Raw genomic sequence first — 55,453 nt, 5'->3', positions numbered from 1 at the left:
CGGCTTGAGATCGAGGCCTTCGCCAAGGGGGCGCAACTGGTGACGACGGAAAAGGACGCGGTGCGGCTGCCAGAGGCCTTCCGTTCTCGGGTGCTGACACTGCCCGTGCGGCTGCGGATCGAGGATTGGGGCCCGCTCGACGCAGCCTTTGATCGGATGGGAATTTGAACGGTCCCAACTCGGGACCAAATCGCAGGTAATGAATTCAACGGGTTAAAGGGGGGTCGTTCAGGTTTTGTTAACCTTTGCCCCCATACCCGCAGCAGAAAGGACATCTCATGTCGAATATCGAAACACTTTTCGTCACCCGCCTCTACCGCGCTGCTTTGGCCGAGCAGGGCAAGCCGGTTGATCTGGCAGAGTTGGAAAACTCTTGCCTTGCCATCGCCGAAGATGACGAGGCCGGGCAGGATTGGTGCGAAAAGCACGGCTATGCGGGCTATACCAGCTATGCCTCGCTGGATGATCTGCCGTGGCGGTTTCCGATCTTCAAGGCGCTGGTCAAGAGCTTAGACAAGCATGTCGAAGGTTTCGCCAAGGATCTGCAATTCGATCTGGGCGAGAAAAAGCTGAAACTCGACAGCCTGTGGATCAACATTCTGCCGCAGGGCGGGATGCACAGCTCACACATCCACCCGCACAGCGTCATTTCGGGCACCACCTATGTAACGATGCCGAAGGGCACATCCGCGATCAAGTTTGAAGACCCTCGGCTGCCGATGATGATGGCCGCCCCGCCGCGCAAGGCCAAGGTGCGCGATGAGTTGCGCACCTTCATCTACCGCACGCCCGAGGCTGGCGAAGTGCTGATGTGGGAAAGCTGGCTGCGCCATGAGGTGCCGATGAATATGGCCGAGGAAGATCGCATCAGCGTGAGTTTTAATTATAATTGGGGGTGAGAGGGGTATTACACCTGACTCAATATAGGAGATTCTTTTGAAGGAACTAATGCTGATCGCGTTTACAACGACCTTGGCAGTAGCTTCACCATCAAAGGCTGAGATTACTTGTAAACGTATAGGATCAGACCCGGACAAAACTGAGCAACAACTGGTGATTGACGGCGACAAAGGGGCTTACATATACAACGCATATGATGGTTCCCCGGCGTTTGTTGAAGTAAAGTGTGGTCAATTTCGTAATGACGCCGACGTAGGCTATCTTTGTGAACGTGTATTTCAGCGCGAAGATGGTTTCACCACGGAGCACTACCTTATTAGAAAGGCTAATGGGTTCACATCTCTTTCCGTGACGACCTTTGTTGAGAACAGTAAATCCTTGGTTTCAGATCAAATACATCAACCATATGTAGATAGCTTTGCCGTTAGTTGTTCGGAATAAATTGCTCTAAAACTCTCGCCCCTATGGGATTCTCCTGCACCACCTCTCACGCAAATCTCCCGCCCGGAATCAAGGCGCTTTAGCGCCGCCGGGCAGCGCCCGCCTCCCGGCCCGGCCACGGGCCGGGCGTTCTTCGCGGAAATCCTCCATTGGAGGATTTCTGATCGCTCATCACCCCCCTCGGGCGGGCGCTTTTGCGCTGTCTTGAGCAGAAATTCGGGGGAGGAGGTTGAGGCATAAAGTGCCTAGAAGTTCTGTGGCTCGCCCTCCCGGCGGTCAGGCGCTGCCCTGTGTTGCGCCGGCGGCAAGGGGATGGTGCGTGAAATCACGCACCCTATGGGTTATGCTCGCCCAGTTTCGGGGCGGGGCGGTCCAGCGACAATTCCGCGCCCGAAAAGGTCATCGGCGAACGCACACCCGGCAGGCCATCAGGCGCAATTTGCAGGCCGCGGGCGATGACTTGTGGGTCGGCAAAGACTTCATCGAGGGAGTTGATCGGGCCTGCGGGCACACCTTCGGCCTCACACGCGGCCAGAAGCGCGGCCTTGGTCCAGGTTTTCGTGGCCGCCGTAATCCGCGCGGTCATCTCCACCCGGTTGGCAATACGGTCGGCGTTGGTCAGAAACGCCGGGGCCTCGGCCATATCCTCCAGCCCCAAAATCCCGCACAACCGGCGGTATTGGCCATCATTGCCGGTGGCCAGAATGATCCAGCCATCGGCGCAATCGAACACGGCGTAAGGCGCAAGGTTGGGGTGGGCGTTGCCCATCATCCCCGGCGGCTTGCCTGACACCAGGTAATTCATCGACTGGTTCGCCATGATCGAGGTCGCCACGTCCAGCAGCGACATGTCAATATGCTGGCCAAGCCCGGTGCGGGCGCGTTGCAGCAATGCTGCGAGAATGGCGGTGGCGGAATACACCCCGGTGAACACATCCGTCACCGCGACGCCGACCTTTTGCGGCTGGCCGTCGGGTTCGCCAGTCACAGACATCAGGCCGGCCATGCCCTGAATGATGAAATCATAGCCGGCGCGGTGGGCATAGGGGCCGGTCTGACCAAAGCCCGTGACCGAGCAATAGACCAGCCGCGGGTTGATCTTGGCCAGGCTGGCATAGTCCAGCCCGTATTTCGCCAATCCCCCGACCTTGAAATTCTCGATCAGCACATCGGCATCGGCGATCAGCTTGCGAACGGTTTCCTGCCCCTCGGGCGTGCGGAAATCGCAGGTGATACTGCGTTTGCCGCGATTGGTGGCGTAGAAATAGGCGGCGGATTTGTCGCCATCACGTTCAATGAACGGCGGCCCCCAACGGCGGGTGTCATCGCCTTCCGGCGCTTCAACCTTGATCACATCGGCACCAAGGTCGGCAAGGGTCTGGCCAGCCCAGGGGCCAGCCAGAATCCGCGCCAGTTCAACAACTTTGACGCCCGCGAGTGGGGTCATTACTTGGCCAGTTCCGCGTCAATCACGGCCTTCAGATCATCATAGGCCATGTTCGCATGCTTGGTCCCGTTGATGATGAAGGTGGGCGTGCCTTCGATCTTGTCGGCGGCCATGTTGGTTTCAAAGTGCTTGACCAAAGCCTCCGCCATCGGGGCGTCTTTCATGCAGGCGTCAAGCGTCTTGTCATCCATCCCCGCCGTGCGGCCGATTTTCTTCAGGTTTTCCACCACCGCATTCGGATCATCCGAGGCCGCCCAGTCCTTTTGCGTGTCAAGGATGATGTCGGTGATGCCCATATAGCGCATCTCTCCGCCGCAGCGCGCCATCATCGCCGCCCACAATCCGTAGCGGTCAAAGTAAACCTCGTGATACTCCAACCGCACCTTGCCAGTGTCGATGTAATCCGCCTTCAGTTGCGGATAGACCTCAGAGTGAAACGCAGCGCAATGCGGGCAGGTGAACGAAAGGTATTCGACAATCTTCACCTTGGCGTCCATCTGGCCGACGCCATAGTCTTGGATGGTGGCCGGGTCGATGGCGGCCGGGGCGGCGGGCGCTGCCGGGGCCTCGGTGGTTGTGGTGGTTTGCGCAAAGGCTTGGGTCAGGCCAAGGCCCATAATCAAGGCCAGAGCGGCGGTGGTTGCGCGGGTTTTAGCCATAGGTCAGCCTTCCTTGGATTTGCGGCGATTTAGGATGTTTTGCGCCAAGGTTTCAAGCGCTTGGCGCAGATCGTCGTTCTTTATCGGTGCCGCCGTGCGTGCGGCTTCGGCCAGAATGGCCGGGTCCGGCGCGGGCGGGGCTTTGGGTTTGTGGGTAAAGCTCGCCTGCCCCTCGGCAAAGCCGGTGGCGGCGGTCTGGGTGATCAGGATGCGAGAGATCGCGGCATAGCCATAGACGGCGTTCACCCGCTCGCGCAGTTTTTCCTTCTGCATCTCAACCATTGGCGCGTTCGGCCCGGTGGTCAGCAGCGTCAGTGACGCGCCCATGCCTTCGCGGCCATAGCCCACCTTCACCGGGCGGGTGATTTGCGCCATCTCGTCACCCGCAATCTCGGGCCAATGGGTCAACAACCGTGCAATGGCAAAGCCGCGCGATTCGCCCACCTTGCGGATCTGATCCTTCAACAGCCCCGATGTGGCTTCAAAACCCCGCATCCGTGGTTTGGCAGAGGGAAGTGGGCTGGTCGTGCGGGCCATCTGGTCCTATCCGTGGTTCGGGCTATTCTAACGGCAAGGGTGCGGCTTCGCCAAGGGGCGCGGGCGGTAAGGGGATAAAGATTGCGTGACGCAGAGGTGAGCCAGCGCTTGCTGGAATGGTATGATGCCGCCGCGCGGGTGATGCCATGGCGCGTGCCGCCTGCCGCGAAAGCTGCGGGTATGCGCCCGGATCCCTACCGGGTCTGGATGTCGGAGGTGATGTTGCAGCAAACCACCGTGGCGGCCGTAACGGCGTATTTCCAACGCTTTACCTCGCGCTGGCCCACGGTTGCCGATCTGGCCGCCGCCCCGGATGCCGAGGTGATGGCCGAATGGGCGGGTCTTGGCTATTACGCCCGCGCCCGCAACCTGCTGGCCTGCGCGCGCGCTGTGGTGCGCCATCATGGCGGGGTTTTCCCGGATACGGCGGCGGGGATGCGCGCCCTGCCGGGGGTCGGGCCCTATACGGCAGCAGCGGTGGCGGCGATCTGCCATGACGAGCCTGCGGTGGTGGTCGATGGCAATGTCGAGCGTGTGATGGCACGGCTGTTTGCGCTGGAAACGCCCTTGCCCACCGCCAAGCCCGAACTGGTGCGGCTTGCCGCAACCGTCACGCCCGACCAGCGCCCCGGCGATTATGCCCAAGCCGTGATGGATCTGGGCGCGACCATCTGCACCCCGCGCAAACCGGCCTGCGGCATCTGCCCTCTGCTGGGCCTGTGCGCTGCACAACGCCTTGGCATTGCTGCGGAATTGCCGCGCAAACTGGCCAAGCCCGAAAAGCCCGTGCGGCAGGGCGTGGCTTGGGTGGCGCGGCGCGGCGATCAGGTCTTGCTGGAGCGGCGGGCCGAGCGCGGCCTGTTGGGCGGGATGCTCGCCTTCCCCAGTGATGGCTGGGATGGCACCACCCATGGCGCGCCGTTTGAGTCTGATTGGCGCAATCTGGGCGCGGTTAAGCATACCTTCACACATTTTCACTTAGTCTTGCAGGTGATGCTGGCCTCAACCACGGCCAACCCGCAGCGAGGTGAATACATGCCCCTGAACCCCGATGATCTGCCAACCCTGATGCGCAAGGCCTATGACCTTGCGTTTCCTGACAAAACGCCACGTTGAGCGGGATGGAATTTGCGCTAGACTGCCCGCAAAAGAGGGCCGTCATGTCAGTTATTCCCGCCGCCGAAGTGCAACGCCTGCAAAACGCTTTGCCGTTCTGGCTGTCACTTCTGATGATCCCGGTCGCGGTGGCCTGCACTTTGATCGGCGCGTGGAGCGTTCTGGCGCTGCCACTCTACGCTTGGGGCATGTTCTCGCTGCTCGATGCGGTCGCCGGGCGGAATGAGGATAACGCCGATCTCGAAACCCCCGAAAGTGGGCTGAAATACTACCGTCTTGTCACACTGATCTGGTTTCCGGCGCAGTTTACCTTGCTGTGCTGGATGCTGTGGTATGTGCCGCAGGCGGCAGATCTGGGCACGGCGGAAAAGATCGGGCTGTTTTTCGGCATGGGCGTGGTGTCTGGCACCATCGGGATCAATTACGCCCACGAATTGATGCACCAGAAACCGGCGTGGGAGCGGCTGCTGGCCGATCTGCTGCTGGCATCGGTGCTGTACAGCCATTTCCGGTCAGAACATCTGCGCGTGCATCACCTCTATGTCGGCACGCCGCGCGATCCGGTGACAGCGCGCTATAACGAAGGCTTCCATCGGTTCTTTCCGCGCGTTCTGGTGGAATGTCACCGTTCGGCTTGGAAGGCCGAAGCCGCGATGCTGGCGCGCAAGGGGCTGAAACCCTTGGATAAATCCAGCCCCTATTGGCGCTACTGGGGCTTGCAGGGCGCGATGCTGCTGCTGGCGCTGATTTTGGGTGGCTGGGTCGGGCTGGGGCTGTTTCTATGGCAGGCATGGGTCGCCGTCTGGCAGTTGGAACTGGTGAACTACATCGAACATTACGGCCTGACCCGGCGCTATCTGGGCGAAGGCCGCTATGAGCATGTGCTGCCGCGCCACAGTTGGAACGCCTCGCACCGGGCGTCAAACTGGCTGCTGATCAACCTGCAGCGCCATTCCGATCACCACTACAAACCCGATCGCCGCTTTCCCCTGCTGCAAACCTACAGTGCCGAGGATGCGCCGCAACTGCCCCATGGCTATCCGGTGATGACGATGGCGGCGATGGTGCCGCCGCTGTGGAAGCGCCTGATGAACCGCCGCGTCAAGGCATGGCGGGCGCAGTATTACCCCGATATCACCGATTGGCACGGCTATAACAAAGGCCTGAATCCCGATCCCAAGGGCGCGCCGGTTTAGGCTGATCTGCGCGGCTTTTAGGCCGAAAAACACAACATGTTGTGGAAAAACCCAAAATTCTGGCCTCTTGGCACAAGTCATTCCCAGATGGGAAGATCAGAAAAGCCCCCTTGCCAGAGCGTTTTTAATCGCCATGTCCCCAGCGCCGCAACGCCAGATGCAGCGGTGCCAGAAAGCCATCTTCGGCATAGCCATTCTTGGGCCGGGCGGGCAAACAACAGCCGACATGCAAGGCACGTTTCAGCGTGGCGGGCAGCGATTTCGGCGGCCGGATGCTATAGAGAAAGCCTTCGATCCGGGTGCAGCCCAAGGTCTCAAACCTTGTGGTGAAATCGGTATAGGGCGCGATCATCAATGTGCCGGGGCGCGCCTGCCCGATCAGCCGCGCCTCCATCTCGTGCAGGGCGTCGCCATACATCGGCTTGTAGACGTAAAGCACATCATAGTCGCCGTAGCGGTCAAACGTCAGCGCATCGGCCTGAAAAATCCGCGCATGTGGCCACCCACCACGCTGCATCATCGTCTGTCCAATGGCGGCATGGGCTGCCTCATACTCCAGACCATCAACTTGCGCGAACATTTCGGCGGCCTGAAATGCCTTCAACCCGATGCCGCAACCCACATCCAGAAACGAAGGATCGGGCTTGTCCATCGCAAGGCAAATCCGGCGCGCGGCCATGGAGTAGCGTAAGAAATCGGTGCTGGGATAGGGCAAGTCGCCATGGTGGCCGGGGGTGTCGTGATAGATGTTCGGCACTTGCGGGCTAAGATGCGCGTGCATTCTGTCCCATGTGCGGGCATGCAGCGCCAACATCTGCGCGGCAGGGCTATAGGGGGGCGCGTCTGCAGGAAACAGCGGCAAGCGTTGGCGCAGCGCGGCGTTCAGGCGGGCAAGGGCCGCAGGGTAAAGCCGCAGATGCCGCAGCACAGCATCGAAAAACTGCCGCGCCGGGGCGTGCATCGGCAGCGCCCGCAGCTCGGGGCTGTGCAGATGCAGGCTGTGCGCGCGTTGCAGGGCAAGCCGATGCGCCTCGGCATGGGTCAGCAAACTGGCAATCCGGGCGCGGATTTTCGGGGTGTAAGGCGGCACGAATACCGCCGCGATGTCAGCGAAAATCGCGGACAAAGCCGCTTCCTCGGCTTGGCAACTGCGGATCAGGCTGGGCAGATCGGGCTGCATGAGGACCAATGGATTTGCGCTTAATCCGATCAGACTAGCGCAGCTTTCGCCGATCACCTAACCAAAAAACCCCAGCACGACACGCGTGCTGGGGCAGTGGTGTCATGGGCGGAACCGTGACACAGGCGTTCGGTAAACGTGTGGGTTGCCTTAGTGCGGGCGGCCTTGGTCGGCTTCCATTTCAGCACGGATCTGCTGGCGCAGGATGTCGATCGGGATCATCTTGCCATCGCGCTTGAAGTGCCAATAGGTCCAGCCGTTGCAAGACGGCGCCCCTTCGTAAGCAGCACCGACCTGATGGATCGAACCCTTGACTTCATGCCCGACCAACGTGCCATCGGCGCGGACCTTGGCGGAAAAGCGATTGCCAACCGAGTAAAGTTCTTCGCCGGGGCGCAGCATGCCACGCTCGACCACTTGGCCGAACGGCACGCGCGGTTCGGCGCGTTTGGAGCCGGTGATCTCCAAAGCCGAAGCATCAAAGCGGCGGACACGCGCGATACGGGCGGCGGCGGCGTTGCGGTAGGCTTCTTCGCGCTCGATCCCGATGAAATCACGGCCCAGCATCTTGGCGACTGCGCCGGTGGTGCCGGTGCCGAAGAACGGGTCAAGCACAACATCGCCGGGGTTGGTGGTGGCGATCAGCACGCGGTGCAGCAGCGATTCCGGCTTTTGCGTCGGATGCGCCTTGTCGCCGTTCTCGTCTTTCAGACGTTCATGCCCGGTGCAGATCGGCAGCACCCAATCCGAGCGCATCTGCACGCCGTCGTTGAGTTCTTTCAGCGCTTCGTAGTTGAAGGTGTATTTGCTGTCCTCATCGCGACTGGCCCAGATCAGGGTTTCATGCGCGTTGGTCAGGCGTTTGCCGCGAAAGTTCGGCATCGGGTTCGACTTGCGCCAGACCACATCGTTCAGCATCCAATAGCCCTGGTCCTGCAACACAGCGCCGACGCGGAAGATGTTGTGATAGCTGCCAATCACCCAGATAGCGCCATTCGGTTTCAGCAGGCGTTTCGCCGCCGCCAGCCATTCACGGGTGAATTTGTCGTAGGCGGCAAAGCTGGAGAATTGGTCCCAGTGGTCATCCACCGCATCGACCTTGGAGTTGTCGGGGCGATGCAGATCGCCTTTCAACTGCAAATTATAGGGGGGGTCCGCGAAGATCAGGTCTACCGACCCAGCGGGGAGCGCGTTCATCCGCTCGATACAGTCACCATCAAGGATCTGGTTCAGCGGAAGGCTATGCGCCACCGCCGGTTTGCTTTTCGTCGCCATATTCTGCCTCTGCCCTCGGTGTTATTCACCGTTTGTTGATGCAGAGAATGAGTCATTGTGGATAACTCGTCAAATTCTTTATTGAATCAAGGGGTTACAGATTTATCTTGATACAACATATTGTGGACAGGTTTGAACGAACGTCTATGCGCAGGCGTGACCCCAAGATTTAGGAGCGCGGACTGATGCAACTTTGTCGGGTATCCGGCATTCGCCTCCCAGCCGTAGCCGGGGTATTGTTGCGCCAAATCCACCATGATGCGATCGCGCGCCACTTTGGCGATGATCGAGGCGGCGGCAATCGACAGTGATTTCGCATCGCCCTTGACGATGGCCTGCGCGCGACCCTTCAGGCCAGACGGAATCAAGTTGCCGTCGATCAGGATATGGTCGGGGGCCTGCGCCAATCCGGCCACCGCGCGCTCCATCGCCAGATGGCTGGCGCGCAGGATGTTCAGGGTGTCAATTTCTGAGACGGTTGCATGGGCGATGCAGCATTGGGCCGTGGCTAGGATGGTGTCGAAAAGCGCTTCGCGGCGCGCGGCGGTCAGGGTTTTGGAATCGGCCAGACCGGGCGGGATGCGGGTGGGGTCGAGAATCACGGCGGCGGCGGTGACGGGGCCAGCAAGTGGGCCACGGCCCACCTCATCCACCCCGGCGATATGGCTGTGACCCAAGGCGCGGGCGGCGGATTCGTAGTCGAGACTGGCGGTGAATTTTCCCATGCGTTTCGCGTAGCGCGAAAATCGCGGTGAAAAAAGGGGGGCGGCGCTGCTCATACCGCCGCCCCCAAGTGTCGGGCCGCTAAGGGATCGGGGTGCGGCCCGGATTTCGGGGATCAGCGACCCAAACGGAAACCCGCGTCGCGCAGGCATTGCGCGGAGTAGACCCGGTCGGCCTCACCATAGATGCGCACGTCGCGGGCGCAGTTGGGCAGGCGGTAATCGAAGCCTTCGCGGCGCAGGCATTTCTGCGAATACATCGTCACCGGCTGGCCAGAGTTGCTGTCGATGCTGATGGCGCAAACCGAGGGCACGCGCGGCTCGTAGACGGGTTCGGGCTGCGGCTTGGGCTTGTGGCGGTCCTTATTGTCGTCAATCGATTTGGCGATCAGCCCGATCACCAAAGCACCTGCGAGGATCTTGGCCAGATCATTGTTGCGCCGCTCGGCATGGGAGGGCATCGCGGTTGCGGCCAGCAATGAGATCGCCATCAGCAGAATCACGAACATATTCGCCTGACGCTTCATGGTGAACATCTGGGTGTGCTTGGTATCGCGCAGGGCGTGAATGGTTTCCGCAAGGGTTTCGGATGCGGTGGACATGTGGGACATTTTGACCTCCTTCTGCTGGGATATGTGGGCTGGGCCTCTGGCATGAAGCCGATGCGCAAGACTGGTGCTTCTACGTCTGGCCAAGCAATATCCGTCGGTTGTTATGCGATAGCAGCGCCCTAAACCGGGTTGGATATTGAATAGCCCGGCCGTTATGCCCAAAGTGCTGGTAACGATTTAGGGAGTGCAATGGATGCGCCTGTTACTTGCAGCAATCTTGGCCTTTGGCGTGGCGCTTCCGGCCAGTGCCGAATGTTATGCCGACTACAAGGCCAAGCAGGACAGCCCGCTGCGGCTGCATTACGGCGTTGCGCAAATTTCTGATGGCGCTTGCGGCAACAAGGGGGCCGCGAAAGGCGAACTTGCGCCGAGATTGGCGGCGGATGGATGGACTTTGCTGACCGTTTTATCCACGTTCGGCCCGGAAGGTTTGGGGGAAAGGAAAGCCAGTGCAGGAGAGTACTTCCTCCGCTACTGATGTGCTGAAGGCGGGCAACCGGGTGGTTGCGGGCGGGATCGCGGCGATTGTCGTGATTCTGCTGGGCGCTGCGGTATTTCTGTTCATCAACCTGCCCGACGCCAATGTGTTCAACGCGCGGGTGGAGCGGTTGTTTGTGGAAAACAACAACCTGAACACCGGGGCCGAGATCAAGCTGTTGGAAATTCTGGCGCAATCGGGCACCTCGTTTTCCGAGGTGCTGACCAGCTATCGCTCGGTGATCTTCGTGTTGCTGGTGTTTGCCACGGCGCTGATGGTGGCGGCCTTGGTGTTTCTGGTGACGATTGTCGCGCTGAACCGGCGGATTTCGGCGATCCAGCGGTCGGGCATTCAGGTCAGCACGCTGGTCATCAGCCGCGAGGCGCGGGCGGTTTATATCAACGATATGGAGTTTGCGCTGACCGAGGCGGCGATTGAGACGCTGAGCGTTCTGGCCGAGGCGCGGATGGATGATGATGTGCTGACGGGGGCGCAGATTGAGGGCGTGATCTCGGGTCGCAATGCCGCCGATTGTGACGAGGCGGCGGGGGCGACGCGGGTGAAACGCTTGCGAGACGCCTTGGGCAATCAGTTGGTTTCGGAATTGCTGGTCAAGACGATTGCGCGGCGCGGTTACATGCTGGCGGTCGGCAAGGACACGATCAAGATGGTTTGAGGCGGGAAGGCGCGTGAATCACGCACCCTGACTATATACATCCGGCGTTGTTTGCGCTATGCGACCAGCTTCGGCCCGAGGATTCCGGGGCAGGCGGCAGGGAGGCTGGCTTGCGATGGGGAAATGAGGTGCCGTTTTTATGGGACTTCACGGGCATGGCCAAGGCCATCCCCCATCAGGAAAAGACATGATTGATCAAATGATTGCCGCGCCTTTGGCTGCGGCTTTGACGGCCAAGGGCTATGAAAAGCTGACGGCCGTGCAGCAAGCGATGCTGCAAGACGATGCGCAAAGCCGCGATTTGCTGGTGTCGGCGCAGACGGGTTCCGGCAAGACCGTGGCCTTTGGTATCGCGATGGCGGATCAGATTCTGGGCGGCATGGACAAGCTGCTTTATGCTGATGTGCCGCTCGCCTTGGTGATTGCGCCGACCCGCGAATTGGCCTTGCAAGTGGCGCGAGAGTTGGAATGGCTTTACGCCTCGGCAGGGGCACAGATCGCCACCTGCGTCGGCGGTATGGATTACCGCAGCGAAAAACGCGCGCTGGATCGTGGCGCGCATATCGTTGTCGGCACGCCGGGCCGCTTGCGCGACCACATTGACCGCAAATCGCTGGACCTGTCGGGCCTGCGCGCGGCGGTGCTGGACGAGGCGGACGAGATGCTCGATTTGGGCTTCCGCGAGGATCTGGAATACATTCTGGCGGCTGCCCCCGAAGATCGCCGCACGCTGATGTTCTCGGCCACCGTGCCGAAAGAGATCGCCAAGCTGGCGGAAGATTTCCAGAACAACGCGTTGCGCATTGCCGCTCAGGGTGAGGCCAAGCAGCACGTCGATATCGAATACCGAGCGTTTTCGGTGGCGGTGCGCGACCGGGAACATGCGATCTTCAACGCTTTGCGGTTCTACGAGGCGAAGACGGCGATTGTGTTCTGCAAGACCCGCGTCAACGTCAATCATCTGATGGCGCGCATGGGCAATCGCGGCTTCAAGGTTGTGGCTTTGTCGGGCGAACTTAGCCAGCAGGAACGCACCAACGCGCTGACCGCGTTGCGCAATGGCCGGGCGAATGTCTGTATCGCCACCGATGTGGCGGCGCGCGGGATTGACCTTCCGGGGTTGGAACTGGTGATCCATGCAGATTTGCCGTCAAACTCCGAAACCCTGTTGCACCGCTCGGGCCGCACCGGGCGGGCGGGGTCGAAGGGCGTTTCGGCGCTGATCGTGGCGCCGTCGGAATTCAAGAAAGCGCAGCGCTTGCTGCAAGGTGCCAAGGTTGTGGCCGAATGGGGCGCGGCACCTTCGGCGGATGATGTGCAAGCGCGCGACGACATGCGCATCTTTGAAAACCCCGTCTTTGGTCAGGATCTGACCGACGAGATGGATATGGCCATGAAGCTGATCGAACGCTTTGGCGCTGAACAGATCGCGGCGGCTTATGTGCAGTCGTGGCGCTCGGGCCGTTCTGCGCCGGAAGTGCTGAGCGAAACGGCGGCGCCCCGCGATGCCGCCCCGCCGCGCGAGCGTTCGGAATTTGGTGCTTCGGTGTGGTTCTCGCTGTCGGTGGGCCGTTCGGGTCGGGCCGAGGCGCGCTGGCTGTTGCCGAAGATCTGCGATGCAGGCTCGATCACCAAGGACGGCATCGGCGCGATCCGGGTGCAGGATGATGTGACCTATGTGCAGATCGCCGAAAATCTGGCGGGCAAGTTCGGGCAATCGCTGGAGTTGGAAAACGGCGTCGTGATGGCGCGGATGGCGGGCGAGCCTTCGATGGATCGCCCCGAGCGCGCGCCGCGTGCGCCTGCGCGGGATCGGGCAGAGCGCCCGGTGCGGGCAGAGCGTGCCGAGAAGCCAGCTTATGAAAAGCGCGAAAAAGCACCCTATGTGCCGAAGCCTTCGCGTCTGATCGAGGAAGCGGCAGCGGATGGCTATGATCCGATCAAAGGATCGGAAGCGCCGCCTGCCGAGGCTCCGCGCCCGCGTGCGCCCAAGCCCTATGCCAAGCGCGATGACGATGCGAAGCCCTATGCGGCCAAGCCTTATGCTGCGCGCGAAGCCAAGCCTTACGCCCCGCGCGCCGAGGGGGGCAAGCCCTATGCCAAGCGGGAAGATGGGGATCGCAAGCCTTATGCGCCCCGCGCCGAAGGCGCGAAGCCTTATGCCCCGCGTGGCGACAAGCCCGCCTATGCGCCGCGCGCGGATGGTGAGCGTAAGCCCTATGCGCCGCGTGGCGAGAATGCCAAGCCTTTTGCCAAGCGCGAAGACGGCGACCGCAAGCCCTACGCGCCGCGCGCTGAAGGTGCAAAACCCTATGCGCCGCGTGGCGACAAGCCCGCTTATGCCCCGAAATCCGCAGGCTTCAAATCGCATGGTGGGGCCGAGGGTAAACCGGGCAAAGCCTTTGGGTCGAAATCGCATGGCGCAGAGGGAAAGTCGTTCGGTAAGCCAGCCTTTGCCAAAGCGGCGGCCCCCAAAACCGATGCCAAGGATACCTCGAAGCGGTTCGTGCCGCCGAAGAAAAAGTAATCGGAACCTACGTTCACATAATTGCGTATGAAAGTTCACATAAGGCCGCCTTTGGGTGGCCTTATGCGTTTGTCAGGCCCATCAGATCATCATGCAGCAAGGGCGCGCAGGCGAACGTGCCTGGCGATTGCGCAGTCAAAGCGTTGAAATCCAGCGCAAGCCCGTAACGGTCGCTGACGGTCGCGCCTGCACGGGCGGCGATCAGGCTGCCTGCGGCGATGTCCCATTCCCAAGCGTCCATGAAGGTGATCATGCCGTCAAAACTGCCATCGGCGACCAGACACAGCCGATACGCCAGCGAGGCACGGAAGCTGCGCTGAAACTGTGGCATGCCATTTGGCCAATGCGCAGGATCAAGCGTGTGCTTCGAGGTCAGAATGTTCGGATCATCGGCAAGCGATTTCCGGCTACAGCGGATCGGCAGCCCATCACACAAGGCGGGGCCAAATTCGGTGGCGGTATACAGCTTGTCGAGCGCCGGAAGATAAACCACGGCGGCGGTGATCCGGCCCTGATGCGCCACGGCGAGCGAGTGGGAAAAGTGTTTTTCGCCCGCGATGAAGGCACGGGTTCCATCGATCGGATCGATTATGAACTGGTATTCGGTATTCAATCGCGCCTTGTCATCCGGGGTTTCCTCGGACAACCAGCCATAGTCGGGGCGGGCGCTGCGCAGGATGCTTTGAATCTTGTCGTTGCAGGCCAGATCGGCCTCTGTCACCGGGCTGGTGTCGGCCTTGTCCCAGGCTTTGGGCGCGTTTTTCCAGTAGCGCAGGGCGATGTCGCCGGCGGCACGGGCGGCTTTGGTCAGCAGGGCAAGATCACGCTCTGGCAAGGTTACGCTCCGGCAAGGATCATGCCTTCGACAAGCAGGCTGGGCACGCGGGTGGACAGATGCGCGCGGGCGTCATTGGCGGGAATGATGCGTTTGAGCATATCGCGCAGGTTGCCTGCGATGGTGCATTCGTTCACCGGATACAGGATTTCGCCGCCTTCAACCCAGAAGCCGGAAGCGCCGCGCGAATAATCCCCGGTGGTGGGGTTGATGGTCGAGCCGATCATCGAGGTGATCAGCAGGCCGGTGCCCATGTCGCGGATCAGATCGGCGCGCGTGGCGGTGCCTTGGGTGAGGTCGAGGTTTGAACTCGACGGGGTGGGCGGTGACGAGGTGCCGCGCGCGGCGTTGCCGGTGGATTGCAGGCCGAGTTGGCGGGCGGTGGCAAGGTCGAGCGTCCAGCCCATCAGCACGCCGTTTTCCACCACGATGCGGCGGGTCGAGGGCAGGCCTTCGCCATCAAACGGGCGCGAGCCGCCGATGCGGGGGCGCAACGGGTCTTCGATCAGCGACAGATGGGCGGGCAAGACTTGGGCGCCAAGGCCGTTCAGAAGCCAAGACGATCCGCGCGCGATGGCGGCACCGTTGATGGCAGAGGTGAAGTGGCCAATCAGCGAAGATGCGACACGTTCATCGAAGATCACCGGATAGGTGCCGGTTTTCGGCTTGGTCGCCCCGGCGCGAGCCAGCGCGCGCTCGGCGGCGAGGCTGCCGATGCTGGTGGCGGAAGGCATGTCGGCGACGAAGATGCGGCCTTCGCCGGCATAGTCACGCTCCATCGCTGTGCCCGATCCGGTGAAGGCGACGGCAGAGACCGAGTGGGAGGAGCGTTCATAGCCGCCCGCGAAGCCGTTGGTGGCGGCGAGGTGGACTTGGCGGCGGCCGTAACCTGCCGAGGCTTGAACTTGGGTGATGCCGGGGGCGGCGAGGCTGGCGGCTTCGGCCTCACGCGCGAGGGATTCGAGATGCGCGGCGGTGGGCTCAGGGGCGTCTTCGACCAGTTCCAGCGCGGCGAGATCCCAGTGTTTGGCGATCTGGTCCGGGGCGGCGAGGCCTGCATAGGGGTCATTCGGGGCCTCGCGCGCCATCGCCACCGCGCGTTCAGCGAGGCGGGCGAGGGTGGCGGGGGAGGTGTCGGAAGCGGAAACGCAGGCCTGACGCCCGCCGATCAGCACGCGCAGGCCGATCTCGGTGGCCTCGGATCGCTCGGCTTGCTCCAACGCGCCTGCGCGGATGTCGATGGATTGCGAGGTGCCGGAGAGGGCCATCGCATCAGCGGCTTCGGCCCCTGCCTTGCGTGCGGCATCAAGAAGGGCTTCGGTCAGCGCGGCGAGACGGGACATGCGGCATCCTTAAGGGATTTGACTTCGTTGCGGCTCAAAGTCATGCTTTCCGGGCGGAGTTCAAGACGTAAGGGCATATTTAGCCCATCAAGTTTTTTTCAAGAAGGATTTTGCCATGCCGTGGACGGTGGTGGTGGACGCGCAGGGTCAGCGCTGGGGTGTCAATAAAGAGGGCGTCTATCTGATGCTGCGCGCGGCGTTGCGGGCGGAAAAGATCAAGGCGCGCTCGCAGATTACCTCGGTGGACAACGGGTTTCTGATGCCAACGACGTTTCTGTTCGAGACGGATTGGAACGGGCTGCGGGCGGATGTGGATCAGGAGACCAACACGTTTTACATGGATGCGGCGGAGCGGTTGTCGCGGGATCCGGCGTCGATGCGGGCCAATCTGTTGGGGATGATCGCGCGCGGGCGCAGTGATTTCAATGCGGTCGAGGCGATGCGGCGCAGGGCTACGCGGCAGTCATCGGAGAGTATTTCCAATAATGTCGAGGGATGGGAGACGGCGCTGGCGGTGGCGCAGTTCACGCGGGATACCTCGGCGACCATTCTTGTGGTGGGGGCGGGTTTGCTGTCGGGTGGGGCGGCGTTTGGGGTGTTGGGGGCGGGGTCGGTGTTGCGGGGGACGGCGACCTATCAGGATACCGGCAATGTCGGGGCTGCGGTGATCAACGGGTCGGGGACGTTCATTGTGGGGATGGTAGGGATTGCTGGGGCCAATCCGGCGCTGGCGCGGTCGGAACAGTTGCAACTGATGTTTGTCGGGTCTGGCCTGCAAGGTGGGGTGCAGGGGGCGCAGTCGCTGGTGGAGGGCAAGACCCCCAAGCAGGCGTTGCAGCAGGCGGCGGTGTCGGCGGGGTTCAATCTGTTGGGCTCGGCTGTGGGCGGGCGGATTGAGAACATGAGTTTCAGCACGCGGTTGGTGGTGGGCGGTGTGATCGACACCACGGGGAATGCGCTGACGGCGGCGACGGTGCCTACCCCCGCCCCGCAGGCGATTGCACGGCCTGCGGTGACGGGCAATCTGGACTATGCGGGCATCCCGTTCGATCCGGCAGCGGATGAGATTTATCTGGCGCAGAATTGTCTGCGAAGGTTGTGATTTGGGGTGGTCCCAACTCGGGACCAAAAAATGTTCTTTTATATCAGTTTGTTGCATTTCCGATTTAAGGATTTGGTAATCTTTGTGGATATGCTTGTCTTATGCCTGCGCTCCCCGCCGCCCCGGACTTGATCCGGGGCCTCTTGGTGACAGCGCGAGGCCCCGGATCAAGTCCGGGGCGGCGGGGAATATGCGATTCGCGCAGGTGTTGCCGTTCTTGCCCGATTTGGCCCGTGACAAATCGGGCCGCGCCTGCCTGCCCCCGGCAGGCGCGTTTCGCGCCCGCCAGTCAGGCGCGCCCCGATTTCCCAACTGTCGGCTTGCTGCCGCACGCCCCTTGCTCAACGGCGTTCCGCCTTTTGAGCAATGAACCGGAAAACGCTTCACTGGAGCGTTTTCTTTCGGTTCGCGAGAAGGGTTCAAAGCAAAAAGGCCGCTCGGGTGAGCGGCCTTTCCGTTGTTGTCATGTCAAGGCGCTTACTGGAGCTTTTGGCCGTTTGCGTAGAAGCCTTTGTCCTTGAACTCCAGCGTCGAGGTCATCTCGTCCTTGTCGGTCGCGGAATTGGCGAACATCGAGACCATCATCTTGAAGCCCATCGCCTGATCTTGCGGCAGAAGGCCCATCGCCACCAGCTTATCCAGCAGCGTGTTGCCGCCGGTCAGCTTGAGATCCATCTTGCCGGTCGGCAGCGGCACGCCGGGGAAGGTGGTTTTGTCGGTGTTGTCAAAGGTAAAGGCACCGGCGCCGGTCAGTTCGGCCCCTGCGATCGAGGCTTTCAGCTCGGTCACGTCCAGCGCGTTCAGATCGCCGGGAGGGGCATCGCCCAAAGCCGCCATCGCAGCCTCGTCGAACAGATCGGTGGTCATGGTGACTTTGCCCTTGGTGTCGATGACAACCGTGGCCGGATCATGCGGCAGATTGCCTGCCGGGTCGAACATGCCCCACACCTCATCCGAGACGGTGAAGCCGACCAGCTTGGTCAGGAAGGCAAAATCGGCAGGCTCGGCGGTCTTGCCGACTGGCATCAGCATGTTGAAGGCGGCTTCCTGATAGCCGATCTTCAGCTCCGGGAACGGAATGTCGGCGCTGGCAATCGTCAGGTTCAGCGCCTTGCCGCCTGCGCCGAATTGCAGATGTGTGGCATCCATCGCCACCGACATATCGCCGCCTTCGGATGCGCCGGTGATCTTGGTGGGCTTGCCGTCTTCGGTGACGGCCAGATCGAAGGTCATCGCGCCATGGCTGAAATTGCCGTTGACGGCAAAGCCACCTTGCAGCGCCTTGGCCATATCGGCCATCGCGGCGGCACCTAGGAAGTTGCCGTTGGAGTTACCCGCCAGATCGGCAATCGTGGCGTTGAAGGTAACGTCCGATTTCTTGGCTTCGTCCTTGCCGGTGCCAGTGACTTTCAGGCTTTTGGCGGCGAAGTCAGAGGTGATCTTTTTGGCCTCGCCATTGCCTTCGACCAGATATTTGCCGGACAGATCGCTGAGGGCGACTTCAAAATTGCCCTGCGCCTCGGCTGCGGTGTCGCCGGGTTCAAACGTGGCGGTGACGCTGGGGCCTTCAAATTCGTAGCTGAGCGCATCGGCGGTGCCGCTGGCGGTGACAACCATATCGGGTTGCGACAGGGTGATCTTCAGATCGGTCGGCACGGCGCCGTCGATGTCTTTGGCTGCCGGGGCTTTCAACGACATTTCGGTGTTGTCAGACGTGGTGACATCGACCGTGCCATCGCCGTTATCGGTGAAGTCGATCTGCTCGATCGCGCTGGTAAACGAGGTGCCGTCTTTTTCGTAGGTGATGGTCACACCCGAGACGACCAAAGTGTCGCCATCGCGCTCGGCGCTGGTCGAGGTGACGGTCTGCCCGGCAGAGGTGCTCATATCTTGCCAGTTTTGCCAGACTTCTTCGGGGGTTACGTCGGCAAATGCGCCGGTTCCGGCCAAAATCGCAATCGCGGCGGTGCTGCCGGCGAGTTTCCAGTGTTTCATAATCAAGCCTCTCCGATTGAAATATCGCGCATAAGCATCCGTCCAAGTGCAGGCAGGGTCAAGGCTTTCCGTTGCGGGTGGATTTGGCTAAACGGGATTGTCATCTGGGCGTGAGGGGCAAGCGATGCAGGACAAGGTTGTTGTGATCACTGGTGCAAGCCGGGGTATTGGGGCTGCGGCGGCGCGGGAATTTGCGCAAGCGGGGGCAAAGGTGGCGTTGCTGGCGCGGTCTGAAGTTGGGATTGCGGCGCTGGCGGCAGAGATTGGTCCGCAGGCGATGGCGCGGCGTTGCGATGTGGCCGATGGCGCGGATGTGGCCGCGGCGCTGGCGGCGGTGGTTGCTCGGTTCGGACGGCTGGATGTGTTGATCAACAATGCAGGCGTGATCGAGCCGATTGCGCGGCTGGCCGAGGCGGGGGTGGAGGCGTTCTCGGCGGCGATTGATATCAACCTCAAGGGCGTGTTTCACGGCATGCGGGCGGCGCTGCCGATCATGCGGGCGCAGGGTGGCGGCACGATCATCACGGTGTCCTCAGGGGCGGCGGTGAACCCGATGGAGGGCTGGGGCGGCTATTGTGCCAGCAAGGCGGGGGCGCTGATGCTGACTCGCGTGGCACATCTGGAGGAGGCTGCGCAGGGCATCCGGGTGTTGGGGATGTCTCCGGGCACGGTGGCGACCGAGATGCAGGTGAAGATCAAGGCGAGCGGGGTCAATCCGGTCAGCCAGTTGGATTTCGCGGTGCATATCCCGGCGGATTGGCCGGCGAAATGTCTGGTGTGGATGTGCGGGGCGGGGGCGGATGAGTATCTCGGCCGCGATGTCTCGCTGCGGGATGAGGCGGTGCGGCGCGCGGTGGGGTTGATCGCATGATTGGCGTCGCGCGCGAGGCTGGGCTGCTGGAGCTGACCCTGCAGCGGCCCGACAAGGCCAATGCGTTGACCCGGGCGATGCTGGGCGATCTGCTGGCAGCACTGGAAGATCCGCCGCAGGTGCTGATCCTGACCGGGGAAGGCCGGGTGTTTTCGGCAGGCGCCGATCTGGACGAGGCACGCGCGGGGCTGGCGAGTGATCCGATATGGGATCAGCTTTCCAACCGCATTGCAGGGCTGCCGGGGCTGACGATTGCGGCGCTGAATGGCACGCTGGCGGGCGGGGCGATGGGGATGGCTTTGGCCTGCGATCTGCGGCTGGCGGTGCCGGGGGCGAACTTCTTTTACCCGGTGATGCGCTTGGGCTATCTGCCGCAGCCCGCGGACCCTGCGCGATTGGTGGCGCTGGTCGGACCTGCGCGCGCCAAGTTGCTGCTGATGGCAGGCGCGAAGATTGGTGCCGAGGAGGCGCTGTCTTGGGGGCTGATCGACCGCATTGTCGCGGCGGATGAGCTGATGGCCGCGGCGCGGGCCTTGGCAGCGGATGTGCTGGCGGCCAAACCCGGCCATGCGGGGGCGATCAAACGGCTGATCGGGTAGCGGAATTTGCACAAATTCCGGCCCGATTTCTGTGCAGAAATCGGCTGCGCCCTGCGCCGTGGTGGAACGGCTTCAAATCACCACGGCGTTCGGGCAGGCTTGTTTTACCCCGGTTTCTTTGACACTGGAGAGGGGTAGCGTGGGGGCCTTGGTATGGAACAGCAATCGGAATTTGTCACACGTGTGATGGGCTGGCTGCGTCAGGGCAGCGAAATTGCCGAAGGCTGGCTGCTGTCGCCTGCGGCTTGGTCGCAATTCGCGCTGCTGGCTTTGGCGGTGTTTGGTGCGGTATATGCCTCACGCCGCATCGCGCCCTTGGCGCTGCGGATGCTCGACCCCGGCGACAAGGACACCATCATTGCCACCGCCCTGCGCTTTGCCTTGCGGTTTTTGCCACTGCTGATGCCGCTGCTGGCCTATGGCTTTACGGCAGCGGGCGAGGAGGTGACTCGGTCGCTGTTCGGCTCGGGTGATGTGATTGCCTTTGGCAAGCGGGTGTTCTTCTTCCTTGCCGCGCGGTTGTTCGTGCAACAAGTGCTGCGCGATCCATTCCTGAAACTGCTGGGCAAATATGTGCTGGTTCCCGTCGCCGCCCTGTATGCGGTGGGCTTGCTGGACGATATCTCGCTGCGGCTGGAAGAAACCATCATCGCGCTGGGCAATATCCGGTTTTCGGTGATGGCGCTGATCCGGGGGCTGATCGCGGGCGGGTTGTTGTTCTGGCTGGGGTCGTGGTCGAACCGGCAGAGCGCCGACTACATCAAGAAACAGGAAGAGTTGCGCCCCGCCACCCGCGAACTGGCGGTGAAGGCGACCGAGGTGGCGATCTTTGGCGCGTCTTTCCTGCTGCTGATGAGCATCATGGGCATTGATCTGACCGCCGTGGCCTTGCTGGGTGGTGCCTTGGGTGTGGGGATCGGGCTGGGGCTGCAACAGATTGCCGCGAACTTTGTCAGCGGCATCATCCTGCTGATCGAGGGCCAAACCACGGTCGGCGATTATGTCGAACTCGACGGCGGCGAGAAGGGCACAATCGTCAAGATGACCGCGCGGGCCTGTGTGCTCGAGACGTTCGACGGCAAATGGATTGTGGTGCCGAATGAGCATTTTGTCACCACGCGGGTGGTGAATTACTCGGATCAGGGCAGTGCCAACCGCTATGAGGCTTTGTTCTCGGTGGGCTATGACACCGATATCAACCTTGTCCCCGAGGTGATCGAGCGTGCGGTGCAGGCACTGCCGTTTGTGTTGACTCAGCCCGATGGCCCGGATTGCGAATTGCGCGGTTTTGGCGAAAGCAGCGTTGATTTTGCAGTGGAATATTGGGTGAACGGCATTGATGACGGCAAGAACAAATACGGCTCGGTGGTGCTGTTCGCGATCTGGAACGCACTGAAAGCCGCCGGGATTGAGATGCCCTATCCGCACCGGGTGGTGGAAATTAAAGGCGCTTTGCCCAAAGGAAATATCTGATGGATGCTTTGGTGATTGGCGCGGGGCCTGCGGGCCTGATGGCGGCAGAGGAATTGGCGCGCGCCGGGCTTAAGGTGGTGGTGTGCGATGCCAAACCCAGCCCGGCGCGCAAGTTTCTGATGGCGGGCAAGTCGGGGCTGAACCTGACCAAGGACGAGGATCGCAGCAGTTTCATCGCGACCTATCGCAACGAAGGCCTGCGCCCGATGCTGGCCGAATTTGGCCCGCGCGAGATGATCATCTGGGCGCGCGCCTTGGGGCAAGAGGTGTTCACCGGATCGACAGGCCGGGTGTTTCCGCGCGCCATGAAGGCCTCGCCGTTGCTGCGGGCATGGTTGCTGCGCTTGCAGGGTGTGGGGGTAGAGCTGCGCAGTCGCTGGCGCTGGGCTGGGTTTGATGGCGAGGGCTTGGCGTTTGAGACGCCAGAGGGCCGCGAGGTTCTGCACCCGAAAGTGACGGTGCTGGCCTTGGGCGGGGCAAGCTGGTCGCGGCTCGGATCGGATGGCGCTTGGGTGCCTTGGTTGGCGGAAAAGGGCGTGCAGATTGCGCCTTGGCAGCCGGCGAATATGGGCTTTGCGGTGGAGTGGACGCCGCACATGGCCAAGCATTTCGGCACGGCGATCAAGGGCGCGGCGCTGCTGGTCGGCGATCAGCGCGAGCGCGGCGAATTCGTGATCTCGGCGCGTGGGATCGAGGGCGGCGGGGTTTACACCGTCAGCCGGTCGCTGCGCGAGGGGGCGGCGTTGCGGGTCGATCTGATGGCGGATGTGTCGGGCGATGAGATTGCCGCGAAACTGGCACGGATGAAGCCGGGGGAAACCTTGGCCAACCGGCTGCGCAAGCTGGGACTTTCGCCTGCGGCTGTGGGTGTGGTGATGGAGTTCGGCCGGGGGATGGAGACTGTGGCGGCAGTAAAATCGCTGCCGTTCCGGCTGGCAGGACCAAGGCCGCTGGATGAGGCGATCTCGGTGGCCGGGGGTATTATGCAAGATGCTGTCACCGAGGGGCTGGAGTTGAAAGCCATCCCCGGCATGTTCGTCTGTGGCGAGATGCTGGATTGGGAGGCCCCGACGGGCGGCTATCTGCTGACCGCCGCGATGGCGACGGGGCGCTGGGCAGGGCGGGCGGCGGCACTCAAATAGCCGCTGATTTCATCTTGGTCTAAATACTCCGGGGTCCGGGGCAGCGCCCCGGCGCTTGGCGAAGGGCTGCGAAGCATGGCCTTTATCCCAATATCGTGCTAGATCAGACGCATGAACACACTCCCCACCAAACAGCAGATCCGGCAATGGATCGAAGACAACCCCGGCCTGACCGGAAAGCGCGATATCGCCAAGGCGTTCGGGATCAAGGGCGATGCACGGATTGATCTGAAGCGGATGCTGAAGGAACTTGAGATCGAGGGCGGGATCGAGAAGAAAGAGCGCCGCTATCGCGAACCGGGGGCGTTGCCGCCGGTTTCGGTGCTGCTGGTGCTGCCGCCTGACAGCAATGGCGATCTGTTTGCGCAGCCTTTGGAGGCGGATGCGGGCGACACGCCGCCGCGTATCCTGATCGTGCCGCAGAAGGGCGATGTGGCTTTGGCGGGCGGGATGAAGATCCTCGCGCGGCTGACGCCGGTGGGCGGGCAGGATTACGGCTATCAGGCGCGGTTGATCCGGGCCTTGGGGTCGAACCCGCTGAAGGTGCTGGGGGTGTTCCGCAGCACGGCAGAGGGCGGGCGGATTGTGCCCGTGGACAAGGGCGTCGATAAGGAATGGCGCGTGGCGGCGGGCCAGACCAATGACGCGCGTGATGGTGAACTGGTCGAGGCGGAACAGGTCGGCAACAAGCGGCTGGGTCTGCCGCAGGCGCGGATCACTGCGCGTTTGGGCGATCCTACGGGGGCGCGGGCGGTCAGCCTGATTGCGATCCACCAGCACGGTATCCCCGATCAGTTCCCCGATGCGGTGATTGCCGAGGCCGATGCGGCGCAGCCAGCACCTTTGGGCAAGCGCGAGGATTTGCGCAAGTTGCCCTTGCTGACCATCGACCCGATTGATGCCCGCGACCGTGACGATGCGGTTTATGCCGAGGCTGATCCCGATCCGAAAAACCCCGGCGGCTATTACATCTGGGTCGCCATCGCCGATGTGGCCTATTACGTCCGCCCGAATTCCGCGCTGGACCGCGAGGCAAGGAAGCGTGGCAACTCCACCTATTTCCCCGACCGCGTGGTGCCGATGCTGCCGGATGTGCTGTCGGGCGATCTGTGTTCCCTGCACGAACATGTCGATCGCGCCTGCATGGCGGTGCAGATGCGGATTGACGCGCATGGGCAAAAACTCAGCCATCGCTTCACCCGTGGCCTGATGCGCTCGCAAGGGTCGTTGCATTACGGGCAGGTGCAGGATGCGATTGACGGGCGGCCCGATGCTGTGACGGAACCGCTGCTGCCGATCCTGACCACGCTTTACGCGGCTTATGAGGCGCTGAAAAAGGCCCGGGCGCTGCGGCAACCGCTGGATCTGGAACTGCCCGAGCGGAAGATTGAACTTTCCGACGAGGGCAAGGTGGTGTCAGTCGCGTTCAAGGCGCGGTTTGATGCGCATAAGTTGATCGAGGAATGTATGATCCTCGCCAATGTCGCGGCGGCCGAGGAATTGGTGGGGCTGAAGCGGCCCTTGCTGTTCCGCGTGCATGAAGAACCCTCGCCCGACAAGCTGGAGGCTTTGCGCGAAGTGGCCGAGGCTTCGGGCTTTACGCTGGCCAAGGGGCAGGTGCTGAAGACAGCGCATCTCAATCGGTTGCTGGCGCAGGCGCAGGATACCGATTTTGACGAGCTGATGAACATCTCGACGCTGCGGTCGATGACGCAGGCCTATTACAACGCGGTGAATTTCGGGCATTTCGGCCTCGCGTTGCGCAACTACGCGCATTTCACCTCGCCGATCCGGCGCTATTCCGACCTGATCGTGCATCGGGCGTTGATTTCCGGGCATGGTTGGGGCGACGATGGCTTGTCGGCCTGGGATGTGGAAAACTTGGATGAGACCGCCAAGCTGATCTCGGATACCGAGCGGCGCTCCATGGTGGCCGAGCGCGATACCAACGACCGTTATCTCGCGGCGTTTCTGGCTGATCGAGTGGGCAATGAATTTGCCGGCCGGATTTCGGGTGTGCAGCGGTTTGGGCTGTTCGTGAAGCTGGATGAAACCGGGGCGGATGGGCTGGTGCCGATACGGTCGGTCGGGCGCGAGTATTTCCATTATGATCAGGATCGTCAGGTACTGATCGGCGCGGATACCGGGATCGAGATTGGCATCGGGTTGCGCGTGCTGGTGCGGCTGGCCGAGGCCACGCCGATGACCGGGGGCATCACGCTGGATCTGTTGAAGATCGAAGGCGCAACGCTGCCGACAGGTCGCGCCAAGCCGGGGCGGTATCAGCCGAAAAAGCCGGGCAAGTTTGCCAGCAAAGAGGCCGCGACCAAGCGCAAGGTTGTGCGCAAGCGGCGGTAAATCCCTGCGCTGGCCCGATAAATCACCGAAATGCAACAAGATGTGAGTTGACCCGCAGGCGGCAAGCGCCTATCGCGGCCCCTGCAACCATACGCGTTGTGAAACCCAGGAACCGCAACCCAATGTCAAGTCACAGTCGACCGCATTTGCCGTTTTGGGCCTGCCTTCGGGGGATCGCGTGATCCTTTGACGGACGGCCGGAAACGGCTGTCTGAAGGAGATCACCATGAAAACCTATATCACCAACCGCTTTGACATCCTGTCGGAATGGATCTCGGCCGGGCTGGGAAGCCCGTTTGCGTTCATGGCGGCGTTTCTGGTCGTGGCGCTGTGGGCCGTGACCGGGCCGCTGTTTGGGTATTCTGACACCTGGCAGTTGATCATCAACACCGGCACCACGATTTCAACCTTTCTGATGGTGTTTCTGCTGCAGAACACCGGCAACCGCACCATCGAGGAAATGCAGGACAATCTGTGCCGGATGGAGCGGCAGAATGCCAGCTTGATGCACGAGGTCATGGCACTGCGCGATGATCTGCGCGCGGGCAGCCGGATCGCGGCCTGAGGCTGAATGCGCTTGCGCAGGTGGGGGTCGTCGGTAATCTGGCGGTCCCGCTAATCTGAGTGTTCGCCGTGCTGATCTGCCCATGTCCTTCCTTGCGTCCGTTGTCTGCCCTGCTGATGCTGTGCGTGGCACTGGAGGCGGGCGCATCTGTGGCGCAAGAGATTGCGGAAGATGTGCCCGAGGTGGTGGCAAGTGCGGGGGATGGCGACGTGATCGAGAATGGCTCTGAGGCGGGATTGCAGGCGTGGATCGCAGGGTTTCGCGGGCGGGCGCTGGCGGCGGGGATTTCGGCAGAGACGTTTGATGCTGGTATGGCGAGGGTGCATTTCCTGCCTGCGGTGATCGAGCGCGACCGCAAGCAGGATGAATTTACCCGCACGATCTGGGATTACCTTGACCGTGCGGTATCGGAAGACCGAATTGCGGCAGGGCAAAAGGCATTGCGTGCGCATGGTCTGCTGCTCTATCAGATCGAGGCGCGCTATGGGGTGGACAAGCATGTGGTGCTGGCGATCTGGGGGTTGGAAAGCGCCTATGGCGCGGTGCGCGGCGACATTGAAACGCCCAGTGCCTTGGCGACCTTGGCCTACGACACGCGGCGGGGGGCGTTTTTTGAGGCCGAGTTGATCGCGGCGCTGCAGATCCTGCAATCGGGGGCGGTGAAGCCAGATGATATGGCGGGAAGCTGGGCCGGCGCGATGGGGCATACGCAGTTCATGCCGTCGTCTTATCTGAAGCTGGCGGTGACGTTTGCGGGCAAGGGCAAGCCGGATATCTGGGGCGATGATCCCAGCGATGCCTTGGCCTCGACCGCGGCTTATCTTGCAAACGCGGGTTGGAAAAACGGCGGGCGCTGGGGCGATGAGGTGCGGCTGCCTGCGGGGTTTGACTATGACCTCGCCGGGGATCGCACACAAAAGCCGCTGAGTGCCTGGGCCGCGCTGGGCGTGACCCTGCCCGATGGCGGGGCGCTGGGCACCGGCTGGGGGGCGTTGCTGCTGCCTGCGGGGGCTAGGGGGCCTGCGTTTCTGGTCTACGACAATTTCGCGGCGATTGAAGCCTATAACAAGGCCGATTCTTATGTGATTGCGGTGGGCCATCTGGCGGATCGCATCGCGGGCGGGGCAGCGTTCAAGGCGACATGGCCGCGCGATCTGCGAGCGTTGACGCTGGACGAACGCCGCGAGATGCAAAGCCTGCTGCTGCGCGCCGGGGTTTATGCCGGAACGCCGGATGGCAAGGTCGGTCCGCTGACCATCGCTGCCGTAAAGGCTTTTCAACGCAAGCACGGCATGGTGCCCGATGGCTACCCCAGCCTTGAGATCCTGCAGGCCCTGCGCTGAGGCCATCGGGGTGCCGCCTCGGGTGGCATCGAGCCACCGCTCGGCGGCGCTGGCGCAGCATCGCGACCAAAAGGTCTGCGGGCGGATATGTGGAAGCCTCCGGCGGGGATATTTAAGAAACAGGTGAAATAGAGAGCCTCTTTGCTTTCACCTGTTCTTAAATATCCCCCGCGGAGCGTTCTGGCGCTGCCGCTTCGCTGCGGGGTAAAAACGGGCGGCACGCAGACGCCTTACTCGCCGCGCGGGAAGCGTTTGTTTTCTTCCAGCACGTTCAGGTCCATGTGGTTGCGCATATAGCGCTCGGAGGCCGCGCGCAGGGGTTGGTGATCCCACGGATAATAGGCGCCGTTGCGCAAGGCTTCGTAAACCACCCAGCGGCGGGCTTGGCTTTGGCGGACCTCGGCGTCATAGGAGGGGATGTCCCAGCGGTCTTGCGTCATGGTCTGGAAATGCGCCAGCACCTCGGCGGCGCGGGGGTCGGCGGCGAGGTTATAGTTTTCCTCGGGGTCGGCGGCGAGGTCGTAGAGTTGATCGGGGTCGGCGGGGCAGTGGATGTATTTCCACGCACCCAGGCGCAGCGCGACCATGGGGGTGATGGTGCCTTCGGCGGCGTATTCCATCGCCACAGGCGTGGTGCGCGGGGTGCCGGTGGCCAGGGGCAGCAGGCTTTCGCCATCGGTCCACGGCATGACTTCCTCCATCGAGATGCCCGCCAGATCGCAGAGCGTGGGGGTCAGGTCGATGGTGGAGACAGCGGTGTCGATGCGTTTGGGGTCAAGGCCGGGGGCCGAGATCATCAGGGGGACGCGCGAGGCGCCTTCGAAGAAGTTCATCTTGAACCACAGGCCTTTGCGGCCCAGCATTTCACCATGGTCCGAGACGAAGATCACGATGGCTTCTTGCCTTGTGGCTTCAAGTGCCTCGAATATCTCGCCGATCTTGGCATCGACGTAAGAGATATTGGCGAAATAGCCTTGGCGGGCGCGGCGGATGTGGTCGGGGGTAACTTCGAGACCGCGCCAGTCGCACGCGTCCATCAGGCGCTGCGAGTGCGGGTCCATGTCTTCGTAGGCGAGCGGGGTGGGCGGTTCCAACTCGGGCGCGTCGTTGTAGAGATCCCAGTATTTGCGGCGGGCCACGAAGGGGTCGTGCGGGTGGGTGAAGCTGGCAGTAACGCACCACGGGCGCGGATCAAGCCCACGCGAGAGGTCGTAGATTTTCTGCACGGCTTGATGGCAGACGTCATCGTCGTATTCGAGTTGGTTGGTGATTTCGGCGACACCTGCGCCGGTGACGGAGCCTAGGTTGTGATACCACCAGTCGATACGTTCGCCGGGTTTGCGGTAATCCGGGGTCCAGCCGAAATCGGCGGGGTAGATGTCGGTGGTCAAACGGTCCTCAAACCCGTGCATCTGGTCGGGGCCGACGAAGTGCATCTTGCCCGACAGGCAGGTGTAATAGCCCGCGCGGCGCAGATGGTGGGCGTAGGTGGGAATGTCTGACGCAAATTCGGCGGCATTGTCATAGACACGGGTGCGGCGCGGCAGAGCGCCCGACATGAAGGCGGCGCGTGCCGGGGCGCAGAGCGGTGAGGCGGTGTAGGCATTGGCAAAGCGCACCGAATGATCGGCCAAACGGCGCAGGTTTGGCGCGTGCAGGAAGGCGGCGGGACCATCATCGAACAGGGTTCCGGTCAACTGATCCACCATGACAATCAGGATATTCGGGCGGGCGGTCATGGAGGGTTCCTTTGCGGTTTGATCTGCGCGAAAGTGGTGGCGCGCTTGGGTTTGCGTTGCAAGAGGGCTTTTTACCCGAATGTGACGTAACGTCGCAAATGGATGCTCAAGCGCCGTTTGAAGGACGGATTTCAGCGCCTTCGCATCGCCTGATACGCGCGAGATGACAAGGGGACCCACATGAAGATTGTAACCGAGTTTCCCTTTGCCATTACCGACGAGCCCGACATGGGCATCGTGCTATCGGACGGCTGCCGTTTGTCGGCGCGGGTGTGGCGGCCCGAAGGCGCAGGGCCAGTGCCTGCGGTGCTGGAATACATCCCCTACCGCAAGCGCGATGGCACTTTGCCGCGTGATGAGATGATGCACGCCTATGTGGCGGGGCATGGCTATGCCTGCGTGCGCGTCGATATGCGCGGCAATGGCGACAGCGAAGGCTTGATGAGCGATGAATACACCATTCAGGAACTCGCCGACGCCTGCGAGGTGATCGAATGGCTGGCAGCACAGGATTGGTGCGACGGCGCGGTCGGGATGATGGGCAAAAGCTGGGGCGGGTTTAACTGCTTGCAGACGGCGTTTTTGCAGCCACCGGCGCTAAAGGCGGTGGTGTCGGTGTGCTCGACCACCGACCGCTTTGCTGATGATATTCACTACAAGGGCGGCTGCCTGCTGGGCGAGAACTTCGGCTGGGGGGCGGTGATGCTGTCTTACTCCAGCAGGCCAGCGGACCCGGTGTTGCGCCCGGATTGGCGGGCGGAATGGCTGCGGCGGCTGGAGAATGAGCCTTGGCTGGCCCCCCGCTGGGCTGAGATGCAAGAGAAGAGCGATTACTGGAAGCATGGCTCGGTGTCAGAGGATTATGCGCGGATGACGGTGCCGGTACTGTCTTGGGGCGGTTGGGCCGACAATTACATGAACACCGTGGCGCATCTGGTGGAGAATGTGCCTGCTCCGGTGCAGGGCATCGTCGGGCCTTGGGTGCATCAATATCCGCATACGGCGGTGCCGGGGCCTGCGATCGGCTTTCTGCAACTGGCGCTGCGCTGGTGGGATCGCTGGCTGAAGGGCATCGAAAACGGCGCCGAAAATGACCCGGCCTATCGCGCCTATATGATCCATTCCGAGGCCCCGGATGCCTCGGCCAAGCATCGGGCGGGGCATTGGGTGGCAGAGACTGTCTGGCCCAGTCCGCGCGTGACACTTCAGGTCTTGGCGCTGGGGGAGAGGTCTGGGGAGGGCCAGCCCTCCCCAGTCCCCACCGCGGGCGCGCTGGGGGCCGGGGTAGCGCTTCGGGTTCCGGTGACGATCAACACGCCGCAGCATCTGGGGATGCATACGGGTGAGTTCTTTCCGATGGGTTTGAATGCGGAAATGCCGGGGGATCAGGCCAGTGACGACGCAATCTCGGTTTGTTTTGATGGTGTGGTCTTATCAGAGCCGCTGGATCTGCTGGGGGCCGCGCGGCTGAACCTGCGACTTTCCAGCGATCAGCCACTGGGCTTTGTGGTGGCCCGGCTGTGCGATGTGGCCCCGGATGGATCATCGGTGCGCATCGCGCATGGCATGTTGAACCTGTGTCATCGGGGTAGCATGGAAGACCCCGCCCCGATGCCGGTGGGGCAGACGGTGGATGTGGCGTTTGACATTGACCAAATGGCTTACCGTCTGGCGGCGGGGCATCGGCTGCGCCTAGCGCTGTCGACGACCTATTGGCCGTTCCTGTGGCCCTCGCCCCAGCCTGCGACGTTGACGGTGATGGCAGGCAGCCTTGATCTGCCGGTGCATCAGGGCAGCGCGGCAGAGTGGACGCCGCCCGAAGCGCAGGGTGCGACGCCTTGGGCGCACAAAGTTCTGCGGGCGGGCAAGACCACGCGCAAGATCGAGACGGATCTGATCAACGGCACCACGGCGCTGGTGATCAGCGATGATCTGGGCGATGTCGAAAATTTGACTCATGGTCATTGCACCGGCGAAAGCATGACCGAACTGTGGGAAATCCACCCGGATGATCCCCTGTCGGCGCGGGCGGTGCATACTTGGGAGCAGCGGCAGTCTCGTGGTGATTGGTCTGTGAAAACAAACGCTTGGGCCGAGATGACTGCCACGGCGACGCATCTGCATCTGAAGGCCAGTCTGACCGCCTATGAGGGGGATACCAAAGTGTTTGAGCGACATTTTGATGACAAGGTCGCGCGCAGATTTGTTTGAAGCATCCCGCGCAAGAATCGTTGCCATAACGGAAATTCGCGGGTTACTGATTGGGTAATCAACAAAAAACGGCCCCAAAAATCCGGGGCAATCAGGGAGATCACAATGTCGAATGAGTTGAACTATCTGCTGTCGCGCGCCACCAAAGGCTTGATGAGCCGCCGCGAATTCGTTGGCCGTGCCGGTGCGCTGGGCGTGTCGGCGGCGATGGCCTCGACCCTGCTGGCTTCGGCTGCGCGGGCGGAAGAGCCGAAAAAGGGCGGCCTGCTGCGCGCAGGTATGGCGGGTGGCGAATCCACCAACTCGCTGGACCCGGCGCTGGCCGCTTCGGAAGTGCCCTTCGCCGTGAACATGACTTGGGGCGAGATGCTGGTTGACGTGAACGCCAAGGGCGAGATCGACTACCGGATTGCCGAAGAAGTGTCGTCCAGCCCGGATGCGATGGAATGGAAATTCAAGATCCGTAAGGGCGTTGAATACCACGACGGCAAGACCGTAACGTCGGACGACGTTGTTGCCACACTGAAACGCCACACCGATGAGAAATCGCAGTCGGGCGCTTTGGGCATCGTGAAAGATATCGTGGACATGAAAGCCGAAGGTGACATGGTCACGCTGAAGCTGAAGTCCGGTAACGCCGACTTGCCGTTCCTGATGGCAGATTACCACCTGATCATTCAGCCCGGCGGTGGTTTTGATAACCCGACCGCAGGCATCGGCGCTGGCCCCTACAAGATCGTCGCCAACGAGCCGGGCGTGCGCCATACCTTCACCAAGCATGCCAACTACTTTGACAGCACCATGGGCCATGCCGATGATGTCGAGATCATCGTGATCAACGACAACACCGCGCGCACCTCGGCGCTGCAGGCTGGTCAGGTCCATATGATGAACCGCGTTGACCCAAAGATCGTCGGACTGCTGAAAGGCGCACCCGGCATCTCGATCGAGGCTGTTGCAGGTCGTGGCCACTATGTCTTTATTATGCACTGCGACAAGGCACCTTTCGACAACAACGACCTGCGCATGGCGTTGAAACTGGCGATCAACCGTCAGGAAATGGTCGACAAGATCCTTGGCGGCCTTGGCTCGCGCGGCAACGACTTCCCGATCAACGCGGCCTATCCGTTGTTCGACGACACCATCCCGCAGCGGGAGTATGATGCGGCAGCGGCGGCGGAAGCCTATAAGAAATCCGGCCATGATGGCTCGCCCATCGTGTTGCAAGTGGCGGCAGGGGCCTTCCCCGGCGCGATCGAGGCGGCGCAACTGTTCCAGCAATCGGCCAATGCCGCCGGTATCCCGTTGGAAATCAAGCGCGAGCCCGATGATGGGTATTGGACGAACGTCTGGAACGTCGCACCCTTCTGCGCCAGCTATTGGGGTGGGCGTCCGGTGCAGGATCAGATGTATTCCACGGCCTATCTGTCGACCGCCGACTGGAACGACACCAAGTTCAAAGATCCGAAGTTCGACGAAGTTCTGATCGCTGCCCGCGCCGAGTTGGACCAGACCAAGCGCAAGGCCGAATATTCGGAACTGGCGCACATGCTGCGCGACAACGGCGGTCTGATTTGCCCGATGTTCAACGACTTCGTCGAGGCCAAGCGCGCAGAAGTCGGCGGCTGGCTGCCTGATCCGAACGGTGAATTGATGAACGGCCGCGCACTTGCCAAGTGCTGGCTGAACACCTGATCCGCCCGATGCATCCGGTTGTGAAACTCGTATCCCAGCGATTGGTGCTGGGACTGTTGCTCATGTTGGCGGTTTCGGCCCTGATTTTTTTTGGGGTCGAGGCTTTGCCGGGCGATACGGCGCAAGCCATGCTGGGGCAATCGGCAACGCCCGAGGCCTTGGCTAACCTGCGCGAGAAAATGGGACTGAACGAGCCTGTGCTGTGGCGTTACGGCCATTGGCTCTACGGGTTCATGACCGGAGACATGGGGGTGGCGCTGACCAACGGCGAGGATATCGCCACCTCTATCGGCAGCCGTCTGGGAAATACGCTGTTTCTGGCGTTCTGGGCCGCGCTGATTTCGGTGCCGCTTGCGATCCTGTTGGGGTTGCTGGCGGCACGCTACAACGGGCGCTGGCCGGATCGGTTGATCTCGGGCGTCACGCTGGCCACGATCAGCCTGCCGGAATTTGTGGCGGGCTATCTGGTGCTGTATTTCCTTGCCGTCAAATTGCAGTGGTTCCCCGCGATGTCGATGGTGTTTCCCGGCATGGGCGTGTTTGAACGCCTGAGCGCGATCATTCTGCCGGTTATCGTGCTGGTGATGGTGGTGCTGGCGCATATGATGCGGATGACGCGCGCAGCCATTCTGAACGTGATGCAATCGGCCTATATAGAGACTGCCGAGCTGAAAGGCTTGTCGCCGCTGACTGTGATCTGGCGACATGCTTTCCCGAATGCCATCGCCCCCGTGGTCAACGTGGTGATGTTGAATCTGGCCTATCTGGTGGTGGGCGTTGTCGTGGTTGAGGTGGTGTTCGTCTATCCCGGCATGGGCCAGTATCTGGTGGACCATGTGACCAAGCGCGATCTGCCGGTGGTGCAGGCCTGCGGGATGATCTTTGCCGCCGTCTATATCGGGCTGAACATTCTGGCCGATGTGGTTTCCATCCTTGCCAACCCCAGACTGAGGCATCCGAAATGAGGCGTATTCCCCTTTCCGCCCTGATCGGTCTGATCCTGACCGGGGGCTTTTTCTTCGTGGCCATTTTCGCGCATCTGATTGCGCCCTATAAAATGGACGAATTGGTTGGTGGCGTGTGGGATCCGATCTCGTCCGCGCATTGGCTGGGCACGGATTCGATTGGCCGCGATCTGCTGACGCGGATGATCTATGGCGCGCAGGTGACGATTTTCATCGCCACGGCCTCTACCATCCTCAGCTTTGTCACCGGATCGGTGCTGGGCTTTCTGGCGGCGACGGCGGGCGGCTGGGTCGATCAGGCGCTGTCGCGCTTTGTCGATTTGCTGATGGCGATTCCGACGCTGATCCTGTCGTTGGTGATCCTAACGGCGGTGGATGTGACCACGCTGAACCTGATCCTTGTGATGGGCTTTCTGGATGCGACGCGGGTGTTCCGGCTTTCGCGCGCCGTAGCCGTCGATATCACGGTGATGGATTACGTCGAAGCCGCGCGGTTGCGGGGCGAAAAGCAGGGCTGGATCATTTTCTCGGAAATCCTGCCCAACGCTCTGTCGCCGCTGGTCGCCGAACTTGGCCTGCGGTTTATCTTTGCCGTGCTGTTCATCTCGACCCTGTCCTTCCTTGGCCTTGGCGTGCAGCCGCCGCTGGCGGATTGGGGCGGCTTGGTGAAGGAAAACTCGGCCGGGTTGGTTTATGGCATCCCGGCCGCCTTGGCCCCGGCGATTGCGATTGCCGCACTGGCAATCTCGGTGAACCTGGTGGCGGATTGGGTGCTGTCGCGCACCACCAGCTTGAAAGGTGGTCGCGGTGCTTGATCAGATGAAACCCAACCTGCTTGAAATCAAGAACCTGCGCATCGAGGCCACGTCTTATCCGCCCGGAGAGCCGCCGCGCCATGTCGTGCTGGTGGATGATGTGTCGGTCGCGGTGCAGCAGGGGCGCGTGCTGGGGCTGATCGGTGAATCCGGGGCGGGCAAATCCACCATTGGCCTGTCGGCGATGTCCTATGCCCGCGGTGGGGCGCGTTTGGCCTCGGGTCAGATCCTGCTGAATGGCCGCGATATCCGCACCGCTGGCCCCGGTGATCTGCGCAAATTGCGTGGCCATGAAGTGACCTATGTGGCGCAATCCGCCGCCGCTGCCTTCAACCCGGCGAAACGGCTGATGGAGCAGGTGATTGAAACCAGCCTGCACCACAAGCTGATGTCGCGGGCCGAGGCCGAGGCCCGCGCGGTGGATCTGTTCCGCAAGCTGGGCTTGCCGAACCCGGAAACCTTTGGCTCGCGCTATCCGCATCAGGTTTCGGGCGGACAGTTGCAGCGCGCGATGACGGCGATGGCCCTGTGCCCCAAGCCCGATCTGGTGGTGTTCGACGAGCCCACCACCGCGCTGGACGTAACGACGCAGATCGACGTGCTGGTGGCGATCAAGGCGGCAATCCGCGACACAGGCGTTGCGGCGTTGTATATCACCCATGATTTGGCGGTGGTGGCGCAGGTGGCCGACGACATCCTCGTGCTGCGTGGTGGCAAAAAGGTGGAATACGGCACAACCGATCAGATTATCAACGCACCACAACAAGCCTATACGCAGGCGCTGGTCTCGGTCCGTTCGATTGACCACGCCGAAAAGCCGGACACGGCCTCGGTGCTGTCGGTCGCCAATGTCACCGCGCGCTACAAGGGCACCAATTTCGACGTGCTAAAGAATGTCACGGTTGATCTTTCGGCGGGGCAAACGCTGGCTGTGGTGGGCGAAAGTGGCTCGGGCAAATCGACGCTGGCGCGGGTGATCACCGGGCTTTTGCCCGCCACCCAAGGCCGCATCACATTCGCAGGCCGCACGCTGTCGCCCGATCTGGCGGGCCGGACGCGGGATGATCTGCGTGAGTTGCAGATGATCTACCAGATGGCCGACACCGCGATGAACCCGCGCCAGACCGTGGGCACCATCATCGGGCGGCCGCTGGAGTTCTACTTTGGTTTGAAAGGTGCTGCAAAACGCGCGCGTATTCAGGAGTTGCTAGAAGAAATCGAGATGGGCGCGGGCTTTATTGATCGCTACCCAGCCGAGCTTTCCGGTGGCCAGAAACAGCGCGTCTGCATTGCCCGCGCACTGGCCGCCAAGCCTAAGCTGATCATCTGCGATGAGGTGACATCGGCGCTCGACCCGCTGGTTGCCGATGGCATCCTGAAACTGCTGCTGGCGTTGCAGGAACGCGAGGGCGTGGCCTATCTGTTCATCACCCATGACCTTGCGACAGTGAAAGCCATCGCCGACAAGATCGCGGTGATGTATCGCGGGCAGGTCGTGCGTTATGGCAGCAAAACCGATGTGCTGACGCCGCCGTTTGATGATTACACCGACCTGCTGCTGTCCTCGGTCCCCGAGATGCAACTTGGCTGGCTGGAAGAGGTGCTGGCGTCGCGCAAAATGGAAAGCGGCGGCAACTAAGGCGCTGAAGCCATTTCATCTGTCCCTAAATATCCCCGCCGGAGGCTTCCCCGGTTGGGCACGGAGAAAACCATGCACAAACTGCTGCTGATCATCCTTGACGGTGTGCCCTATCGCAACTGGCGCCGCCTGTTCGGCAACCTTGAGGGCTTTGTCGCCCAAGGCGAGGCGCGGGTGTGGCGGATGCGGGCGACGCTGCCCTCGACCTCGGCCTCGTGCTATGCCTCGATCCATACCGGGGTGCCGCCGCAACAGCACCGGGTATGGGGCAATGAGGCGGTGTATCGGCTGGAGCAGCCGGATATCTTTTCAGAACTCAGCAAGGCGGGGCGCAAGACTGGGGCTGTCACCCACAGTTTCTGGTCGGAACTGTTCAACCGCAGCCCCTTCGATGTGGTGCGTGATATCGAATATGACGAACCCGCAGGCCCGATCACCCATGGCCGTTTCCACACCATGACCGGCTATGGCAATATCAACCAGATGACGCCGTCAGACGTCGATCTGTTCGCCACGCTGACCCGTTTGGCCGAGGTAAAGGGCATCGACTATGGCATCCTGCACACCTGCACGCTGGACAGCATGGGGCATCGGTTTTTCCACGATTGCGAGGAAATGGACCATGCCTGCTATGTGATAGATGCGATGCTGGCCCCGTTCCTGCACCGCTGGCGTGCGGCGGGATATGAGGTGATTGTCACCGCCGACCACGGCCAGGACGAACGCGGCCACCACGGCGGCACTGGAGAATTGCAGCAGGACTTCGCGTTCTACTACTTTGGCGAGTCTGAGATGCCCGGCCCGGATGTCGTGCTGGATCAGTTGGCGCTGGCCCCGTCGATCCTGACGCGGATGGGCGTGGCGGTTCCGCCCAGTATGAAGGCGAAGCCGTTCTTTCAGGCCTGACCCGACTTGCGCCCTTATCTGGCGTAGGTCGCGCCTTCTTCATCCAGCAGGGCCTTGACCTCGCGCAGATGTGCCTCAGCATAGCCTCGGTAGGCATCCCATTCGCCGGCGGTTTTTTCGGCCACGGCATCGGACAAGATGCGCAGCGGGCGGCCGGTTTGCAGGGCGCGGATATAGGTTTCCGCGGCGCGCTCAAAATAGGTCAGCCGGTTGAAGGCATCGGCCACCGATTGACCGATGATCAGCACGCCGTGGTTGCCCATGATCATCGTGGTGATCTTCGGATCGGTCAAAAGCTGCACGCAGCGGGCTGCTTCTTCCTCAAACGCCATGCCGCCGTAATCGGCATCCACCACCTGCCGTCCGAAAAACATCGCCGAGTTCTGGTCGATGGGGGGCAGGTAACTGTCGGCAAGGCTGGCGAGCACCGTGGCATGGATCGAATGCACATGCATCACACAGCGCGCGTGGGGCAGGGCGCGGTGGATGCTGCCGTGCAGGCCCCAGGCGGTCGGGTCCGGCGCATCGGGGCGGTTCATCGTGGTCGGATCGTTGGCGTCAATCTCAAGCAGGCTGGATGCGGTGATGCGGCCAAAGTGGCGCATGTTCGGATTCATCAAGAATTTGCTGCCATCAGCGTTCACCGCAAGGCTGAAATGGTTCGACACCGCCTCATGCAGGTTCAGCTTGACGCTCCAGCGAAAGGCCGCCGCCAGATCGACGCGTTCGGCCCAATGGGTGATATTGGCATGTGCGTTCATGTTTGCTCTCCATAGGGCCAGTGGCCTTGCGCCAAGGCGGTGATCGCGTTGCAGATTTCGCTGAAAGAGGTGGCGGCGCGCGGCACGCTGGCGCGGGCACGCAGATAGCCATGCACCATCCCCGGCGCGGTAAAGGCCATCGCCCGTCCGCCTGCGGCACGGATGGCCGCGGCATAGTCATGTGCATCATCGGCCAGCGGATCACATTCGGCGGCAATGGCAACGGTGGGCGGCAGGCCGGTGAAATCGCTGTCTTGCAGGGGCGCGACGGTGGGATCGCCTCGCACTTCGGTGCCGCCATGACGGATACCTGCATAGAATTCCACATCCGCCAGCGTCAGCATCGGCGCGAAGGCATGGGTCTGATAACTGCCCTTGCTGCGATCACCGCCCAATCCGGGATAGATCAGCACTTGCCCCAGAATCCGTGCATCGCCGCGCAGGGCATGGCTGACGGCGGCGGCAAGATTGCCACCCGCCGAATCGCCCACCAGCACCACCGCACCATCCACCGCCTGCACGACGGCGCGGGCATCATCAAAGGCTGCGGGGTGCAGATGCTCGGGCGACAGGCGGTAATCGACCGCCACCACCTGCAACCCGGTGGCGGCGCGAATGTCGGCGCAAACGTCATCATGGCTGTGCAATCCGCCCACCACATAACCGCCGCCGTGCAGATAGATCACTGTCGGGGCTTCCCCCGGATAGACCCGGCACGAAACCTCTGAAATCATGCGATCTTCCGAGACGACCCCCGGCGGATAGCCGCGCTGAAAATGCGCGCACATCGCGTCATAGACCCGGCGTTGATCGGCAATGTCCATGCTGGCGGTGTCAGGCGGATAGCAGGCGTCGGTATCTCGGATAAAGCCCCAAGTCGCGGCGTCGATAAGGCTTTGGTAATCTGGCGCTGGCATGATGAGCAAATCCCGGTGCATTCGCTGGTGATCATGGCGGGCAAAGCCTGCGGGTTCAACGCCCAATCATCGCCACAATTCAGCAAAGAATGTCCCATTGACTGCCCCATTGCCGCCGCAAGCCTCGTTCAAGGTTAACTCAGAGAAGTCGTAGACCGCTGCCATGTTGAGGGGAACAATCGTGCAAATCATCCGGTCACTAGAACAACACAGCGCCTCGCCCGTTGGGCTTGGTATTCGGGTCATGCTGGTCAGTCAGGGACAAGAGGCTGCGCCTTTGCCGCATCGTCTTGCGGGGCTTGGTGGCAAGGTTGAAATGGCGGATGATCTGTTTGCCGGGCTTGAGGCGGTGATCGAGGATCCGGCTGGATACGGGCTGTGCGTGATCGACTGTGATTGCTTTGGCGGACTGGCGGCGGGGCGTCGGGCGCATGCGCTGCTGGCTGATGTGGCCAAACGGGTGCCGGTGATCCTGTTGTCAAAGGAATGCGCGGCGCAAGAGTTTCCTGAGAACCGCGGCGATGCCGTGGTGCTGCGTGCGCCCACCTCGGGGATTTCGCTGCGGGTTGGTTTTGAACATGCCTTGCGCGACCGGCTTGCGATGCGTTTGATCTGAAGATCCAGCCCGTGTTTGCCTGATTGCAGGTCGTGATCAGCGCGGAAATGAAAAGGGGCGCATCCAAGATGCGCCCCTTTCAAATTCATCCAGCCCTTAGGCTGACGGTTCAGGCCAATGCCAGGTTGGTCGCCGATTCGCGGCCATCGCGGCCGGCTTCGATGTCGAACGTGACCGGCTGGCCATCTTTCAGCGAGCGTAGACCAGCACGCTCCAGCGCAGAGATGTGCACGAACACGTCTTTTTTGCCGCCTTCCGGGGCGATAAAGCCAAAGCCTTTGGTCTCATTGAACCATTTCACGGTGCCCTTAGCCATCGTGATGTCTCCTTCAGTGGTGCCGCCCGCGAGATTGCGGCGGCTTGGCGCAGTCAGCCTTTGTCGAATGCTGTGGCCGAAATCGGAGACAGAGATCGCAGAGAGTCAACGTCGCACTCTTTGATATGGGCGATTCTGGCCACAGATCAAGAAAAAATTATGGACTAGGCGTGTTCCGTCCGGCGCAGATCGGTGGCCTTACGGCGCGGCCACATCGCGAATCCCAGCACCAAAGCGGCGACGGCGCAACCGACCCCGCTCCACAACCCAAGGGCGGTCATCCAGCTGACATTCAACGCCACAAGGCTGAACAAGGCCGAGAAAAATCCCAGCATTCCGCCTGTAATCATTGAAACGACAGCCATCGCACCCTCCGTAAAATCACAGGTGCAGTAGGGTGGCGGAATGCGGCGACAATGCGGCGAAAGCGCGGAATGGTTGTGAAGGACGGCAAAAGTCTTTCAGAACTGCCGCCGCGCTCGCAGTGCCGCGCCAATGGTACCATCGTCGAGATAGTTCAACTCGCCGCCAATCGGCACGCCCTGCGCCAGCGAGGTGATCCGCACCTCCAGCCCCGCCAAAGCATCGGCGATGTAATGCGCGGTGGTCTGGCCATCGACCGTGGCATTCAGCGCAAGGATAACCTCGGTCGCATCGCGCGCCCGATCGACCAACCGGGGGATGCCGAGTTCTTCCGGGCCAATCGCATCCAGCGCCGATAGCGTGCCGCCCAGCACGTGATAGCGGCCACGAAACGCGCCGCCACGCTCCATCGCCCAGAGGTCCGAGACATCCTCGACCACGCAGATCTCGCCGGTGGCGCGGGTTTCATCGCTGCAAATCGGGCAAATCTCGGCGGTGCCGATATTGCCGCAGATCACGCAATCCTTCGCCGTCAGCGCGACCGTCGCCATCGCCTGCGCCAGCGGGGCCATCAGCGGCCCGCGCTTTTTCAACAACGCCAACACCGCGCGTCGGGCCGAGCGGGGGCCAAGCCCCGGCAATCGCGCCATCAGCTCGATCAGCACCTCGATGTCGCGCGATTGCTCCATTCTGCCCGGATGTCCTTAGATCGGCAGCTTGAAATCCGCAGGCAGACCAAGCGCTTGCGTCATTTTCTGCATCTCGACCATGTTGCGGGCCTGCCCCTTGTTCTGGGCATCCTTGATCGCGGCGATGATCAGATCTTCGACCACTTCCTTTTCCGAGGCGACGAGGATCGATGGATCAATATCCAGCCCGGTGATCTCGCCCTTGCAGGTGGACCGCGCCTTGACCAGCCCGCCGCCCGCTTCACCGATCACCACGGTGCGCGCCATTTCCTCTTGCAGTTCGGCCATCTTGCCCTGCATTTCCTGCGCGGCCTTCATCATCTTGGCCATATCGCCAATGCCGCCCAAACCTTTCAGCATCTTGTCTCCTCAGTCATCTTCAAAGGGGTCCCATTCGTCGTCCACTTCCGGCAAGGCTTCGGCGGCGGCAGTGGCCGCCATCGCCTCGGCGGTTCTGATATCGGTGATCTTCGCACCCGGAAAGGCTTGCATCACGGCCTGCACCAGCGGGTTGCCCATCGCCTCGGCACGGGCGGCTTCTGCGGCGGCGTCGCGTTCTTCGGCCAAGGTGGCCGCGCCACCGGTGTTCACCACCGACACGCCCCAACGCGCGCCGGTCCAGCCTTGCAAGCGCTGCGACAGCCGCGCGGCAAGGTCAGGCTTTGCGCCGGGGGCAGGTTCAAACTCGATCCGGCCCGGTGCGTATTTCACCAGCCGCACGCCTTCCTCGACTTCCATCAGCAGCCGCATGTCGCGCTTTTCGCGGATCAACTCAACGACTTGCGCAAAGCTGGCGTAAATCACCAACTGACTTTCGGCCACAGCCAAAGCCTGACCGCCCTGCATCGTCGGCCCGCGCATCGGGGCCGAGGGCATCATCCGCGCGCCATGCATCATGCCACCACCACCGCCACCGCCAGCCGGTGCGCCACCCGTCGGGCGCGGCGGGGCGCTTTGCGACATCAGCTTTTTCACCAGCGTTTCCGGGTCGGGCAGGTCGGCGACATGGGTCAGACGGATCACCGCCATTTCGGCCGCCATCATCGCGTTGGGGGCGAGCGCCACTTCCTCGAGCGCCTTGAGCAGCAATTGCCACATCCGCGACAGCGCGCGGCTTGGCAGGGCCTGCGCCATGGCCAGACCGCGTTCACGCTCATCCTGCGGCGTCGTGGGGTCTTCGGCGGCTTCGGGGGTGATCTTGATCACCGAAATCCAGTGGGTGATCTCGGCCAGATCGCGCAGCACCGCCATCGGATCGGCCCCGTCGGCATATTGACCCGACAGTTCCGCCAAGGCCCCGGCCGCCTCACCCTTCATGATCAGATCGAACAGATCCAGCACCCGACCCCGGTCGGCCAAGCCCAGCATGGCGCGCACCTGTTCGGCGGTGGTTTCGCCCGCGCCGTTGGAAATCGCCTGATCCAGCAGGCTGGTGGCATCGCGGGCCGAGCCTTCTGCCGCCCGCGCGATGAGGGCCAAAGCGCCATCGGTGATCTTCGCGCCCTCGGCATCGGCGATCTTGCGCATCAGCGCCATCTGCACTTCCGGCTCGATCCGCTTCAGATCAAAGCGCTGGCAGCGGGAAAGCACCGTCACCGGCACCTTGCGGATTTCGGTGGTGGCAAAGATGAATTTCACATGCGCCGGCGGTTCTTCCAACGTCTTCAGCAGCGCGTTGAACGCAGCATTGGACAGCATGTGCACTTCGTCGATGATGTAAATCTTGTAGCGCGCCGAGGCTGCGCGATAGTGGACCGAGTCAATCACTTCGCGCATGTCGCCCACGCCAGTGCGGCTGGCGGCATCCATCTCCATCACGTCGACGTGGCGGCCCTCGGCGATCGCCATGCACGGCTCACACAGGCCACAAGGTTCGGTGGTGGGCTGGCCCTGGCCATCGGGGCCGACGCAGTTCAGCCCCTTGGCCACGATCCGCGCCGTCGTGGTTTTGCCGGTGCCGCGAATGCCCGTCAGCATAAATGCATGGGCGATCCGGTCGGCCGCGAAGGCGTTTTTCAGCGTGCGCACCATCGCCTCTTGCCCGACCAAATCGGCAAAAGTCGCGGGGCGGTATTTGCGGGCCAGAACCTGATAGGTTTGCGGCGGGGTTTCGGTCATCATGCCTCTTGTGCGCGGGGCGGATTCGGCTGCGCATAACCTAAGCCGCGCGGGGCCAAACGTAAACCAAAGAGGAACAGATGCGGCTGACAATCGCAGAGCTGACCTTGCGGCAGGGGCTGCTGGGGATCAGCCCATGCCCCGGGCGCGCGGGGTTTTACGCGGCTGATCTGCTGGCGATACGCTATTGGCGGCCTGCACTGGTGGTGACATTCACCACATCCGAAGAATTGGCGCGCACAGCGCCGCCGCTGGGCGATGATCTTGCCGAAGCGGGGATCGCATGGCTGCATCTGCCGACTGCGGATTACGACACGCCGGGGCAGGGGTGGGACGACGTCTCGGCGCACGCGCATCGGCATTTGGCGCAGGGTGACAAGGTTCTGCTGCACTGCATGGGCGGCTGCGGGCGGTCCGGCAGTGCCGCGCTGCGGCTGATGGTCGAAGCTGGTGAGGCCCCCGAGCCTGCCCTGATCCGCCTGCGCCAAGTGCGGCCTTGCGCGGTGGAAACCCAAGCGCAACTGCTGTGGGCCAGCCAAGCCGCTGCCACCTGACCGACATCGGTCTTCATCTTGGCTCAAATACTCCACGGATAGCCGGGGGTGTGAAACCCCCGGCTATCCGCCAAATCGCCGCTTGGCGGCGGATTTCTTGGTGAATTTGCCCGCTGCCCGCACTTTCGACACCTGCATGGCAGAGGAATTGGCGGCCTCTTCGGCGCCCAGCTTGCGCCAGCTTTCCAGCCGCCGGGCATCGACCTTGCCCGCCGCAATCGCCGCCTGCACGGCGCAGCCCGGCTCGACGGTGTGCTTGCAATCGCGGAAGCGGCAATCGGCGGCGAGGTCGATCAGATCGGAAAACAGCACGTCGATGCCATCGGCCACATCGGTCAGTTGCAACTCGCGCACCCCCGGCGTGTCGATCAGCCAGCCGCCGGTGGGCAGGGCCAGAAGGTAGCGCGAGGTGGTGGTGTGGCGGCCTTTGGCGTCATCTTCGCGGATATCGCCGACCTCGAGCGCGCCGCCCGTCAGGCTGTTGGCCAAAGTGGATTTGCCGACCCCGGATGAGCCCAGCAGCACCACGGTTTGCCCCGCGCGGCACCATGGGTCCAGCGCGCCCAGATCGCCGGATTTCGCGTTCAGCGCCAGCACCGCCATCCCCGCCGACAGGCCTTGCGCGCGGGCGATATAGGGGGCGGCCTCGGCCATGTCGGCCTTGGTCAAGACCACAACCGGGGTGATGCCAGCGGAATGGGCCAGCACAAGGTAACGCTCCAGCCGCGCCTCGTTGAAATCGGCGTTGCACGAGGTGACGACGAACATGGTATCGACATTGGCGGCGATCAGTTGTGCGGCGGTGCCGGTGCCTGCGGCGCGGCGTTGCAACAGGCTGATGCGCTCCAACACCCGGCCCACGCGGGGGCCATCGGCCAGCACCCAATCGCCCACCGCCATATCCGCGACCGACAGGGTCGGGGGGCAGAGCAGTTCCATAGCGCCCGTCGCTGTCAGGGCCTGCACGCGGGCGCGGTGCAGCGAGGTCAGGCGTGCAGGCACAAGGGCCGCATCTGTTTCGGTCAGTTGTGCAGAGAAATGGTCAGACCAGCCCAGATCAGGCAGCGTGAAATCAGGCAAACGGCATCCTTTGTCGGCCCCTAGCGGGCAGCGGCAGTTTACGCGCCTGTGGCCGATGCGGCAAGCGGGGGCTTGCGCGCGCACGGGCGACGCCGCATTTTGGCGGCAAAGAGGAAAATGCCATGAGTGCTGCCCGTATTGCCGTTCTGACCGTCTCTGACCGCGCCGCGAAAGGTGAATATGCCGACCGGGGCGGCCCTGCTGCAGAAGAATGGCTGCGCCGGGTGATCACCACGCCGGTCGAGATCCTGCGCCGCATCACGCCGGACGGGCGGGCCGAAGTGGCGGGCGCGTTGTGCGATCTGGCGGATAACTGGGGGGCCGATCTGATCCTTGCCACCGGCGGCACTGGGCCATCCCCGCGTGATCTGACGCCCGAGGCGATGGCGGATGTGATCAAGATGGAGTTGCCGGGGTTTGGCGAGGCGATGCGGGTGGCCAATGGCCGCGTTGTGGCCACTGCGATCCTGTCGCGGCAATCGGCGGGGGTGCGCGGCAAGACGCTGATCATCACCTTGCCCGGCAGCCCGAATGCCATTGCCACCAGCCTAGAGGCGGTGTTTGCCGCTGTGCCCTATTGCCTTGATCTGATCGGCGCCGGCTGGATCGAGACCGATCCGACGCTGATCAAGGCGCATCGCCCGAAGGCCTGATGCTTTCCCATCTGGGAATGACTTGTGTTTTCGGGCCGAATTTGGCGTGTTTTCTACCGGATGTTGTGGTTGGGTGCGATTTTACGCGCCCACCCCCTGCTGTGGCAGCAGTTGCACGGCGTTGATCTGCCAGCCGTCCTTGGTTTCCACCATCATGTAATCCAGCAGATAGGTGCGCCCGCCCAGATCGGTGATCATCACCCGTTGCCAGAGATTGCCCGCCACCGTGCGCAGCTCTAGCATCCGCACATCGCCGTGCTGCCAGACCATAGGATACAGCTTTTCGACCATTTCGCCGAACTGATCCGGGGTGCCGAAGATGCCCTTGATATTGGGCGAGGCATAGGTCCAGGCCTTGGGCACATCCTGCGCGTTGAACGCGTCAAGCTGTTGCTGGATGGTCTGCTGAATGGGGGCTTCCTGGGCCGCCGCTGGAAGGGCCAAAGCTGCAAAAGCCGCTACAGAAAGGTAAAGTCGCATCGCAACCCCTTTTGACACCGTCCCCGATGATAAAGGTAAAGCAAGGCGGGATTTCGTCAAATGAAAACCCCCGCCGCGCAAGGGCAAGCGCGGCGGGGGCGTAATTTTTCAGCAGATCAGCCGACCAGATCGCCGTTCAGGGCGCGATCCAGCAGGGCAATGGTTTCTTCAACGCCGTAAAGGGCGATGAAGCCGCCAAAGCGCGGGCCGTCGGATGCGCCCAGCAAGACCTCATACAGGGCCTTGAACCAGTCGCGCAAAGGCTCGAACGCATGATCCTTGCCGACTGCAAAGACCATGCTTTGCAGGGCTTCGTCGTCCAAGCCACCGTCCCATGCCACCAGACGCGCGCGCAGATCGAGCATGGCGGCGCGTTCCTGATCGGTCGGCAGACGGAAGGTGCGGGTGGGGGCAATGCGGTCGTCGAAATAGCGCAGGGCATAGCCTGCCGCTGCATCCAGATCGGGGTTGGCTTCGGGCGAGGCATTGGGCGCATAGCGCTTGATGAAGCCCCACAGGCCCTTGGCATCCTTGGCCCCAGACACGCTTGCAAGGTTCAGCAGCATCGAGAACGGCACCACCATCTTCGATTCCGGCGGATTGCCGCGATGGATGTGCCAGACTGGGTTGTTGACCTGTGCCTCGATGTCTTGGGTCGGGTAGGCGCGCAACTGCTGGTGATATTCATCCATCGCGCGCGGGATCACGTCGAAATGCATCCGTTTTGCCGTCTTGGGCTTTTGATACATGAAATACGACAGGCTTTCGGTCGAGGCGTAGGACAGCCATTCGTCAATCGTCAGGCCGTTGCCCTTGGATTTGGAAATCTTCTGGCCTTGGTCATCCAGGAACAACTCATACGTCATGTGGTTCGGCTTGCGACCGCCCAAAACCTCGCAAATCCCGTCATAGATCGGGGTGTTGGTGGAATGGTCTTTGCCATACATCTCAAAATCGACATCCAGCGCGGCCCAGCGTGCGCCGAAATCGGGCTTCCATTGCAGTTTGACATTGCCGCCGGTGACGGGAAGCGTCCATTCGCGGCCCGACTCGTCGTCAAAGGTGATGGTGTGGTTGACTGGATCGACATGCTTCATCGGCACATAGAGCACGCGGCCGGTTTCCGGGTGGATCGGCAGGAAGCAGGAATAGGTCTGCTGGCGTTCATCGCGCAAGCTGGCCAGCATGATCTTCATGATCGCGTCATAGCGTTCGGTCGCCAGTTTCAGCGTGTCGTCAAAGCGGCCCGATTTGTAGAATTCGGTGGCGCTGATGAATTCATATTCAAAGCCGAACGTGTCCAAGAACCGGCGCAGCATGGCGTTGTTATGCGCGCCAAAGCTGGGGTATTCGCCATAAGGATCGGGCACAGAGGTGAGCGGTTTTTGCATATGCGCGCGCAGCATGTCTTGCTGCGGCACGTTTTCCGGCACCTTGCGCATGCCGTCCACATCATCCGAGAAGCAGATCAGCCGGGTGGGAATATCGGAAATCGCCTCGAACGCGCGGCGGATCATGGTGGTGCGGGCCACTTCGCCAAAGGTGCCGATATGCGGCAGACCTGACGGGCCATAGCCGGTTTCGAACAGCACATAGCCCTTTTCCGGCGCTTTTTTCTCATAACGTTTGAGCAGCGCGCGGGCCTCTTCAAAGGGCCAAGCTTTCGACTTCATCCCAGCATCGCGCAAAGCGGACATCGCGGCATACTCCAACGCGTGATGACCCCATGCCATCACAAGCCATTGTCCTCTATTGCCGCCACGCGCGCAGGTCAATATTCTGCACTGCAACAACAGGAGACCAGACGTGCCCGATACCCCCCCTTCGCTGTCGCCACAGGATGCGTTGCTGGCCGTGATGATCGCGGTTTCGGCCTCGGATGAGAACATGCGCACGGCCGAGTTGGTGGCGATCCAGCGCACGGTGAACCATATGCCGGTGTTCGCGGGCTATGACGCCGACCGAATGCGGGTGGTGGCGCAGACAGTGTTTGATCTGTTTGAGGAAGAGGACGGGCTTGAGGCTTTGTTCGGGCTGATCCGCGATGCGCTGCCGGAACGGCTGAATGAGACCGCCTATGCGCTGGCTTGCGATGTGGCCACCGCAGATGGGCAGTTGCGCGAGGTCGAATTGCGCATGCTTGAGGAAGTGCGTGAGGAACTGAGCATCGACCGTCTGCATGCAGCGGCGATCGAATGGGGCGCGCGGGTGCGCCATATGCGGCCCTGAGCGCCCAAAAATCAGGCAGTGCTGAAAGCCGCAGCGCTTGCCGCGACGTCATGGGAAAATCGAATCCAAAATCGCGGTCTGAGCGTGGCCCGCGCTCTATCCCTGATTGACCGACAGCGGCGGGTTGACCAAAGTCGACGGAATGGGGAGGTCCATCATGTTGATATTATCACGCTTTATAGATCGCGGGAATGAGGTCATCGGCAAGACAGTCGGCTGGTTCATTCTGGCTGCCATTTTGCTGAGCGCCGGAAATGCGGTGGTGCGCAAGCTGTTCAACACCTCGTCCAATGCGCTGCTGGAGGCGCAATGGTATCTGTATGGGGCGGCGTTTCTGCTGGCGGCGGCCTACACGTTGAAGCAGAACGAACATATCCGCATCGACATCGTTTATGGCGCTTTGTCGCGGCGCACCCAGCATTGGATTGATCTGCTGGGCCATCTGTTCTTTCTGATGCCGTTTGCGATTTTGATGGATGTGTATTTTGTCTCCTATGTGCTGCAATCCTACCGCTCGGGCGAGGTTTCCAACAACGCGGGCGGGTTGGTGTTGTGGCCTGCCAAGGCGTTGCTGTTGATCGGGATGCTGTTGCTGACGCTGCAAGGCATCTCGGAAATCATCAAGAAAATCGCGGTGATGCGGGGGATCATCCCCGACCCAACCCCATTTGTTTCGGCGCATGAGGCGGCTGCACAGGAAGGGGCTGAACTGGCCGACAAACTGGCCGCTTTGCAGGCTGAAGCCGATAAGGATGCGCGCAAATGATGGAACTTATCGCGCAGAACATGGCGCCGATCATGTTCGTCTCGTTGGTGGTGTTTCTGCTGGCGGGCTATCCGGTGGCGTTTTCCCTGGCGGCCAATGGGCTGTTGTTCTTCGTCATCGGGGTGTTTCTGGCCCCGCTGTCCGAAGGCACCATCACGCTGGACTGGCCTTTGCTTTACGCGCTGCCCGAACGATTTTGGGGGGTGATGCAGAATGAAACGCTGCTGGCGATCCCGTTCTTTACCTTTATGGGGATCGTGCTGGAAAGATCCGGCATGGCCGAGGATCTGCTGGAAACCATCGGGCAGTTGTTTGGCCCGGTGCGCGGCGGGTTGGCCTATGCGGTGATCATCGTCGGCGCGCTATTGGCGGCAACGACGGGGGTTGTTGCGGCCTCGGTCATTGCCATGGGGTTGATTTCGCTGCCGATCATGCTGCGCTATGGCTATGACCGCAGGTTGGCGAGTGGCGTGATTGCAGCGTCGGGCACCCTGGCGCAGATCATTCCGCCGTCGCTGGTGCTGATCATTCTGGCGGATCAGTTGGGCCGCTCGGTTGGCGATATGTATAAGGGTGCGATGATTCCGGGCTTGGTGTTGACCGGGCTTTATATGTCTTACGTGTTCATGGTGACGATGTTCCGCCCGAACTGGGCACCGGCGCTGCCGAAAGAGGCGCGGACGCTGGGCAATGGTGTGACATCCCTCATGGTGTCGCTGCTGGTGGCGGGCGGGGCGGGCTATCTGATCATCGCAGCGCTGCTGCCGGTTTACGGTGAAGGCGCGGATATCATCGGGGCGTCGGTTGCGATCATCGGCATCTACATCGCGGCGCTGCTGGACCGCGCGTTGAACATCAACCTGATGTCGCGGCTGTGCTCGCAGGTGATCATCGTGCTGATCCCGCCGTTGGCACTGATCTTTCTGGTGCTGGGCACGATCTATCTGGGCATTGCCACCCCAACCGAGGGCGGGGCGATGGGGGCTGTCGGCTCGCTGATATTGGCCGGGGTCAAGGGGCGGCTGAACATGGGGGTGATCCAGCAGGCGCTGGCGGCCACCACGCGGCTGTCGTCGTTCGTGATGTTCATTCTGCTGGGCGCGCGGGTGTTCTCGCTGACCTTCTACGGCGTGCAAGGGCATTTGTGGGTGGAGCATCTGCTGACTGCGATGCCGGGCGGGCAGTTGGGCTTCCTGATTGGCGTCTCTATTCTGGTGTTCCTGCTGGCGTTTTTCCTCGATTTCTTCGAGCTGGCGTTTATCCTTGTGCCGCTGCTGGCCCCGGTGGCGGATAAGCTGGGCATTGATCTGATCTGGTTTGGCGTCATCCTTGGCGTCAATATGCAGACGTCCTTCATGCATCCGCCGTTTGGGTTTTCACTGTTCTATCTGCGATCTGTCGCGCCGAAAGAGCCCTATACCGACAAGGTGACAGGCCGGATGATGGCACCGGTGAAGACCAGCCAGATTTACTGGGGGGCGGTGCCGTTTGTGGTGATTCAGGTGGTGATGATCGGTCTGGTGATCGCCTTCCCGCAGATGGTGATGCACTACAAGGGGGCGGTGGTGGATACATCGCATGTCACCTTTACCGCGCCGAACTCGGGCCTTGGCGGCTTGGGGGGATTGGGCGGTCTGGATGGTGGGCTTGGCGGCGGTTTGGGTGGCGGCTTGGGTGGCCCTGCAAAACCTGCGGCACCCGCGCCTGCTGCGCCCGCACCTTTGGGCGGCAATGACCTGCTGTCGCAACCGCCCAGCTTTGGCACGACCAAACCTGCGCCCTGACCTTGGGGACAGCGCAACAAAAAACCCCCGCCGAGCGATCGGCGGGGGCTTTCTTTGTGGCGCGGCTTAGAGTTTGCCGTCGCGTTGCTGGATCATCATGAAGGTGTCGTAGTTGTATTCCGCAACTTGCGTCCACTGATAGTAGTCGTTGCGGAAGCCCTTGATCGATTCCCAGATTTTCTTGAAGGGGGCGTTGGTGGCCTCCATCTCGGCATAGACCTCATTCGCGGCGGTGAACGAGGCTTGCAGGATTTCCGGGCTGAACGGGCGCAGTTGCACGCCTTGGCCGACGAGCGATTTAATCGCAGTCGGGTTCTTGTAGTCATACTTCTGCAGCATGTCGGCATCAGCGGCGCGGCACGCAGTGCGCAGCAAGGATTGATAGGTCGGGGTCAGCGATTCATACTGCGCCTTGTTGAAGAAGAAGTGGACGGTCGGCCCACCCTCCCACCAGCCGGGGTAGTAGTAGAACGGGGCGACCTTGTAGAAGCCCAGCTTTTCATCGTCATAGGGGCCGACCCATTCGGCGGCGTCAATCGTGCCTTTTTCCAGCGCCGGATAGATGTCGCCGCCCGGGATTTGCTGCGGCACCACGCCCAGCTTGGTCAGCACTTTGCCGGCAAAGCCACCCACGCGGAATTTCAGGCCCTGCAGGTCTGCCAGCGTGTTGATTTCCTTGCGGAACCAGCCACCCATCTGCACCCCGGTGTTGCCACCCGGCAGCGCGAAGATGTTTTTGGTGGCGAGGAATTCGTTATAAAGATCAATGCCGCCGCCATGGTAGTGCCAGGCGTTGATGCCACGTGCCGACAGCGAGAACGGCACGGCGGCCGCCAGCGCAAAGGTCGGGTCTTGGCCGAAGTTGTAATAGCCAACGGTGTGGCAGGCCTCAACCGTGCCCGCGCTGACCGCATCTGCCGCAGGGGCACCACCGGGCACCAATTCGCCTGCCGCAAACACCTGAATCTGGAAATTGCCATCGGTGGCTTCGGACAGCATTTTGGACAGCACCTCGGCCCCGCCATAGATGGTATCCAGCGATTTCGGGAAGGACGAGGTCATCCGCCACGTCACCTTCGGGCTGGTCTGTGCAATCATCGGCGAGGCGAGCATGGCGGCCCCTGCCGCACCAACCCCCCCAATCGAAGCCTTGGTCAGAAATGAACGACGATCCATGCAATCCTCCTGTTGATGCAATCACAACGGCTGGCGCGGTCTCCTCATCCCACGCCGACACGCAATCAGACTACACGCTAAGATCGTTCTGTCTATGCAGTTAGACGGCAAAGCGGCCAATCCCGCCCGGGTTCTTGCGCGGAAATCCTGCTGCGTTATCCGCAGGATGCAGGGTGACGTAGCGGCAGGTGTGGTCTGGCGGCTCGCATGGCGTGGCTGTGCCTGAAACGGCGGCAAAGGCGCGTTTCTTGGGCAGCGGTGCGCCTAAAGATAGGTCTGGCCCCAGCGATTCAGCAGTTGCGCCTGCAACCTGTGCGCGCGTCTGACCCAAGCCTTGTCGCCTTCGGGCGATTCGCGGTTCCACACCGGCACAGCGGCACGGCGGGGCAGGTCGGCGGCAAAGATCGCAAAGGCCAAAGCCCGTCCGTCCGGCGCATCGACATAGCCCGACAGGTTTGAGACGAAATTCATCGTGCCGCTTTTCGCCGCCACCCGTGCCACGCTGCCCGGTTTCGCCGCCTTGGCGGCAGGCTTGCCATCGGCGCTGGGCAGATCGGCGGTTTTCATCAGCCCGTGCAGCAGCGACAGCCGCTTGTCGGCGCGGGTGGCAATCATCACCTTGACCATCTCGGCGGGGCTGATCCGGGTTTTGGGGCCAAGGCCGGAATGATCGCCAAACACCGCCTGCACCCCAAACCGCCGCCGCGCCCAACTGGTCATCACCGCAGCCGAGCCTTCCAGACTGCCCGCGCCTGATGCGGTCAGCCCCACCGCCTCGGCGGTCAGATTGGTGGAGAATTTCAACATCTTGCGCAACACATCCGGCAAAGCCTCGGACTCGTGGCGCACGATCTCAGACGCGGCGGGGAGGGTATAGACGACTTCTGCCGCGGGCAGCTTGATGCCCTGCGCGGCACAAAGGGTCTGGAACACCTCGGCCACATAGGTCGCCGCATGGCGCACCGGCAACCAGCGCGAGCCTTCGCGGCCCAAAGCGCCGCGCGCCACTGTCCAGCGATCCTGCGCCGCGCCGGTTTGGTAGGCGAACACCGGCACATCGCGGTCCACCACCTGCACCTGCGCCATGCTGACGGGCGGCACAAACCGCGCGCCTTCGGCGTTCATTGACAGGTTGTAGCCGTCGTTTACCGCCTTCCAGACGAAATTCACCCGGTTGAAATTTAGCATCAAGCCCGAGATTGCCGGGTTATAGCCCACGAAATCCGGCTGATCATTGGCAATCTCGGCCCGTTCCGGCAAAGCGCCTGCATAGGCTACGAACTTGCCCGTCACTTCGCGCAGGCCACTGGCTGCAAGCGCCGCCACCAGATCGCCCATCTTGTCGGTGTCAAAGGTGGGATCGCCGCCGCCAGCGAGGATCAGATCGCCGTCAAGCCGCCCATTTGTCACCGGCCCCGTCCGCATCACCCGCGTGACAAAGCGGTGATCCACCCCCAGCTTTTCCAGCGCAAACGCTGTGGTCACGGCTTTGGTGACGCTTGCGGGCGGCATCTCCTGCGCCTCGCCTGACGCCTCCAACACCCGGCCCGAGGCCAGATCGACCACGCAATAGCCCACCGTGCCGGTCAGCTTCGCCGCTGCGACCAGCGCCGCCGCCCCCTGCGCCGCCCCGCGCGCCGCCGCACCGGGCAAGGGCCGCGCCCGTGGCCGCAGCGAGACGCTGGGCGCTTCTGCCAAGACCGGGGCCGCAACCCCCGCCAGCAACCCGCCCAATACAAACCTGCGCGAAAGCCGCATGCCGATTCCTTTGGTCATCCTCTGCGTTCAAATATCCTCGGGGGAGGCTGCGATGCAATCGCGGCCGTGGGGGCAGACAGCCCCCTGGCACCACCGATCACGGCAAATTCACCGCTTCCACTCGCCGCGCGCCCGGATCGCGCTCGACGACGCGCCGTTCATCGGGATGTTCACGAAACACCAGGCCGGGGCCTTGCGCCCGCGCAAATTCTCACCGCGGTCGATCTGATTGACCCGAAACGCGCGCGCGGCCACCGATGTCCGCGCCGCCACCCCCGATCCGGGCCGCGCCAAAACCCCCACGGGCACCGAGCGCAAGATATCGCGCCAGCGGTTCCAGCGGTGGAATTGCACCAGATTGTCCGCCCCCATCAGCCAGACGAAATGCACGCCGGGATAGATCGCCTGCAAGCGGCGCAAGGTGTCCACCGTCGCCCGCGTGCCCAGACGCGCCTCAAGATCGGTGATCTTCACCTGCGGATCGGGCATCACCGCCCGCGCGCGCGCCAGCCGTTCTGCCAATGGTGCGGGCTGGCGGGCCTTCAGCGGATTGCCGGGCGTGACCAGCCACCAGACCTGATCCAGCCCCATCCGCTTCAGCGCCTCGCGGGTGATATGCACATGGCCCTCATGCGCGGGATCAAACGACCCGCCCAGAAGGCCGATGACCATACCCTTGGTCGCTATGGGAAATCCTGCTCTCATGCGACGCATCTTGACCCGATCCGGCGCGGCTTTACAATCGCAGACAGCAAGGCCGGGTCAAGACGCCGGGCATCCCGGCTGGGCGGGGCTTCCCCGCCTATCTTTCGCACGTTGTGACATTCGACGCATGGCCTTCGCTGAACGTCATTCAGAGATGGCCATGCAGGACAGGTGAGGTTGACCCGGCCCTTGCACCCGCCATTTCCAGACCGCGCCGCACTGGCCCCTTTGGCCGCCAGCCTTGCCCAGCAAGACTGGACCGAAGCCGCACTGACGCTGCATCTGCGCCAACGCCTGCCCGGCAACCAGCCCGCCCGCGCCGCACAGCTTGCCCGTAGCCTGCTGCGCCGCTTTCCCGCGCGCGCGGCGCCCGATGCCGCGCAAATCCTGCGCCATCTGCGAGGGTCGCCGCAAGGCAGGGCGGTGCTGGCCCATGCCCGCCGCTATCACGTGCTGCCCGCCCACAGCCTGACGTCGCCTGCGTTCAACCCGATCCCGCCGCTGCAGAATCTGCCGCTGCCGCCGATGGTGAGTGAGGCTGACCTTGCCGACTGGCTGGCGATCACGCCCGATCAGTTGACCCGCTTTGCCGATCTGCGCGGGTTATCTGCCCGCACCGACAGCCCATGGGCCGCGCATTACCACCACCACCTGATCCCAAAATCCAACGGCCAGTTGCGCCTGATCGAAGAACCCAAACCCTTCCTGAAACGCCTGCACCGCCGAATCCTGTCGGGCCTGCTGAACCATATCCCGCCACACCCCGCCGCCTATGGCTTCGTGCAGGGGCGCAACTGCCTGCAAGCCGCCGCGCGCCATGCGGGCGAGCAGATCGTGGTCAGCTTTGATCTGGCGCATTTCTTTCCCTCCATCCGATTTCCCCAGATCTACGCGCTGTTCCGAGCCTTTGGCTATCCGGCTCAGGTGGCACGTAGCCTTGCGGGCCTGACCACCGCAATTACCCCGGCCGCTATCTTGCGCCAAGCTGGTCTTGCCGCCCGCGACCAACTGTCGAACCGCCATCTGCCGCAGGGCGCGCCCACCTCGCCCGCGCTGGCCAATCTGGTGGCCTTGCACCTCGACCGCCGCCTTGCGGGGCTCGCGCAAAGCCTTGATGCCACCTACAC

At 62.1% G+C, this 55,453-nt stretch carries 53 protein-coding genes (2 of these 53 only partly in view); 29 read left to right on the top strand and 24 right to left on the bottom strand.

All coding sequences use genetic code 11. The features are described from left to right. The 3 genes from lpxK to ACFOGH_RS17345 all read left to right on the top strand — a co-directional run. Positions 1 to 168, top strand: the end of a protein-coding gene (gene lpxK, locus ACFOGH_RS17355) for a tetraacyldisaccharide 4'-kinase (RefSeq protein ID WP_380074426.1). 789 nt of this gene lie to the left of the window's left edge; only the last 168 of its 957 coding nucleotides appear in the window; the start codon falls outside the window, past its left edge; it ends in the stop codon at positions 166 to 168. Positions 169 to 278: 110 nt separating this feature from the next. Continuing rightward, positions 279 to 899: a TIGR02466 family protein gene (locus ACFOGH_RS17350; protein WP_380074425.1), complete on the top strand. Its 621-nt coding sequence runs from the start codon at positions 279 to 281 to the stop codon at positions 897 to 899. A gap of 37 nt (positions 900 to 936) precedes the next feature. Then, complete coding sequence (locus tag ACFOGH_RS17345; protein WP_380074424.1) at positions 937 to 1,341, top strand: hypothetical protein; 405 nt, start codon at positions 937 to 939, stop codon at positions 1,339 to 1,341. Positions 1,342 to 1,675: 334 nt separating this feature from the next. On the opposite strand, the gene ACFOGH_RS17340 is transcribed toward ACFOGH_RS17345, so the two are convergent. Genes ACFOGH_RS17340 through ACFOGH_RS17330 form a run of 3 tightly spaced genes read right to left on the bottom strand, consistent with a single transcriptional unit; the run spans position 1,676 to position 3,984 of the window. After that, positions 1,676 to 2,788 carry a CaiB/BaiF CoA transferase family protein gene (locus tag ACFOGH_RS17340; protein ID WP_380074423.1) on the bottom strand — a complete coding sequence of 371 codons (1,113 nt, stop codon included), beginning with the start codon at positions 2,786 to 2,788 and terminating at the stop codon, positions 1,676 to 1,678. After that, positions 2,788 to 3,447, bottom strand: coding sequence for a DsbA family protein (locus tag ACFOGH_RS17335; protein ID WP_380074422.1), 660 nt, complete (start codon positions 3,445 to 3,447; stop codon positions 2,788 to 2,790). The genes ACFOGH_RS17340 and ACFOGH_RS17335 overlap by 1 nt, the downstream gene beginning before the upstream one ends. 3 nt (positions 3,448 to 3,450) lie before the next feature. Then, positions 3,451 to 3,984 (bottom strand): DUF721 domain-containing protein, encoded by a 534-nt coding sequence (locus tag ACFOGH_RS17330; RefSeq protein WP_380074421.1) that lies wholly within the window; start codon positions 3,982 to 3,984, stop codon positions 3,451 to 3,453. Between the two features lie 81 nt (positions 3,985 to 4,065). Here ACFOGH_RS17330 and mutY point away from each other — a divergent pair, with 81 nt between their 5' ends. Both mutY and ACFOGH_RS17320 read left to right on the top strand, forming a co-directional pair. After that, positions 4,066 to 5,100 (top strand): A/G-specific adenine glycosylase, encoded by a 1,035-nt coding sequence (gene mutY / locus ACFOGH_RS17325; RefSeq protein ID WP_380074420.1) that lies wholly within the window; start codon positions 4,066 to 4,068, stop codon positions 5,098 to 5,100. A gap of 44 nt (positions 5,101 to 5,144) precedes the next feature. Then, positions 5,145 to 6,296, top strand: coding sequence for an alkane 1-monooxygenase (locus ACFOGH_RS17320; RefSeq protein WP_380074419.1), 1,152 nt, complete (start codon positions 5,145 to 5,147; stop codon positions 6,294 to 6,296). Between the two features lie 124 nt (positions 6,297 to 6,420). Here the strand turns inward: ACFOGH_RS17320 and ACFOGH_RS17315 are convergent, their stop codons facing one another. From ACFOGH_RS17315 to ACFOGH_RS17300, 4 genes are all read right to left on the bottom strand, one after another. Beyond that, complete coding sequence (locus ACFOGH_RS17315) at positions 6,421 to 7,476, bottom strand: hypothetical protein (protein WP_380074418.1); 1,056 nt, start codon at positions 7,474 to 7,476, stop codon at positions 6,421 to 6,423. Positions 7,477 to 7,626: 150 nt separating this feature from the next. Then, positions 7,627 to 8,751, bottom strand: coding sequence for a site-specific DNA-methyltransferase (locus ACFOGH_RS17310; protein ID WP_380074417.1), 1,125 nt, complete (start codon positions 8,749 to 8,751; stop codon positions 7,627 to 7,629). 86 nt (positions 8,752 to 8,837) lie between these two features. Further along, entirely contained in the window at positions 8,838 to 9,530 is a 693-nt protein-coding gene (locus tag ACFOGH_RS17305; RefSeq protein ID WP_380074416.1) for a ribonuclease HII, read from the bottom strand. Positions 9,531 to 9,589: 59 nt separating this feature from the next. After that, positions 9,590 to 10,084, bottom strand: a complete 495-nt coding sequence (locus tag ACFOGH_RS17300; RefSeq protein WP_380074415.1) for a hypothetical protein — start codon at positions 10,082 to 10,084, stop codon at positions 9,590 to 9,592. Positions 10,085 to 10,277: 193 nt separating this feature from the next. Between ACFOGH_RS17300 and ACFOGH_RS17295 the strand changes: the two genes are divergently transcribed. The 3 genes from ACFOGH_RS17295 (at position 10,278) to ACFOGH_RS17285 (ending at position 13,765) form a co-directional block, all read left to right on the top strand. Continuing rightward, positions 10,278 to 10,562: a hypothetical protein gene (locus ACFOGH_RS17295; RefSeq protein ID WP_380074414.1), complete on the top strand. Its 285-nt coding sequence runs from the start codon at positions 10,278 to 10,280 to the stop codon at positions 10,560 to 10,562. After that, positions 10,534 to 11,238: a winged helix-turn-helix domain-containing protein gene (locus ACFOGH_RS17290; protein WP_380074413.1), complete on the top strand. Its 705-nt coding sequence runs from the start codon at positions 10,534 to 10,536 to the stop codon at positions 11,236 to 11,238. The genes ACFOGH_RS17295 and ACFOGH_RS17290 overlap by 29 nt, the downstream gene beginning before the upstream one ends. 187 nt (positions 11,239 to 11,425) lie before the next feature. Beyond that, complete coding sequence (locus ACFOGH_RS17285; protein ID WP_380074412.1) at positions 11,426 to 13,765, top strand: DEAD/DEAH box helicase; 2,340 nt, start codon at positions 11,426 to 11,428, stop codon at positions 13,763 to 13,765. 61 nt (positions 13,766 to 13,826) lie between these two features. Here ACFOGH_RS17285 and ACFOGH_RS17280 read toward each other — a convergent pair whose 3' ends face one another. After that, a complete protein-coding gene (locus ACFOGH_RS17280; protein ID WP_380074411.1) occupies positions 13,827 to 14,600 on the bottom strand; it encodes a 3'(2'),5'-bisphosphate nucleotidase CysQ in 774 nt (257 codons plus the stop codon). A gap of 2 nt (positions 14,601 to 14,602) precedes the next feature. Further along, positions 14,603 to 15,943 (bottom strand): TldD/PmbA family protein, encoded by a 1,341-nt coding sequence (locus ACFOGH_RS17275; RefSeq protein WP_380074410.1) that lies wholly within the window; start codon positions 15,941 to 15,943, stop codon positions 14,603 to 14,605. 115 nt (positions 15,944 to 16,058) lie between these two features. On the opposite strand from ACFOGH_RS17275, the gene ACFOGH_RS17270 reads away from it, so the two are divergent. After that, a complete protein-coding gene (locus tag ACFOGH_RS17270; protein ID WP_380074409.1) occupies positions 16,059 to 17,045 on the top strand; it encodes a hypothetical protein in 987 nt (328 codons plus the stop codon). A 477-nt stretch (positions 17,046 to 17,522) separates the two neighbouring features. Here the strand turns inward: ACFOGH_RS17270 and ACFOGH_RS17265 are convergent, their stop codons facing one another. Next, positions 17,523 to 19,040 (bottom strand): DUF2125 domain-containing protein, encoded by a 1,518-nt coding sequence (locus ACFOGH_RS17265; RefSeq protein ID WP_380074408.1) that lies wholly within the window; start codon positions 19,038 to 19,040, stop codon positions 17,523 to 17,525. A gap of 124 nt (positions 19,041 to 19,164) precedes the next feature. Between ACFOGH_RS17265 and ACFOGH_RS17260 the strand changes: the two genes are divergently transcribed. The 7 genes from ACFOGH_RS17260 to ACFOGH_RS17230 all read left to right on the top strand — a co-directional run bounded on the left by ACFOGH_RS17260 (position 19,165) and on the right by ACFOGH_RS17230 (position 27,391). Further along, entirely contained in the window at positions 19,165 to 19,911 is a 747-nt protein-coding gene (locus ACFOGH_RS17260) for an SDR family oxidoreductase (protein ID WP_380074407.1), read from the top strand. Continuing rightward, positions 19,908 to 20,510, top strand: coding sequence for an enoyl-CoA hydratase/isomerase family protein (locus tag ACFOGH_RS17255; RefSeq protein WP_380074406.1), 603 nt, complete (start codon positions 19,908 to 19,910; stop codon positions 20,508 to 20,510). Before ACFOGH_RS17260 ends, ACFOGH_RS17255 begins: the two co-directional genes overlap by 4 nt. A 153-nt stretch (positions 20,511 to 20,663) precedes the next feature. Continuing rightward, the gene (locus tag ACFOGH_RS17250) at positions 20,664 to 21,983 is read left to right on the top strand and encodes a mechanosensitive ion channel family protein (protein ID WP_380074405.1); all 1,320 of its coding nucleotides are present in this window, start codon (positions 20,664 to 20,666) and stop codon (positions 21,981 to 21,983) included. Further along, on the top strand, positions 21,983 to 23,125 hold the full coding sequence (locus ACFOGH_RS17245) for a BaiN/RdsA family NAD(P)/FAD-dependent oxidoreductase (protein WP_380074404.1): 1,143 nt from the start codon (positions 21,983 to 21,985) through the stop codon (positions 23,123 to 23,125). Before ACFOGH_RS17250 ends, ACFOGH_RS17245 begins: the two co-directional genes overlap by 1 nt. Before the next feature lie 111 nt (positions 23,126 to 23,236). Continuing rightward, entirely contained in the window at positions 23,237 to 25,483 is a 2,247-nt protein-coding gene (gene rnr, locus ACFOGH_RS17240; RefSeq protein ID WP_380074403.1) for a ribonuclease R, read from the top strand. Positions 25,484 to 25,709: 226 nt separating this feature from the next. Continuing rightward, positions 25,710 to 26,048 carry a low affinity iron permease family protein gene (locus ACFOGH_RS17235; RefSeq protein ID WP_380074402.1) on the top strand — a complete coding sequence of 113 codons (339 nt, stop codon included), beginning with the start codon at positions 25,710 to 25,712 and terminating at the stop codon, positions 26,046 to 26,048. Positions 26,049 to 26,164: 116 nt separating this feature from the next. Beyond that, positions 26,165 to 27,391, top strand: a complete 1,227-nt coding sequence (locus ACFOGH_RS17230) for a lytic murein transglycosylase (protein WP_380074899.1) — start codon at positions 26,165 to 26,167, stop codon at positions 27,389 to 27,391. A gap of 230 nt (positions 27,392 to 27,621) precedes the next feature. Here the strand turns inward: ACFOGH_RS17230 and betC are convergent, their stop codons facing one another. Then, positions 27,622 to 29,130 (bottom strand): choline-sulfatase, encoded by a 1,509-nt coding sequence (betC, locus tag ACFOGH_RS17225; protein WP_380074401.1) that lies wholly within the window; start codon positions 29,128 to 29,130, stop codon positions 27,622 to 27,624. Between the two features lie 180 nt (positions 29,131 to 29,310). Between betC and ACFOGH_RS17220 the strand changes: the two genes are divergently transcribed. From ACFOGH_RS17220 to ACFOGH_RS17195, 6 genes are all read left to right on the top strand, one after another. Beyond that, on the top strand, positions 29,311 to 31,341 hold the full coding sequence (locus ACFOGH_RS17220; protein ID WP_380074400.1) for a CocE/NonD family hydrolase: 2,031 nt from the start codon (positions 29,311 to 29,313) through the stop codon (positions 31,339 to 31,341). Between the two features lie 105 nt (positions 31,342 to 31,446). Then, the gene (locus tag ACFOGH_RS17215) at positions 31,447 to 33,036 is read left to right on the top strand and encodes an ABC transporter substrate-binding protein (protein WP_380074399.1); all 1,590 of its coding nucleotides are present in this window, start codon (positions 31,447 to 31,449) and stop codon (positions 33,034 to 33,036) included. 8 nt (positions 33,037 to 33,044) lie between these two features. After that, on the top strand, positions 33,045 to 34,001 hold the full coding sequence (locus ACFOGH_RS17210) for an ABC transporter permease (RefSeq protein ID WP_380074898.1): 957 nt from the start codon (positions 33,045 to 33,047) through the stop codon (positions 33,999 to 34,001). Beyond that, a complete protein-coding gene (locus tag ACFOGH_RS17205) occupies positions 33,998 to 34,816 on the top strand; it encodes an ABC transporter permease (protein ID WP_380074398.1) in 819 nt (272 codons plus the stop codon). The genes ACFOGH_RS17210 and ACFOGH_RS17205 overlap by 4 nt, the downstream gene beginning before the upstream one ends. Positions 34,817 to 34,820: 4 nt before the next feature. Next, a complete protein-coding gene (locus ACFOGH_RS17200) occupies positions 34,821 to 36,455 on the top strand; it encodes an ABC transporter ATP-binding protein (RefSeq protein ID WP_380074897.1) in 1,635 nt (544 codons plus the stop codon). 72 nt (positions 36,456 to 36,527) lie between these two features. Then, a complete protein-coding gene (locus ACFOGH_RS17195; protein WP_380074397.1) occupies positions 36,528 to 37,361 on the top strand; it encodes an alkaline phosphatase family protein in 834 nt (277 codons plus the stop codon). A gap of 14 nt (positions 37,362 to 37,375) precedes the next feature. Here ACFOGH_RS17195 and ACFOGH_RS17190 read toward each other — a convergent pair whose 3' ends face one another. Next, positions 37,376 to 38,122: a class II aldolase and adducin N-terminal domain-containing protein gene (locus ACFOGH_RS17190; RefSeq protein ID WP_380074396.1), complete on the bottom strand. Its 747-nt coding sequence runs from the start codon at positions 38,120 to 38,122 to the stop codon at positions 37,376 to 37,378. Continuing rightward, entirely contained in the window at positions 38,119 to 39,039 is a 921-nt protein-coding gene (locus tag ACFOGH_RS17185) for an alpha/beta hydrolase (protein ID WP_380074395.1), read from the bottom strand. The genes ACFOGH_RS17190 and ACFOGH_RS17185 overlap by 4 nt, the downstream gene beginning before the upstream one ends. 244 nt (positions 39,040 to 39,283) lie before the next feature. Between ACFOGH_RS17185 and ACFOGH_RS17180 the strand changes: the two genes are divergently transcribed. Next, complete coding sequence (locus tag ACFOGH_RS17180; protein WP_380074394.1) at positions 39,284 to 39,655, top strand: hypothetical protein; 372 nt, start codon at positions 39,284 to 39,286, stop codon at positions 39,653 to 39,655. Positions 39,656 to 39,764: 109 nt separating this feature from the next. Here the strand turns inward: ACFOGH_RS17180 and ACFOGH_RS17175 are convergent, their stop codons facing one another. From ACFOGH_RS17175 to ACFOGH_RS17155, 5 genes are all read right to left on the bottom strand, one after another. Next, positions 39,765 to 39,971, bottom strand: a complete 207-nt coding sequence (locus ACFOGH_RS17175) for a cold-shock protein (protein WP_054005237.1) — start codon at positions 39,969 to 39,971, stop codon at positions 39,765 to 39,767. Positions 39,972 to 40,135: 164 nt separating this feature from the next. Then, complete coding sequence (locus ACFOGH_RS17170; RefSeq protein ID WP_380074393.1) at positions 40,136 to 40,336, bottom strand: hypothetical protein; 201 nt, start codon at positions 40,334 to 40,336, stop codon at positions 40,136 to 40,138. A gap of 96 nt (positions 40,337 to 40,432) precedes the next feature. Next, positions 40,433 to 41,023: a recombination mediator RecR gene (recR, locus tag ACFOGH_RS17165; RefSeq protein WP_380074392.1), complete on the bottom strand. Its 591-nt coding sequence runs from the start codon at positions 41,021 to 41,023 to the stop codon at positions 40,433 to 40,435. A gap of 15 nt (positions 41,024 to 41,038) precedes the next feature. Next, positions 41,039 to 41,383 (bottom strand): YbaB/EbfC family nucleoid-associated protein, encoded by a 345-nt coding sequence (locus ACFOGH_RS17160; protein WP_380074391.1) that lies wholly within the window; start codon positions 41,381 to 41,383, stop codon positions 41,039 to 41,041. 9 nt (positions 41,384 to 41,392) lie between these two features. Next, positions 41,393 to 43,141 carry a DNA polymerase III subunit gamma/tau gene (locus ACFOGH_RS17155; protein WP_380074390.1) on the bottom strand — a complete coding sequence of 583 codons (1,749 nt, stop codon included), beginning with the start codon at positions 43,139 to 43,141 and terminating at the stop codon, positions 41,393 to 41,395. A gap of 80 nt (positions 43,142 to 43,221) precedes the next feature. Here ACFOGH_RS17155 and ACFOGH_RS17150 point away from each other — a divergent pair, with 80 nt between their 5' ends. Next, entirely contained in the window at positions 43,222 to 43,695 is a 474-nt protein-coding gene (locus ACFOGH_RS17150) for a protein-tyrosine phosphatase family protein (protein ID WP_380074389.1), read from the top strand. A 63-nt stretch (positions 43,696 to 43,758) separates the two neighbouring features. On the opposite strand, the gene rsgA is transcribed toward ACFOGH_RS17150, so the two are convergent. Then, the gene (rsgA, locus tag ACFOGH_RS17145) at positions 43,759 to 44,775 is read right to left on the bottom strand and encodes a ribosome small subunit-dependent GTPase A (RefSeq protein WP_380074388.1); all 1,017 of its coding nucleotides are present in this window, start codon (positions 44,773 to 44,775) and stop codon (positions 43,759 to 43,761) included. A gap of 122 nt (positions 44,776 to 44,897) precedes the next feature. Here rsgA and mog point away from each other — a divergent pair, with 122 nt between their 5' ends. After that, a complete protein-coding gene (mog, locus tag ACFOGH_RS17140; RefSeq protein ID WP_380074386.1) occupies positions 44,898 to 45,428 on the top strand; it encodes a molybdopterin adenylyltransferase in 531 nt (176 codons plus the stop codon). Positions 45,429 to 45,509: 81 nt separating this feature from the next. Here mog and ACFOGH_RS17135 read toward each other — a convergent pair whose 3' ends face one another. Both ACFOGH_RS17135 and ACFOGH_RS17130 read right to left on the bottom strand, forming a co-directional pair. After that, the gene (locus ACFOGH_RS17135) at positions 45,510 to 45,908 is read right to left on the bottom strand and encodes a DUF4864 domain-containing protein (RefSeq protein ID WP_380074385.1); all 399 of its coding nucleotides are present in this window, start codon (positions 45,906 to 45,908) and stop codon (positions 45,510 to 45,512) included. A gap of 116 nt (positions 45,909 to 46,024) precedes the next feature. Beyond that, positions 46,025 to 47,605 carry a lysine--tRNA ligase gene (locus tag ACFOGH_RS17130; RefSeq protein WP_380074896.1) on the bottom strand — a complete coding sequence of 527 codons (1,581 nt, stop codon included), beginning with the start codon at positions 47,603 to 47,605 and terminating at the stop codon, positions 46,025 to 46,027. 109 nt (positions 47,606 to 47,714) lie between these two features. On the opposite strand from ACFOGH_RS17130, the gene ACFOGH_RS17125 reads away from it, so the two are divergent. The 3 genes from ACFOGH_RS17125 (at position 47,715) to ACFOGH_RS17115 (ending at position 50,687) form a co-directional block, all read left to right on the top strand. Beyond that, positions 47,715 to 48,137: a tellurite resistance TerB family protein gene (locus tag ACFOGH_RS17125; protein WP_380074384.1), complete on the top strand. Its 423-nt coding sequence runs from the start codon at positions 47,715 to 47,717 to the stop codon at positions 48,135 to 48,137. A 157-nt stretch (positions 48,138 to 48,294) separates the two neighbouring features. Beyond that, on the top strand, positions 48,295 to 48,903 hold the full coding sequence (locus ACFOGH_RS17120) for a TRAP transporter small permease subunit (protein WP_380074383.1): 609 nt from the start codon (positions 48,295 to 48,297) through the stop codon (positions 48,901 to 48,903). Then, positions 48,900 to 50,687, top strand: a complete 1,788-nt coding sequence (locus tag ACFOGH_RS17115; RefSeq protein ID WP_380074382.1) for a TRAP transporter large permease — start codon at positions 48,900 to 48,902, stop codon at positions 50,685 to 50,687. Before ACFOGH_RS17120 ends, ACFOGH_RS17115 begins: the two co-directional genes overlap by 4 nt. A gap of 66 nt (positions 50,688 to 50,753) precedes the next feature. On the opposite strand, the gene ACFOGH_RS17110 is transcribed toward ACFOGH_RS17115, so the two are convergent. The 3 genes from ACFOGH_RS17110 to ACFOGH_RS17100 form a co-directional block, all read right to left on the bottom strand. Beyond that, positions 50,754 to 51,884, bottom strand: a complete 1,131-nt coding sequence (locus ACFOGH_RS17110) for a TRAP transporter substrate-binding protein (protein WP_380074381.1) — start codon at positions 51,882 to 51,884, stop codon at positions 50,754 to 50,756. A gap of 243 nt (positions 51,885 to 52,127) precedes the next feature. After that, complete coding sequence (gene dacB, locus ACFOGH_RS17105; RefSeq protein ID WP_380074380.1) at positions 52,128 to 53,639, bottom strand: D-alanyl-D-alanine carboxypeptidase/D-alanyl-D-alanine endopeptidase; 1,512 nt, start codon at positions 53,637 to 53,639, stop codon at positions 52,128 to 52,130. 90 nt (positions 53,640 to 53,729) lie between these two features. Continuing rightward, positions 53,730 to 54,326, bottom strand: coding sequence for a nicotinate-nucleotide adenylyltransferase (locus ACFOGH_RS17100; RefSeq protein ID WP_380074379.1), 597 nt, complete (start codon positions 54,324 to 54,326; stop codon positions 53,730 to 53,732). Positions 54,327 to 54,503: 177 nt separating this feature from the next. Between ACFOGH_RS17100 and ACFOGH_RS17095 the strand changes: the two genes are divergently transcribed. Then, a protein-coding gene (locus ACFOGH_RS17095) for a reverse transcriptase family protein (protein WP_380074378.1) crosses the window boundary here: on the top strand, positions 54,504 to 55,453 show its 5' portion. It continues 376 nt past the right edge of the window; the window shows 950 of its 1,326 coding nt (coding positions 1–950); it begins with the start codon at positions 54,504 to 54,506; its stop codon lies off the right edge, out of view.

This window comes from Cypionkella sinensis (assembly GCF_042646385.1).
In the GTDB taxonomy this organism is placed as follows: Bacteria; Pseudomonadota; Alphaproteobacteria; order Rhodobacterales; family Rhodobacteraceae; genus Cypionkella; species Cypionkella sinensis.
Note: the sequence above shows the minus strand (reverse complement) of the source record. Positions and strands in the feature narration are given on the sequence as shown.

What these genes read in the sequence shown, in the direction of transcription:
- ACFOGH_RS17350 (WP_380074425.1), top strand. Translation starts at nt 279, where the DNA reads ATGTCGAATATCGAAACACTTTTCGTCACCCGCCTCTACCGCGCTGCT.
- ACFOGH_RS17340 (WP_380074423.1), bottom strand. Translation starts at nt 2,788, where the DNA reads ATGACCCCACTCGCGGGCGTCAAAGTTGTTGAACTGGCGCGGATTCTG.
- ACFOGH_RS17335 (WP_380074422.1), bottom strand. Translation starts at nt 3,447, where the DNA reads ATGGCTAAAACCCGCGCAACCACCGCCGCTCTGGCCTTGATTATGGGC.
- ACFOGH_RS17330 (WP_380074421.1), bottom strand. Translation starts at nt 3,984, where the DNA reads ATGGCCCGCACGACCAGCCCACTTCCCTCTGCCAAACCACGGATGCGG.
- ACFOGH_RS17320 (WP_380074419.1), top strand. Translation starts at nt 5,145, where the DNA reads ATGTCAGTTATTCCCGCCGCCGAAGTGCAACGCCTGCAAAACGCTTTG.
- ACFOGH_RS17315 (WP_380074418.1), bottom strand. Translation starts at nt 7,476, where the DNA reads ATGCAGCCCGATCTGCCCAGCCTGATCCGCAGTTGCCAAGCCGAGGAA.
- ACFOGH_RS17310 (WP_380074417.1), bottom strand. Translation starts at nt 8,751, where the DNA reads ATGGCGACGAAAAGCAAACCGGCGGTGGCGCATAGCCTTCCGCTGAAC.
- ACFOGH_RS17305 (WP_380074416.1), bottom strand. Translation starts at nt 9,530, where the DNA reads ATGAGCAGCGCCGCCCCCCTTTTTTCACCGCGATTTTCGCGCTACGCG.
- ACFOGH_RS17300 (WP_380074415.1), bottom strand. Translation starts at nt 10,084, where the DNA reads ATGTCCCACATGTCCACCGCATCCGAAACCCTTGCGGAAACCATTCAC.
- ACFOGH_RS17295 (WP_380074414.1), top strand. Translation starts at nt 10,278, where the DNA reads ATGCGCCTGTTACTTGCAGCAATCTTGGCCTTTGGCGTGGCGCTTCCG.
- ACFOGH_RS17285 (WP_380074412.1), top strand. Translation starts at nt 11,426, where the DNA reads ATGATTGATCAAATGATTGCCGCGCCTTTGGCTGCGGCTTTGACGGCC.
- ACFOGH_RS17275 (WP_380074410.1), bottom strand. Translation starts at nt 15,943, where the DNA reads ATGTCCCGTCTCGCCGCGCTGACCGAAGCCCTTCTTGATGCCGCACGC.
- ACFOGH_RS17270 (WP_380074409.1), top strand. Translation starts at nt 16,059, where the DNA reads ATGCCGTGGACGGTGGTGGTGGACGCGCAGGGTCAGCGCTGGGGTGTC.
- ACFOGH_RS17265 (WP_380074408.1), bottom strand. Translation starts at nt 19,040, where the DNA reads ATGAAACACTGGAAACTCGCCGGCAGCACCGCCGCGATTGCGATTTTG.
- ACFOGH_RS17260 (WP_380074407.1), top strand. Translation starts at nt 19,165, where the DNA reads ATGCAGGACAAGGTTGTTGTGATCACTGGTGCAAGCCGGGGTATTGGG.
- ACFOGH_RS17255 (WP_380074406.1), top strand. Translation starts at nt 19,908, where the DNA reads ATGATTGGCGTCGCGCGCGAGGCTGGGCTGCTGGAGCTGACCCTGCAG.
- ACFOGH_RS17250 (WP_380074405.1), top strand. Translation starts at nt 20,664, where the DNA reads ATGGAACAGCAATCGGAATTTGTCACACGTGTGATGGGCTGGCTGCGT.
- ACFOGH_RS17245 (WP_380074404.1), top strand. Translation starts at nt 21,983, where the DNA reads ATGGATGCTTTGGTGATTGGCGCGGGGCCTGCGGGCCTGATGGCGGCA.
- rnr (WP_380074403.1), top strand. Translation starts at nt 23,237, where the DNA reads ATGAACACACTCCCCACCAAACAGCAGATCCGGCAATGGATCGAAGAC.
- ACFOGH_RS17235 (WP_380074402.1), top strand. Translation starts at nt 25,710, where the DNA reads ATGAAAACCTATATCACCAACCGCTTTGACATCCTGTCGGAATGGATC.
- ACFOGH_RS17230 (WP_380074899.1), top strand. Translation starts at nt 26,165, where the DNA reads ATGCTGTGCGTGGCACTGGAGGCGGGCGCATCTGTGGCGCAAGAGATT.
- betC (WP_380074401.1), bottom strand. Translation starts at nt 29,130, where the DNA reads ATGACCGCCCGCCCGAATATCCTGATTGTCATGGTGGATCAGTTGACC.
- ACFOGH_RS17220 (WP_380074400.1), top strand. Translation starts at nt 29,311, where the DNA reads ATGAAGATTGTAACCGAGTTTCCCTTTGCCATTACCGACGAGCCCGAC.
- ACFOGH_RS17215 (WP_380074399.1), top strand. Translation starts at nt 31,447, where the DNA reads ATGTCGAATGAGTTGAACTATCTGCTGTCGCGCGCCACCAAAGGCTTG.
- ACFOGH_RS17210 (WP_380074898.1), top strand. Translation starts at nt 33,045, where the DNA reads ATGCATCCGGTTGTGAAACTCGTATCCCAGCGATTGGTGCTGGGACTG.
- ACFOGH_RS17205 (WP_380074398.1), top strand. Translation starts at nt 33,998, where the DNA reads ATGAGGCGTATTCCCCTTTCCGCCCTGATCGGTCTGATCCTGACCGGG.
- ACFOGH_RS17200 (WP_380074897.1), top strand. Translation starts at nt 34,821, where the DNA reads ATGAAACCCAACCTGCTTGAAATCAAGAACCTGCGCATCGAGGCCACG.
- ACFOGH_RS17195 (WP_380074397.1), top strand. Translation starts at nt 36,528, where the DNA reads ATGCACAAACTGCTGCTGATCATCCTTGACGGTGTGCCCTATCGCAAC.
- ACFOGH_RS17190 (WP_380074396.1), bottom strand. Translation starts at nt 38,122, where the DNA reads ATGAACGCACATGCCAATATCACCCATTGGGCCGAACGCGTCGATCTG.
- ACFOGH_RS17185 (WP_380074395.1), bottom strand. Translation starts at nt 39,039, where the DNA reads ATGCCAGCGCCAGATTACCAAAGCCTTATCGACGCCGCGACTTGGGGC.
- ACFOGH_RS17180 (WP_380074394.1), top strand. Translation starts at nt 39,284, where the DNA reads ATGCTGGTCAGTCAGGGACAAGAGGCTGCGCCTTTGCCGCATCGTCTT.
- ACFOGH_RS17175 (WP_054005237.1), bottom strand. Translation starts at nt 39,971, where the DNA reads ATGGCTAAGGGCACCGTGAAATGGTTCAATGAGACCAAAGGCTTTGGC.
- ACFOGH_RS17170 (WP_380074393.1), bottom strand. Translation starts at nt 40,336, where the DNA reads ATGGCTGTCGTTTCAATGATTACAGGCGGAATGCTGGGATTTTTCTCG.
- recR (WP_380074392.1), bottom strand. Translation starts at nt 41,023, where the DNA reads ATGGAGCAATCGCGCGACATCGAGGTGCTGATCGAGCTGATGGCGCGA.
- ACFOGH_RS17160 (WP_380074391.1), bottom strand. Translation starts at nt 41,383, where the DNA reads ATGCTGAAAGGTTTGGGCGGCATTGGCGATATGGCCAAGATGATGAAG.
- ACFOGH_RS17155 (WP_380074390.1), bottom strand. Translation starts at nt 43,141, where the DNA reads ATGACCGAAACCCCGCCGCAAACCTATCAGGTTCTGGCCCGCAAATAC.
- ACFOGH_RS17150 (WP_380074389.1), top strand. Translation starts at nt 43,222, where the DNA reads ATGCGGCTGACAATCGCAGAGCTGACCTTGCGGCAGGGGCTGCTGGGG.
- mog (WP_380074386.1), top strand. Translation starts at nt 44,898, where the DNA reads ATGAGTGCTGCCCGTATTGCCGTTCTGACCGTCTCTGACCGCGCCGCG.
- ACFOGH_RS17135 (WP_380074385.1), bottom strand. Translation starts at nt 45,908, where the DNA reads ATGCGACTTTACCTTTCTGTAGCGGCTTTTGCAGCTTTGGCCCTTCCA.
- ACFOGH_RS17130 (WP_380074896.1), bottom strand. Translation starts at nt 47,605, where the DNA reads ATGTCCGCTTTGCGCGATGCTGGGATGAAGTCGAAAGCTTGGCCCTTT.
- ACFOGH_RS17120 (WP_380074383.1), top strand. Translation starts at nt 48,295, where the DNA reads ATGTTGATATTATCACGCTTTATAGATCGCGGGAATGAGGTCATCGGC.
- ACFOGH_RS17115 (WP_380074382.1), top strand. Translation starts at nt 48,900, where the DNA reads ATGATGGAACTTATCGCGCAGAACATGGCGCCGATCATGTTCGTCTCG.
- dacB (WP_380074380.1), bottom strand. Translation starts at nt 53,639, where the DNA reads ATGACCAAAGGAATCGGCATGCGGCTTTCGCGCAGGTTTGTATTGGGC.
- ACFOGH_RS17100 (WP_380074379.1), bottom strand. Translation starts at nt 54,326, where the DNA reads ATGAGAGCAGGATTTCCCATAGCGACCAAGGGTATGGTCATCGGCCTT.